The following is a 57,671-nucleotide window of genomic DNA, read 5'->3' on the forward strand; positions in this document are numbered from 1 at the left end:
CCAGAGAAGATTGTGATTTGTTCAGGTTGTTCTGGGTGACCAGAGACATGATGTTAGTATTAATCGATGCCATGATAGCGTTCCTTAATCAATAAGATGTAAGTTTCGGGTTAGACCCACGGGGTCATCCCCGTTGTGTCTATTTATCGGAACACTTTTCAAAAGCTTTAATTTTTTACCACACATATCTTTTTTTGAGCCTGACAGCACAACTAAATCTCTGTCCAGCGACGCTTAAGACAGGCTCCATAAGATTGGATAGAAATAACTCTCGCTCAAAATGCTAAACTTATTATACGTACTGCCGATAACCGATACATAGACCATTGGCTCTGGATAGATAAAGGATTCGATCATGGCAAGCATATCTTCATTGGGTGTGGGTTCAGGTTTAGATTTGAGCGGTTTGTTAACGCAATTGAGAACAGCTGAGAACCAGCGTTTGACCCCCATAACAACGCAACAAGCCAGTTATAAAGCTCAACTTACTGGTGTCAGTGCGCTTAAAAGTTCACTCGATAAGCTCAATACCGCTACCAATGCCTTAGCCAAATCACAGTCATTCGGCATTGTCACTGGATCGATTGATGCAATAACCAATACAAAAGTATCCAGCACCAATAAGGCATTTACTGCAACAACAAGCAGCAAAGCTGTCGCTGGCAGTTATAGTATTGAGGTACAGCAATTAGCTCAAGCTCACTCCATTACTTCTGGAGTTAAAACAAGTGCAACGACAGCACTAAGTTCAGCAGATAGCAGTCTCACTATAGCTCAGGCCGATGGTAAGTCATTGACGGTTGACATTAAAGGTGGCGAAACCTCGTTAAACGACGTCCGGGATGCGATTAATAAAGCAAACGGCGGCGTAAGCGCGAGTGTAGTCAAAGCCAAAGATAATGAATATTACCTGATGCTAACAGCCAGAAACAGCGGCGAAAAAGGCGAAATCACAATCACTGACGGCGGTAATGTTCTGGGTGCAACAACCGAAAAAGTTGCCGCGCAGAATGCCGTGATCATTGCAAATGGTATAACCATTGAACGCCAAAGCAATACGATTGATGATGCCTTTGAGGGCGTCAGCTTAACGCTGCAGGCTAAAACTGAAGCAAGCAAACCCGAAACCCTGACCATTGATCAAGACATCACGGGGATGAAAGATGCGATAAAAGCATGGGTTGATGCCTATAACGGCCTGCAAGATACTATTGCTGCACAAACTAAATACACCGCAGTTGAAGTCGGGGAAAGTCAATCCAGCACAAATGGTGCGTTAATCGGTGACTCAACGGTTCGTAGCATACAAAATGCCCTTAAAGGACAGCTCACCACAGTACAAAGCGGTGATGGTGAGTTTAATATTCTCGCCGATTTGGGTATCAAACAAAACTTTAAGACCGGTAAACTTGAAATAGACAACACGGCTTTGGAAAAAGCACTTAAAGAAGAGCCAGGTAAAGTTCAAGCCTTTTTCGTGGGTGATAATGACAAAACGGGTTTTGCAACAGAAACCCGTACTTATCTGAAAGGACTCCTTGATACCGTCGATGGTACTATCAAATCGAAAGAAGATAGTATTAATAAAACAATCAAAAGTCTGGATACCCAATCTCAGCGAATCAAAGATGGTATTGAAGAAACAATTGCTCGCTACCAGAAACAGTTTACAGATCTCGATAAAGCAATGTCTAACATGGCTTCAACCAGTGCAAGCTTAACCAGTATGTTCTCCAAGCTCTAAAGTTTGCCGATTAAGTAGATAATAGGTAACGAGATGTACAATATGAAAGGCAGTCAGGCCTACGCTCAGGTAGGTCTTGAAAGCAGTGTGATGAGCGCAAGCCCTCACCAGCTTATCGTCATGTTGTTTGATGGTGCGCGCAGTGCAATGGTGCGCGCACGCATCCTCATGGAGCAAGGCGATATCCCGGGCAAAGGCATGGCGTTATCTAAAGCGATCAACATTATCAATAACGGACTAAAAGCCGGATTGGACATGGAAAGAGGGGGGGAACTCGTTGAGAACTTGTCCGCCCTGTACGATTACATGTCTCAGCGTTTGTTGATTGCCAATTTACATAACGATGCAAAAGCAATAGAAGACGTCGAAGCGTTGCTGGAAAACATCGCTGATGCCTGGCGACAAATCGGTCCTAATTACAAACCAGAGCAGGAAGTACGTTAATGGCCTCCCCCCATCGGCTTCTAAAAGATTACCAACAGCTTTTGTCTCTGAGTCAAAAAATTCTTCATTTGGCAGTCAGCGGCCAGTGGGATACGTTGGTTGAGCAAGAGATTGTTTATGTTCAGTCCGTTGAAGGCTTAGTTAACACGCCAATTCCTGACGAAATTGACAGCGTGATGCGTTTGCATCTGCGACAGATTTTGCAGGAAGTGATGGATAATGAAGCGAAAGTAAAACAACTTCTGCAGAAGCGGATGGACGAGTTAAGTTCGTTAATGGGGCAATCACTGAAGCAAAAGTCAATTAATACGACTTATAGCGAATTTGCAGGGCAGCGACTGCTGCCAGGTGAACCCGCTCCCGGTGAGCCAAGCTCATAATTTCGTACTCGTTATATACGACACTCGCGCTCCTATCTTCATCTGATACGGGCGCGTTTTTTTACCCATAAACGGTGCTTTTACTCTGTATGCTCAGACTATCAGCATAGCGAAATCAGTACGCGTTAAGAATTTAGAGATTAGAGGACGTGAAGACAGGGAATAGACACAGGTAGAAGGCCAGCACAAATAAAGATTGTGCGTAATTTCATTGCATTAACAGTGAGATTACGCACAATGACTTTGCTAGTTGCAGGTTGATGTCATTAGACGACATCAAACAGACATATTCATCACTTCCTGATACGCAGATACCAGTTTATTACGCACCTGAATGCCCATCTGCATTGAAATGGATGATTTCTGCAAATCCACCATCACATCATTCAATGCTACGCCTGGCACACCCAAGGTAAATTTTTCAGCCTGCGTACGAGCCGTCTGCTGCGTGTCGCTGATCTTATCGATCGCGGCTTTCAGCTCACTGGCAAAACCAGGTTCTACCGATGGTCTGGCTATTGGTGTGTCAGCAGCCTGCAGAGCTTTGACCTGCATTTGCTGTAAAACACCATCTATACCTTGAACTGACATAACACCTCACTACATCATACAGAGTAGACTGCTTATGCATTTTCTATGACAGCATTACCCTATCACACAGCTTTTCAGATAAATCGCACAATTAGCGCGAAAAATGCCACCTTATCGACCCATCGATTTTTCTTTTACGGAAAATAATGACATGCCGATAAATGTAGGCGAAATGTTTTATTGATTGCGCAATCAGGGAGTTCTGTTTTGTCACGTCACAACGTTAAGTATATCGTTCAACAACCAAGCAGAGATAGAGTATGAACGCCTCATTAACCGGCTCCGCTACCGGTAAAAATAGCTTTGGCGAAATACTCAACCGGTTACGCGCCAATCCGAAAATTCCGCTATTAATCGCAGCCGCTGCGACCATTGCGATCGTCGTTGCGTTGACGCTATGGGCCAAAGGTCCAGACTATCGAGTGCTTTATAGCAATATAAATGACCGTGACGGTGGTGCGATTGTCAGCGAATTAACGAAGCTGAATATTCCTTATCGCTTTGCGGAAAATGGCGGAGCGATCATGATTCCCGCCGCAAATGTCTATGAGACCCGACTCCGACTTGCTCAATTGGGGCTGCCAAAAGGCGGCGCAGTTGGCTTTGAATTGCTCGACCAGGAAAAGTTTGGCATCAGCCAATTCAGCGAACAGATTAATTACCAGCGTGCGCTGGAAGGTGAACTGTCCAGAACGATAGAAACGCTTGGCCCCGTTCAGAATGCGCGAGTTCATCTTGCCATACCGAAGCCTTCACTGTTCGTTCGTGAGCAAAAAGCGCCCTCTTCTTCTGTCACGCTGACGTTACAGCCAGGTCGTGCATTAGATGAAGGGCAAATCAATTCCATCGTTTATATGGTTTCCAGCAGTGTTGCTGGCCTGCCACCAGATAATGTTACGGTCGTCGATCAGACCGGGCGCCTGTTAACGCAGGCTGGGAGCAGCAGCCGCGATCTGAATGCTGCGCAACTGAAGTTCAGCAACGAAGTCGAGGCGATGTACCAACGCCGCATAGAGTCTATTATCGCGCCGATGGTTGGCATGGGTAACGTACATGCTCAGGTCACCGCGCAAATCGATTTCTCTGCTCGTGAACAAACTGACGAACAGTATCAGCCTAACCAGCCGCCAGATAAAGCGGCCGTTCGCTCTCAGCAAACCAGCCAGAGTGAGCAAAGAGGAGGCCCGAATGTCGGTGGCGTTCCTGGTGCATTAACCAATCAGCCCGCACCGGCTCCTACGGCCCCTATCGCAACGCCTCCAAATAACGCTAATGCCAATGCGAACAATCAGGCTGGCCAGCAGAACCAAAACAATGCCGCAGGTGCGCAAGCTAATGCGGCAAATGCGAATACCGTTATTCAAACATCAAATGTTCGCAATGATGCAACAACCAACTATGAAGTCGATAAGACGATTTTACATACCAAACACAGCTCGGGTGGTGTAAAGCGCTTGTCTGCGGCCGTTATTGTTAACTACCAGCCTCCTGGTGAGGATGGCAAACCAGTTGCACTGACGGAAGAACAGATCAAACAGATTGAAACGGTAGCTCGCGAAGCCATGGGCTTCTCTGCTGAACGTGGCGATACATTAAATGTCGTTAATACGCCATTTATGGACAGCACCGACGGTTCTGGCGAACTTCCATTCTGGCAAAAACAGGCATTCTTCGATCTCCTGATGGAAGCTGGCCGCTGGCTGCTGGTTCTGATCGTTGCCTGGATTCTGTGGCGTAAACTGGTTCGTCCACAATTGCAGAGAAAAGCACAACAGCAAGAAGCGGCGCTGGCAGCGGCTGCCCTGTCTCAAGGTGCAGACAGCGATGTTATGGTCAACTTGAGTAGCTCAGAAGTTGAACAGCAGCGGAAATCACAGCAACGCGTCAATGCAGAAATGCAGAGTAATCGCATACGTGAAATGGCAGAGAACGATCCACGCGTTGTCGCTCTGGTAATTCGTCAATGGATGAGTACTGAACTATGAACCTGACAGGAACAGAAAAAAGCGCCATCTTATTGATGACCATAGGTGAAGACCGCGCGGCAGAAGTGTTTACTCATCTTTCGACTAAAGAAGTACAGCACCTTAGTTCTGCAATGGCTAACATGCGACAGGTCTCACAACAGCAGTTGCTCGAAATCCTGAGAGAATTTGAGGCTGATTCAGAGCAATATGCCGCACTCAGTGTGAATGCGGGTGACTACCTTCGTTCAGTGCTTGTTAAAGCCCTTGGTGAAGAGCGAGCGTCTAGCCTGTTGGAAGATATTCTGGAAAGCCGCGACTCTACGAGTGGAATGGAAACACTCAACTTCATGGAGCCGCAGATTGCCGCAGACCTTATTCGCGACGAGCATCCGCAGATTATCGCAACAATCCTGGTGCACCTGAAGCGTGCTCAGGCTGCCGATATCTTAGCCCTGTTTGACGAACGTCTTCGTCATGACGTTATGCTACGTATCGCGACCTTCGGCGGCGTTCAGCCTTCCGCACTGGCAGAATTGACAGACGTTCTGAATGGCTTGCTGGATGGTCAGAATCTCAAACGCAGCAAAATGGGTGGTGTTCGTACTGCGGCTGAAATTATCAACCTGATGAAAACCCAGCAGGAAGAAGCAGTTATCGATGCAGTACGCGAATTCGATGGCGAACTGGCACAGAAAATCATCGACGAAATGTTCTTGTTCGAAAACCTGGTGGACGTGGACGACCGCAGCATCCAGCGCCTTCTGCAAGAAGTCGAGTCCGAGTCTCTGCTGTTGGCATTGAAAGGTGCCGAAGAGCCTTTACGCGAGAAATTCCTGCGCAATATGTCTCAGCGTGCTGCGGAAATTCTTCGCGACGACCTTGCAACTCGTGGTCCAGTACGTATGTCGCAGGTCGAAAACGAACAGAAAGCTATTCTGCTTATCGTCCGCCGACTGGCAGACAGCGGCGAGATGATTATCGGTGGCGGCGAGGATGCTTATGTCTAACGCCCCCAAAAACCTGGCCTGGCAGCCCTGGAAACTCAACGACCTGGCTGCCCCCACCGTTGCAAAGCCGGTTCCAGCCTATCAGGTCAATGATGAACCTGAATTGCCGGACATGGAGCGATTCTCTGAAGAAAACGCCCTTTCTGCTGCAGAGGACGAACTCGCATCTCTGCGTGAAATCACAATGCAACAGGCGCGAGAAACGGGTTTTGCGCAAGGTCATCAACAAGGTTATGACGCCGGTTATCAGGAAGGTTTAGCCAAGGGGCAACAGCAGGGTTTGCAGAACGCCTTGCAGCAGCAGCAACCGATTATTGAACAAATGCAGCAAATGGTCACCGAATTCCAACAGACGCTGGATACTCTCGACAGTGTGATCCCCGCTCGCCTGATGCAGTTAGCTTTGACCGCAGCCAAGCAGATTCTGGGGCAACCTCCGGTATGCGATGGTAATGCGCTGCTTGGTCAAATACAGCAATTGATCCAGCAAGAGCCTATGTTCTCAGGGAAAACGCAGCTGCGCGTTCACCCTTCAGATCTGGAACGTGTTGAACAATATTTGGGTCCGACACTCAGCTTGCATGGTTGGAGATTGCTTGCCGATAGTCAACTTCACCCTGGTGGTTGTAAAGTCAGCGCAGAAGAAGGCGATCTGGATGCCAGTCTGGCGACACGCTGGCATGAGCTTTGCCGTTTAGCCGCACCGGGAGAGCTATAATGACTTCACGCCTCGGACGCTGGCTTTCTTCTCTCGATTCATTTGAGAAGCGCATTGATGACACGCCTTCTGTGCGTCGTTATGGCCGCTTAACCCGGGCGACAGGTTTGGTATTGGAAGCGACAGGGTTACATATGCCACTGGGCGCCACCTGTCTCATTGAACGGCAGAATGGCTCGCAGGTTGAAGAAATCGAAAGCGAAGTTGTCGGTTTCAACGGGCAAAAACTCTTTCTTATGCCGCTGGAAGAAGTTGAAGGTATTACTCCTGGAGCGCGTGTCTACGCGCGCGTCGGCCAGGACAGTAGCAGCCAAGGGAAGCAATTGCCCTTAGGCCCTGAACTGCTTGGGCGAGTGCTGGATGGTAGCGCAAAACCGCTGGATGGTTTACCCGCACCGGATACAGGCTATCGCGCACCACTGATTACGCCGCCGTTCAACCCATTACAGAGAACGCCAATCGAAAGTGTTCTGGACGTGGGTGTTCGAGCTATCAATGCCTTGCTTACCGTAGGTCGGGGGCAGCGAATGGGCCTGTTTGCAGGTTCAGGGGTGGGTAAAAGTGTGCTGTTGGGGATGATGGCACGCTATACTCAAGCTGACGTCATCGTTGTCGGCCTTATCGGTGAACGTGGCCGAGAAGTGAAAGACTTTATCGAGAATATCCTGGGTACCGAAGGACGAGCGCGTTCCGTCGTTATTGCTGCGCCAGCCGACGTTTCTCCATTATTAAGGATGCAGGGTGCCGCCTATGCCACGCGTATTGCTGAAGATTTTCGCGATCGCGGGCACCACGTTCTGCTCATCATGGATTCGCTCACGCGCTATGCCATGGCACAGCGTGAAATTGCGTTAGCTATTGGCGAACCGCCGGCAACCAAGGGTTATCCCCCTTCCGTCTTTGCTAAATTACCCGCGCTAGTAGAGCGCGCAGGTAATGGTATTCATGGAGGTGGTTCAGTCACCGCCTTCTATACTGTTCTAACAGAAGGTGACGATCAGCAGGATCCTATCGCTGACTCCGCTCGTGCCATCCTTGACGGACATATCGTGTTGTCACGTCAATTAGCTGAGTCTGGTCATTATCCGGCAATTGATATTGAAGCATCAATTAGCCGTGCGATGACAGCGCTGATCGATGAAGGGCATTATGCTTCTGTAAGGCAGTTTAAACAGTTACTATCCAGTTACCAACGTAACCGTGATTTAGTCAGTGTTGGTGCATACGCCGCAGGCAGCGACCCTATGCTTGACAAAGCAATTCGGCTTTACCCGCATTTGGAAGCCTTCTTGCAGCAGGGTATGTTTGAACAAAGTAACTATGAAGAGTCCTGCCAGGCGTTGCACACTATTTTCCCTCGTAACGAGTAGGAGAGCAGATGAAAACCCAGTCACCGCTGGTTACACTACGCGAACTGGCGCAGAAGGACGTTGAGAAAGCAGCAGGCCAGTTGGGGCAAGTGCGTCAGGCACATCAACAGGCCGAGCAGCAGCTCAATATGCTGTTAAACTATCAGGATGACTATCGTCAAAAATTGAACTCGACGATGTCCTCTGGTATGGCGAATAATAGCTGGCAGAATTATCAGCAGTTCATCCGAACGTTGGACAGTGCAATTGAGCAACACAGACAACAGCTCTCGCAATGGACATCGCGTTTAGATTTAGCAATGAAGACCTGGCAAGAAAAACAGCAGCGCTTGAACGCATTTGAAAAATTGCAGGATCGCGAACTGACAAGACAGCTTGCCAAAGAGAATAAAATAGAACAAAAACAAATGGATGAATTTGCCCAACGGGCCTCACAGAGGAAAGCAGAATCATGAATCTGTCCGCGTTACCTATAGCTACCACTGCCAGTGATACAAGCAGTTCTTCTGCTTCATTACTGACACAGGGTGAGCTGCCAAAAGATTTTGTTGATCTGTTGAGCAAACGCATATCACAAGTAGCCGATACGTCGGGTAAAAAAACGCTCGATAAAGTAGACGAAGAAGCCCTGTTAAGCGCATTAGGGAAAGATAATGCTTCGCTTAGCCGTGACGATTTAAATGCCCTGCTTTCTTCCTTCAGTTCTCTCACGGGAGCAACGATTACAGCGGGTAAGCAAAATCCAGAAATTGTAGGACTGGCGAAGTTTAAGAGTCTGGATAAAAAAGAGAGTGACAGCACGACAGATGACACTATCGCCATGCAGGCACTGCTTGCCATGTTGCAGACAACGCCGCTTCCTACACAACCTGCCGCTGATAATATTGCAGCGAATGCCGTAAATGCAGGGTTAATGATTCCGGGACTCATTGACGCTAAACGCCAGAATGAAGCATCCGCATCAGTACTAAACACTACGGGTGAAAGTGCTAAAGGCACACTGGCAAAATTGCTCGACGCTTCAGTGACCTCAGATAAAGATGCAGGCATATCACGCGATCTGCATCATGCAGCCAAGCAAACCGCATCAACAACAACCGAGTCTGCTGATGAGGCTGCAAAGTTTGCGCTAACGACGCCAAATTCCCTTGCGGGCGATCGCAATGTGTCTGAATCAGTCTCTGCATTAGGCAACGGCGCGTCTCAAACAACGCCACCTGTCGCACAGGCTATGCATATTCAGCCAGCCTCGGTGGGAACGACCACGCCAGCCCCTCAGGCAGCGAGTGCTCAACTGAACGCACCATTTGGTTCACCACAATGGCAAGACGCATTGGGCCAGCAAATCATTATGTTCAGCCGTAATGGTCAGCAGACCGCAGAGTTACGTTTGAACCCACAGGAATTGGGTGCCCTGCACATCAGTCTAAAAATCGATGATAATCAGGCTCAAATTCATCTGGCTTCAGCAAACAGCCAAGTTCGCTCAGCGCTGGAAGCTGCGCTGCCTCACCTGCGTAATGCGATGGCAGAGAGCGGAATTAACCTTGGTCAGAGCAGCGTAGGCAGTGATTCCTCTGCCTGGCAGCAGCAAATGGCGGGTAATAACAACGATGGCAATAACCGTGGCCCGTCTTACCAACAACAATTTGGCCATTCATCAGAAAGCACAAGTGAATTATTAGACGTACCAGAACAGTTAAGATCAATGGCATCATCCGTCAACGGCGTTGATATCTTTGCCTGAAAGTGAAGTAAACGAATAAGTTAGCACGATTTTCCCTGCCTATTCTCTGTATTGAACATTGCAATAGGCAGGATAATCATCAACATTACGCATTTATTTATTGCTGGTTCCATCCGGCAGTAAATATCGATAAGTAACGGGAACTATCTTTGGCTATGTCTGATATGCAAGTTCGACCAGGACGTAAACGGTCTATTTGGCTAATACTACTGATTATCGTTGCTCTCGCTGCAACTGGTGCTGCGGGCGCCGCCTGGTGGCTATTAAATCAGAAAAACGCAGCAACGGCTGAGCAGGAAGCACCGCCACCGCCAGAGCCTGTTTTCATGCCACTGGATACTTTTACCGTTAATCTCGTCAATGCAGATAATGACCCTGACCGCGTGTTGTATGTTGGATTCACGCTGCGTTTACCAGATGAAGCTACGCGTACACGGTTTACTAATTATCTGCCAGAAGTTCGCAGCCGACTGTTATTACTGCTTTCTCGTCAGGACGCGATTGCGCTTGCCAATGAGCAAGGTAAACAGAAGCTGATAGAGCAAATTAAGCAAGTGCTAAGCCCGCCATTAGTTCCTGGTCAACCTAACCAGGTCGTTACTGATGTTCTGTTCACGGCCTTTATACTGCGGTAACCATTATGGGCGATAGCATTCTTTCACAAGCAGAAATTGATGCATTATTAAATGGCGACAGCGGCGATAGCGACGCTGATGCGAATGCGTCGTCAAAAGTGGATGGGGGCGTCAAGCCCTATGATCCGAATACTCAACGACGTGTGATCCGCGAGCGTTTACAGGCATTAGAAATCATTAATGAGCGCTTTGCGCGTCAATTCCGTATGGGATTGTTTAACCTGTTACGCCGTAGTCCTGATATCACTGTAGGTGCGATCAAGATCCAGCCTTATCATGAGTTTGCTAGGAACCTTCCCGTACCGACAAACCTGAATCTGATTCACTTAAAACCACTACGTGGTACCGCATTATTTGTATTTTCACCAAGCCTGGTATTTATCGCCGTAGATAACCTATTCGGCGGTGACGGGCGCTTCCCGACAAAAGTTGAAGGGCGTGAATTTACTCATACAGAGCAGCGTGTTGTTAAGCGTATGTTGCGCCTTGCTCTGGAGGCTTATGGTGAAGCCTGGAATGCGATTTACAAACTTGACATCGAATATGTGCGTTCAGAAATGCAGGTCAAGTTTACCAACATCACGACGTCACCTAATGATATCGTCGTGACGACACCGTTTCATGTTGAGATCGGTTCGCTGACCGGTGAATTTAACATCTGTATTCCTTTTTCAATGATCGAGCCGCTGCGTGAACTGCTCGCGAATCCGCCATTGGAAAACTCACGTCAGGAAGATCAGAGCTGGCGGGACACCTTAGCCAAGCAGGTACAGCATTCCGAACTGGAATTAGTTGCAAGCTTTGTTGATATTCCGCTGCGACTCTCCAAGATTCTGAAGCTACAGCCCGGTGATGTCTTACCGATCGACAAACCTGACAAAATCGTTGCTCATGTTGACGGCGTGCCCGTGCTGACCAGCCAATATGGCACATTAAACGGGCAATATGCCCTACGTGTTGAACATTTGATTAACCCTATATTGAATTCTCTGGATAACGAGGAACAGCCCCATGAGTGACACCAAGAAACCGTCCGACGACAAGGAATCAGTGGACGATCTGTGGGCTGATGCATTTAACGAGCAGCAGGCTGCAGAAAAACCGGCCGCGACAACGGAAGGCATTTTTAAGTCGCTAGACGGTCATGATCCGCTGGGTGCTCTGCAGGATATCGACCTGATATTGGATATTCCTGTCAAACTCACCGTTGAGCTTGGCCGGACTAAAATGACGATAAAAGAGTTACTGCGCCTGACTCAGGGCTCCGTTGTTGCACTTGATGGCTTAGCAGGTGAACCGTTGGATATCCTGATCAATGGCTATCTGATTGCCCAGGGAGAAGTTGTTGTTGTATCTGACAAGTACGGTGTTCGTATTACAGATATCATCACACCATCCGAACGTATGCGCCGCCTGAGTCGTTAATGGCAATAGCCTCGATATCATCTCCGGCTCCAGTAGCAAGTAAGCAGTCAACACTTGTTACTGAGCCTCCCCTTACCGGCAGCATGTTACTGACACAGGTTGGTAGCGTGCTAGCTGGTATTTTATTATTTATTCTGCTGATTGCCTGGCTAGCTCGCAAACTCGGTTTTGCTCCCCAAGCCAAACAAAACAAGCTGCTAAAAGTCGTATCCAGTTGCCCTGTCGGGCAGCGTGAACGTGTCGTTATTGTAGAAGTTGATAATACCTGGCTGGTGTTAGGTGTTACGGCTCAGCAAATCACGCCGCTGCATACACTTCCAGCACAACCAACCAACGACAGTTCCTCAACTGGTGACACCAAACCGGTAGATTTCAATCAACTGTTAAAGAAAGTTTTAAAGCGTCCGGAAAAATCGGAATGAGTGCCTTGCCTAATTATTCTTGTATCACCGCCCTGCTCCGCACACTGCGCTACGGTTTAGCCATCGGTTTATTGTTCATGGCACCATCGGTGTGGGCACAGCTTCCCGGTATTGTGACGCAACCTCTACCTAACGGTGGACAGAGCTGGACGCTATCCGTACAGACGCTGGTTTTACTCACGTCATTAACGTTTCTTCCTGCTGCATTGTTAATGATGACCAGCTTCACCCGAATCATCATTGTACTGAGCTTGTTACGTAACGCGCTGGGTACACCAACCGCACCACCGAACCAGGTATTGCTCGGGTTAACGCTTTTCCTGACATTTTTTGTCATGTCGCCAGTATTAAACCGCGTTTATGACGAAGCTTATCTTCCCTTCAGTCAGGATCAAATCAGCATGGAAGTCGCCATAGAACGTGGTGCGGAACCCGTGCGCGAGTTCATGCTGCGGCAGACCCGGGAAACCGATCTGGCGTTATTTACCCGACTGGCAGAAATTCCAGAAATCCAGGGACCTGAAGCGGTGCCCATGCGTGTACTTCTCCCCGCATTTGTGACAAGTGAGCTAAAAACTGCGTTCCAGATTGGCTTCACCGTGTTTATTCCTTTCCTTATCATTGACCTTGTTGTTGCCAGTGTATTGATGGCGCTGGGTATGATGATGGTTCCTCCGGCAACCATTTCATTGCCTTTTAAACTCATGCTTTTCGTATTAGTCGATGGCTGGCAGCTGCTACTCGGTTCATTAGCCCAGAGTTTTTATAGTTAGACGGATAGAGGAATGCGACTATGACACCAGAATCGGTGATGGCGCTTGGCTATGAGGCAATGAAGGTAGCATTGGCGTTGGCGGCGCCTCCGTTGATGGCAGCACTACTCAGCGGACTGCTTATTAGTCTCTTACAGGCTGCCACTCAGATAAACGAAATGACGCTGTCGTTTATCCCTAAAATCCTCACGGTCTTCTTCACCTTGGTGATCGCAGGCCCTTGGATGTTAAACCTCATGCTGGACTATATGCGTACGCTATTCGGCCAGTTACCTAATATTATTGGGTAAGCATGCTGACGTTTAACAGTTGGGACATGGTGAATTGGGTCAGTCAGTTTTTCTGGCCTTTTGTCAGAATTCTTGCGCTGATCAGTACCGCACCTGTCTTTAACGAAAGAGCGATTGGCAATCGGGTAAAAATCGGTCTGGGCGTACTGATTACCCTACTCGTTGCGCCCTATTTGCCATTAAACACCACGCCTATTTTTTCCGTCGCGGGCGTATGGCTGTTAATACAGCAAATTCTCATCGGTGTTACGCTCGGCCTATCAATGCAGTTAGCATTTGCCGCTATTCGCCATGCTGGCGAACTCATTGGCTTACAAATGGGGCTCGCTTTTGCGACCTTCTTTGATCCCACTGGCGGTCCGAATATGCAGGTAGTCGCCCGTTTCCTGAATATTCTCGCGATCTTATTATTCTTAACCTTTGATGGGCACCTCTGGATGATTTCGCTATTAGCAGATAGCTTCTACACTCTGCCAATCAGCGCAAACCCTGTTAACAGCCACGCTTTTCTCGCTCTTGCTCGTGCCGGTGGACTGATTTTTATTAATGGATTGATGCTCGCGCTGCCAATCATAACTCTATTGCTAACCATTAACCTGGCATTAGGTATGCTTAACCGCGTCGCCCCCCAGCTTTCAATATTTGTCGTTGGCTTTCCGATTACCCTCACGGTGGGAATCATGACCCTGGGCTTATTACTTCCTCTTATCCCACCCTTTGCAGAGCATTTATTCAGCGAAGTATTCGATTTACTCGCTGACATTCTCACTCAGCTATCAAGTTCTTAGCTCCCTATATAACGTAGTGGTCGAAGTGAGGCCAACGCGGATAGCGGGCGCGCATATTTATTTCTCATTTCAACATACTACCGTAGCTCGTCATATGGCTATACACAGCTGTGATTTTTACCAGACCACGCCAGAAAGTTGTAGCAGACATCGATGCCCTGAAACAATCTATGCACTAAAAAAGTAGGTGTTATATAAAAGGGAATGTCAGAGAGAATTGAGGATGATGGGGGAATAAAAAATGGCATGTCATCCATTCAATATAATTGAAGGGAGTGACACGCCTAAAAAATACGCCCGGTTTAAGCGTATTCAAACCGTAAAGTAGAATAGAAAAATATCGTCTATTTCTACTATCTCATCTGGAATAAGGACATTCCTTGCATATTCTGGAAAGCCGTATAAGAAGCCTGTAGAGAAGATTGCTGCATGATATAAGACGAAATTGCGTCATACCAATCAGTATCCTGCAGTTGCCCCAATGCAGTCTTATTGGCTACATCACGATCTTTACCAATAGCATCAAGGTTATCAATCTCATTGAGTTGAATACCCAGTTCTGCACGAACAGCTGAAATGTTATTAAAGGAATTTTTTAAACCGCGGTTTGCCGTCTCTAATGCCGCTGCCACACTCGCTTTTGTTGCATCGTCAGCATCAGCAAGAGGCGTTTCAAGCGCTTTAATTGCAATATCCAAAGTCTCAAATAAATCCGACTGGATACTACCATCCGGTTCTGCTTGAGCATCACCGGTTGTTCCATTGAACACAGCGGAACCGACATGGCTCACCGTCATATTTCGGGACGCATCTACGCGTTGTGAAATAGCCTGGTCACCGCCCAAATACTCAACGCCTGTGGCCCCATCAACAAAAGGAATTTTGTCGGTGTTATAGCCAGCAAAAATATAATTACCGTTACCGTCAGTGCTGTTAGCCATATTCAGCAATTCAGCTTTCATGCCACGCAGGGAAGTCGCGACCGACTTGCGATCGTCGTCACTCAGAACACCACCGCCTTTGATTACTTCGGTCAATGCGCTGCTAATCGTGGTTGTGCTTTTGTCCAGAATAGACTCTTCCAGAGACATACTTTGCTTCGCAAATGTACGCGCTAGCGTGTACTGACCATTCTCCGACTGGGCCTGGCCAAGCATAATGGCTCCCGCCGCAGCGATCGGATCATCTGATGGATTTACGACACGTTTACCGGTTGACAGCTGCTCACCCGTTTTTTGCCACGTTGCCTGACCATTCATAATGCCTTGCATATTTTGTTGGTATATCATGCTGGTACTTAAGCGCATGGTATCAATTCCTCTTTATCAAATGGTCAAACTAGCTACGTGCGGCTAATAAAGCGTCAAATATGGATTGTGCTGTTTTGATGACCTGAGCATTTGCCATATAGTATTGTTGGTAACGCATCAGATCGCCGTATTCCTCATCCAGGTTCACACCGGATACGGACTGCTGCTCTGCCGTTAGTTGTTTAACAACGTTTTGCTGCGATGTGTTATTTATCTTCAGCGTACTGGTCTGGTTACCGATCATGCCCACTAAGCTCGCATATGCACCAGAAGCACTCGCTTTACCACCTACAATTTTTTCATTTTGCAGCGCAAGTAATGCCTTCGCGTTGGTATTATCACCTACACCACCAAACACGGGATTACCACTTCCATCCACAACCGGGTTGCCGGCAGAATCAAGCTTAACGGATGCCGCAGCAATTTTATTAGGGTCAGAAATAGCGACGGACATATCGGTAATGACATCATTAACTGGTTTGAGCAAGAAACTGTCGTTCGTTGCTGGTGTACCCGAGATAGTCATCTTGATACCATCAAAATTCAGGCTGTTATCAGAGGTATCCACCGCTGCCGTAAATTTTGAGTTGTCAGATAAACGGGTAATTTGCCAGCTAGCGCCGTCATATTTAACCGAATAATTAGTCGCTTGTACGTCTTTGGTATCAGTGTAAGACGGAGTCAACACGGCGTTACCCCCGTTCTTGCTATCATCCAGAACTACAGCCTTACCAAAGGAAAAGAAATCGCCGCCTTTGACCCCATCGTGGTCAAAACCTTTTTGGTGTTGGGCATTAAATGCATCAGCAAATGCTAATGCTAACTGCCCTAACTGATTACGCGCCTCATCTAGCGTCTCGGAACGGAAAGAGATCAAACCACCTAATGAACCACCGGTTAATGAACTCTCATTCAACGTGACGACATCGTTTGTCTGGTCTTTATATCCGATGGTGAGGCGAGACGGGTCAATGCTGGAACTAATTGCAACTAATTGATTGCTCGTACCTGCCTGAACCAGATTAGTACCGTTCTTTAATGCAACGTTATAAACCGTCCCATCCTGAACGGTAACATCAACACCCACTAATTTATTGAGCTGATCGACAAGAAGATCTCGTTGATCGAGCAAATCGTTAGGCATCGTGCCACTATTTGCGCCCATTAGTTTCGTGATTTCGTTGTTTAACGAGGCGATCTGGTCGGTATACGTATTAATTTGGCCAACAGTACTTTGAATCTGTGTATTCAGCCCGCTGTCCATGTCACGCAGGTATTTATCCGTGACCTTGAATTGGTTTACCAGCCCTTCAGCTTTGCCCAGTACAGTTTGACGAGTCGACGAATCACCCGCGTTACTGGTGAGGTTTTGCAGGTTAGAAAAGAAACCCTGTATGGTTGATGAAAGGCTCGTTGTGCTGCTAGCCAGCAGATTATCGATCTTGGAGATTTGCTCGTAGTAAGCAGAAACCGAGCTGCTTGTCGTTTGCGCAGAGCGCAGCTGGTTGGTGATGAATTCATTGTACTGACGATTAATGCTAACAACATTAACACCGTTACCAATATACCCAGCGGATGTGCTGCTGCTAGTCGCTTGCTCAAGAATCGCATTTTGCCGACTATAGCCAGTAACAGCCTGATTACTAATGTTGTTACTCACGGTACTCAGCGCAACCTGTGCACCTTTTAAGCCACTCATCGCTGTGTTAATTAAATTGGACATAGGGTGTTGTTCCTTTTACACAGGCTTTTTTCGCCCTGCGCGATTAACCAAATGCTGAAAGCAGCAAATACGCTACATAAGTTAATTACTATATCGGTCAGGAAGCGCAAATCTTGAATAAAAAAATCAAAATAGCCGACTCAAATCGTGAGTGTAGGCTTTCGCTACTTTCTCACCCGAATTCTTCATTTGCTGGATCATGCTAACCAGTTTTTGGGCATATTGTGGGTCCGTTGCATAACCCGCCTTTTGTAACGCATGAGCCGCTTGCTCAGCCGTTCCGGCGCTCATCACTGCAGAATAGCGTGGGTTATTGGTCAACAATTTCACATAGTCACCAATAGCTTCAATATAGGAATCGTACACCCTGAAGCTGGCTTTTACTTTTTTGGCCACACCTTGTTCATACTCTGTCGTCGTTATCTCTGTTGTCGGCCCATTCCAGCTGCTGCCAGCTTTGATACCGAACAGATTATGACTTGGACGCCCGTCCTCGGTAGGGATTTCGCGTTGCCCCCAACCAGATTCAAGCGCAGCCTGAGCGATGATAAGGTGATGAGGTATGCCACTATGCTGGCTGGCAATCTGAGCAGGTAAGGAAATCTGAGACACAAAATTACTATTGGATAGCGGCAACGCTGAACCCATAGTAGGCAATTTGGGCAGCGCTTTACGTACCATCTGCTCCACGGCCGCAGTTGGCATGCTTTTGAGTACATCACCATCAAATGTTAATGGAACAGACGGAACAGCGGCTTTAGCCGCCGTAGCCTCTGGGGATTGTCGGGTCAATTGCTCAACCATAACATCCGCGAGCCCAAGCCCCTTGCCCTTAGTTGAGATCTCTTGAGCAATTTGCTGGTCATACATTGAGGTATACAGACGCGTCTGATCGCTGTTGAAAAGCCCGTCCTGCGGAATCGCTGAACGCATACTTTTCATCATCAATTGTACAAACACGCCTTCCATTTGTTGCGCAACCGCCCTAATGCCCTCTTTGCTTTGAGGATTACCTGAAACTTCACGCTTCAACGTATTCAGGGATTGCGCATCATAGGCCGCGTTATTCAGCGTCTGCATATCACTCATCAGATAATTTCCAGTTTGGCACGCAAGCAGCCAGCACTTTGCATCGCCTGCAGAATAGACATCAGCTCCATCGGCGTCGCGCCCAAAGAATTCAGTGCACGTACGACGTTGTTGAGGTTGGCGCTGGAATTGACGCGCTGTAAAGCACCACCCGCTTGCTGAACCGAAATCTCTGTTTGCGGCGTGACCACCGTCTGACCACCGCCAAATGGGGTATTAGGTTGGCTGACATTGGCCTGCTGATTGATCGTCACAGAGAGGTTACCCTGGGCGATAGCACAGCTATCCAACGTGACATCACGGTTCATCACGACAGATCCGGTACGAGAATTAATAATCACTTTGGCATCCTGAATACCGACATTGACTTCAATATTCTGGACATCAGCCAAAAAGCGAACCTGAGAACTGTTGCCATGCGGAGCAAGTACTTGAATGGTACGAGAATCCAGCGGAGTCGCTGTACCACCGTATCCAGAGCGATTGATTGCATCGCTGACTTTCTGCGCCATCGAGAAATCATCGTTCTTCAGCTGCAGCATTATCGTATTTGACGAGCCAAACGTACTCGGTAACTCTCGCTCAATAATTGCACCGTTACTGATTCGTCCGCCGGCAAGCTGGTTAACCTGAACACTACTTCCGCCAGCGGAAGCACCAGCGCCACCAACCAAAACGTTCCCCTGCGCCAAAGCGTAGACCTGATTGTCTACCCCTTTTAATGGGGTCATTAACAGCGTCCCGCCGCGCAAGCTCTTCGCATTACCAAGTGATGACACAACGACATCAATATTTTGGCCTGTTCTGCCAAAAGGCGGAAGTTCCGCCGTTACCATCACCGCCGCCACATTCTTCAACTGCATGTTGGTTCCGGCAGGAACGGTAATCCCCAACTGGGAAAGCATGTTAGTTAAGCTTTGCGTCGTAAACGGCGTCTGCATGGTTTGGTCACCAGAACCATCGAGACCAACCACTAACCCATAACCAATTAACGCATTACCGCGTACGCCCTGGATATTCACCAGATCGCGAATTCTCTCTGCCGACGCAGGGGCAATATTCAGCGTCAGTAACGTCAGCAGTACAGTGAAAAATGATGCAATCCGCATGGCAGGCCTCTTAAGCTTAGAACGGAGAAACATTGAGAAAGAACCGCTGTAACCAGCCCATGTTTTGCGCTTCGTTAATATAGCCATTACCGACATATTCAATGCGCGCATCCGCAACCTGGGTTGATGGTACCGAGTTGTTACCGCTAATAGTTCTCGGATTAACTACCCCAGAGAAACGGATAAACTCTGTTCCCTGATTAATTGCAATTTGTTTTTCGCCAACGACCTGTAGATTGCCATTAGCTAATACTTGGCCAACCGTAACGGTAATCGTACCACTGAAGGTGTTGTTCGCATTCGCACCACCTTGCCCAGTGAAGTCATTCGTTCCTGTTGCATTCAGCGACGCACGATTATTACCCAACGGCCCGTCAAGATAACGCGGTACCACCGTTGCGCCGAACGTTGAAGAACCATTACGAGCAGCATTGGCTGACGAGCTTTTACTGGCGCTCACATTTTCCTGCAACACGATCGTCAATGTGTCGCCAATATTACGTGGGCGACGATCCTCAAACATCGGCTGGTAGCCATAATTCATCGGCTGTACAGTTTGGAAAATAGAACCATTAGGACCCGCTAATACGGGCGATCCAGGCTGAGCAGTCGTAGGCCCAGTGACAACTTTATCATGCGGAATATAGGCGCAACCGTTAAGTGCTAACATCGCGATCAATGCCAACAGACGGTGTCGGCGGAGTGGTTTGATAACCGACTTTGCATTCATTATCACTGCGGATATCGCCTTAAATTAATCTATTTCACATATTTACGGGGTAAATCAAAACCATACAGGCCCACTCATCGGGTACCTATGGTCATCATTACCCCGTTAAACACTGTCTACATTGCTACTATCAGGCCAGAGCACCCGCTCTCGCTCCTGAAATTAGCGGGTTACCCATTACAGTTGGGTCAATTTCTGCAGCATCTGGTCAGAAGAAGAAATTGCTTTACTGTTGATTTCGTAAGCACGCTGAGTCTGAATCATCGATACCAATTCCTCTGCCACATTGACGTTGGAGGTTTCGACATATTTCTGATACAGCAGACCTGCGCCATTCAAACCTGGGTTCGTTTCATTTGGCGCACCTGAACTCGCCGTTTCCAGGTACAGGTTCTCACCAATGCTTTCAAGGCCGCTATCGTTAATAAAGGTTGTCAGCGTCAACTGGCCAATCTGGTTTGTTGCCGCCTGTCCCTGCACTTTAACGCTGACAATACCGTCACGACCAATATTCAGTTCTGTCGCATTCGCCGGAACAGTAATAGCAGGTTGGACCTGATAACCGCTAGACGTTACTAACTGGCCGTTACCATCAAGCTGGAAGGCACCGTCACGCGTGTAAGCCGTTGTTCCATCAGGCAACTGGACCTGAAAGAATCCCTGACCTTTAATCGCAACGTCTTTAGAGTTGCCCGTTTCGGAAAAAGTCCCTTGGGTATGAATACGCTCTGTTGATACTGGACGAACACCGGTACCTAGCTGCAAGCCGGACGGCAGCATGGTTTGCTCTGAAGATTGAGCACCGGGCTGACGAACTGTTTGATACATCAAGTCTTCAAATACCGCACGCTGACGCTTGAAACCATTGGTGCTGACGTTTGCCAAGTTATTGGAAATAACGTCCATATTGGTTTGCTGAGCATTCAAGCCGGTTTTTGCAATCCACAAAGAACGGATCATTTATTCACTCCTGTGCGCACTCGGCGCTTAACCCATTGCTAATATCTGATTAGCGCGTTGTGCATTATCGTCGACGCTACTAATGATTTTCATCTGCATTTCAAAACGACGAGCATTGGCAATCATATCGACCATAGTATCGACCGTGTTCACATTACTGCCTTCGATTACACCCGGCATAATACGCACGGTAGGATCGTTTTGCAGAACATTACCACGTTGTTGCTGAGCTTGTTGCGTCAAGCGGAATAATCCGTCATCGGACCGTTCAACTTCTTGTCCGGTAGCCTTAACAAGCTTCAAACGCCCCAATTGGGCAATCGTATTCGGTGGATCCCCAGCATTAAGCGCAGAAATCGTACCATCAGGAGAAATGCTGATCTGGGCCTGCGGCGGCACATCAATCGGCCCGCCGTCACCCATCACAACACGCCCCTGGATAGTCAACTGCCCATCAGCGTTGATCTCCATATTACCATTACGGGTGTACGCTTCACCGCCATCAGCCGTTTGCACTGCCAGCCAACTCTCTTTCGGTAAAGCGACATCCATTGCACGGCCAGTATAATTCATCACGCCTTCAGTCATATCAGCGCCAGGCGTTGAAGCGACAACCAACGTTCGGGTGGGCAGTGTCAACCCATTTACCGGTACAGCACGCAGTGCGGAAAGCTGTGCCCGGAAACCGGGCGTTGAGGCGTTCGCCAAGTTGTTCGCAGTAATCGCCTGCTTTTCCAATGACTGACTCGCGCCACCCATTGCCGTATAAATCGCGTGATCCATGCAATGTCCCCGTTAGGATAATTAACGCAGGCTAACCAGCGTTTGCAGAATGGAATCCTGCGTTTTGATGGTTTGCGCATTCGACTGGTAGTTACGCTGCGCAACAATCATGTTGACCAGCTCTTTACTCAGGTCAACGTTTGAACTTTCGGTAGATTTGCCGATCAGCTTACCCAGACTTCCGGTACCTGCCAGACCAACGACAGCCTGACCAGAGCTCGCAGTTTCAGACCAGGCGTTATCTCCTTCAGGGGACAAACCTTCTGGGTTGGCAAAGCTAGCCAGAAGGATCTGACCCAGCGGCTGTTTCTGACCGTTGCTGTAGCTACCTTCGATCGTGCCGTCGTCATTGATAGCAAAACCAGTCAGCGAGCCTGGAGCAAAACCGTTCTGAGTTGGGCTCTTATAGCTATATTCGGTATTTTGCTGCACGCTGCCAGTCAAATTAAGCGTAAACGCCCCATTCGCCGCACCATTGGTCCCAGTGAGGTTGATGTTGAAAGGCGTATGCCCCGTTAACGCACCATTAGCAGCAAAGTTCAATGTTCCTGCGTTTTGATAAACAGCAGGACTAACAGAGTCATCCTTGGCATAGGTTTGCCAGGTATTATTCGCCGTTTTGACAAAGTACAGCGTAAAGTTGTGCACGTTACCCTGACTGTCATAGGTTGTCAGTGCAGTCTTACTGTTATAGGTGCCTTCTGCACCAGGCGTTGTGGCCCAGGCGCTCGTTGGAACGGCATCTGAGGATTTCAGGTTAGCCTGAATTGAGGCAATCGTCGTTTGGCTCGCCAACATATCGCCATCAGGAACCGTCAACGGTACTGGATCGGCACCCGTTTGAACCGTTGGCGGTGTACCTGCGACCGGGTATCCCGTCAGTTGCATGCCCTGTGCGTTGACGATATTACGACCATTCAGCATGAACTGACCATTACGGCTGTAATAAGTCGAGCCATTGGTGTCTTGCAGACGGTAAAAACCACCGCCGCTAATCGCAATATCCAGGTCTCGTGAGGATGAAGTTACCGTACCGTTACCAAAATCCTGCAATACCGATGCAACCTTCACACCCATACCCACTTTAGAACCCGCAAACATATCCGCAAATGTGACGGTCCCGGATTTAAAACCCACTGTCGCTGAGTTAGCGATGTTATTACCGATAACATCCAGGTTATTAGATGCCGCGTTTAAACCACTGACCGCCTGAGAAAAACCCATGTCGCTCTCCAGAGAATTTATTAAGTCATATTCCAGATAGTGAATTTCACTGGAATAACATGAAATTTACACTGTTACAGAATCTGCCGGACATCGTCCATGGTGGCTCTGCCGCGTAGTCCTAAATCCAGTAATGCACCGTTATCGCCGCGAACGACACTATTGACAACCGCATAGCTCAATGGCTGAACAACTTGCTGTGCGCCGCCAGTACTGGCAGCAACAGTGAAGGTATAAGCCCCATCAGGCGCAACCGTGCCATCAGAAAGTTTACTATCCCAGTTGAATGAGTGAACGCCAGCAGAAAGCGTGCCCAGTTCGATCGTACGAACAGCTTTACCTGTCGCATCATTAACGGTGACGGTAACAACCTCTGCTGCTTTTTCCAGTTCCACGCCAAAGGGGGTACTGGTTTCTTTACCAACAAGAATGTCTTTTCCAGGAATCATGACACTGTGACCAATCAGCGTTGTTGCCTGCATGGATTGGTTGTTATTGATCTGACCAGAGATAGAACCCAATGTGGTATTCAACTTTTCGATACCGCTGACCGTATTAAGCTGAGCAAGTTGGCTGACCAACTGATCGTTGCTCATCGGGTTCGTCGGATCCTGATTCTTCAACTGCGCAACCAGAAGGGTCAGAAACTGATTTTGTAGGTCAGCACTGCTGTTCTTCTCTACCGCTGTTGTCGACGAAGTACTCGACGTGCTCTGTGTTCTCGTTGCCGAGGACGTATCATTAATTGTTACAGACACTATTTCGTCTCCCGATTATTGCCCGATCGTTAACGTCTTCAGCATCATCGATTTTGTTGTATTCAACACTTCGACGTTTGCCTGATAACTGCGCGATGCAGAAATGGTGTTTACCATCTCAGCCACTGGGTCAACATTCGGCATGCGAACGTATCCCTGCCCATCAGCTAGCGGATTGCCCGGTTCGTAAACCAGACGAGCAGGTGATGGATCTTCAATAACATTGGAAACGCGTACGCCACCCGTAGACTGCCCCGGAGCGGCATTCACTTCGAATACTACCTGCTTGGCGCGATAAGGCTCGCCATCAGGGCCCGTCACGCTGTCTGCGTTCGCCAGGTTACTGGCACTCACATTCAGACGCTGAGATTGCGCAGAAAGCGCTGAGCCTGAAATTTCGAATATATTTAATAACGACATGAATCTTTACCTTCCTATCGCGCTACGGTCACGAACCTGACTGCAGGACTGACATCATGCCTTTAATCTGTCCGCCCAGAACGGTCAGGCTGGATTGATATTTCAGGCTATTATCGGCAAAATTAGTGCGTTCTCGGTCCATATCGACCGTATTGCCATCCAACGCAGGCTGATCGGGTACGCGATAGAGCAAATCAAGTTCCGGCGGCTGAAAGTTCTGTGCCGGTATATGCCGTACAGATGTGGTTTTCAGCGCGATACCCGTACCGTTCACCCGCCCTTGCTCCATCGTTTTACTGAGCTGGCTGGCAAAATCGATATCCCTGGCCTGATAGCCCGGTGTATCCGCATTGGCAATATTCGCGGCCAGAATTTCCTGCCGCTGGGCACGCAAGTTCAACGCTTCCTGCTGAAACCGCAACGAGGCGTCTAATTTATCAAGCATGCTCCCTCCGCAAGTTAGAATTTGGAGTGAGTAGGATAATTCTCATGATGGCTATGCCATCGAACGAATAGACACCAAATGCAGCGCTATTTATTGCCTTAACCTCACGCTGACATCGTTACACTTAATGCCCGATATAATCAGGATCAGGAGAGCCGAACAGGAATGAAAACAATACATTATTACTTCTATCTGGCGGCGTCCTGTTTTTTCACCCTTTGTGCCCCTGTCAATGCGAACGACCTTCCTGCACAGATCAATCAATTTTTTGCCTCACGCTTTCAGGGAAGCACGAATACCGTAAACGTTGTGGTAAAATCGCCAGAGTCGCAATGGCCACAGTGCGAAGCGCCTCAAATCACGCTGCCTGGAAATACGAAAATGTGGGGTAATGTGAGCCTGTCCGTACGTTGCGGGCAACAGCGTCGCTTCATTCAAACCGAAGTTCAGGTAACGGGGAATTATGTCACCAGTGCACGGCTGATAAATCGGGGAACCACGCTGACGGAAAAAGACATTCGTTTGACAAAAGGCAGGCTCGATTTATTACCGTTGCGCCCTATACTGACGTTACCAGGTGCGCAGGGCGCAGTCCTTTTGCGCGATCTCACACCTGGCCAGGTTATTACTGCGTCTATGATCAGGCGCGCCTGGGTCGTAAAGGCCGGTCAATCAGTGCAAATTATCGCCCAAGGGGAAGGCTTCACAATTAATGGCGAAGGAAAAGCCATGAACAACGCGGCAGCCGGGCAAGCGGTTAGAGTCAGAACGGCAAATGGACAAATAGTCAGCGGAATCACAAACGAAGATGGGATTATTCTGATCTCACAGTAATTAATTAATTAAAGATTTGCTCATGTTTGCCGATGATAGTTACAGAGTCATTACTGATGACGTTTTAAAATTGAACACCAATGTGATGAGAATTCTGTAACACATTGATGATTAACCATTTATCCTCAAATCAGAGGGATGTATTATGAGTATTGATCGCACCCAGTCACTGAAGCCGGTCAGTCAAGTTCAGCAACGAGAATCTGGCGATGTCGCTAAAGCTAAACGTAAACAAGCTGAAGCACAGTCTGAAGTTAGCGCAACTCAAGTAAAACTGAGCGACGCGCAGGCAAAATTGATGCAACCGGGTACGCAGGACATCGACATGAACCGCGTTGAAACCTTAAAGCAGGCAATTCGTGATGGCTCACTTAAAATTGATGCCGGAAAAATCGCGGATGCGTTGCTTAAAGAGACTCAGGATTTTTTAGCAGGTAATTAATATTTATGGAAAATCTGCAATCGATTTTGGATCAACTGCTGAGCAACCTACGTGAGCTCGATGTTGTTATGTCCGAAGAGCAAACGCTGCTTTGCGCTGGCCATATTAATAGCATCGCACTACAACAGGTAACAGAGAATAAAACGTCTTTGCTGGCGACGATGCAGCATTTGGAAACGCAGCGCCATAAAACTGAGTCGACTCTTAAGTTGCAAGCGCCTTACGACGGTATTGAAAAGCTGTCGGCTTACTGGCAGCAAGTACAAGAGTTAACCAGACGTTTGAATAATCAGAATCAGCACAATGGCCTTCTGCTTAGCCGGCATATTGCCTATACGAATGAAGCCATCAATATATTGAAGCCACGCCATGGGCAAGGACTGTATGGTCCAGATGGTCAGTCGAAAGGCGTAACAGTTGGCGGTAGGAAAATTGCATTCTAAAAGTCTCTGCGCTTTGGGCAGAGACTTTTGACTATCTAAACAACCATATAGAAAACTACTTATAGTTTACTGCAATATCGATCGTACGCACGCTGAAAGTGTGATTAATACGACCATTTCCTTCAATATAGTAGACAAAACGAAACTCATTATTAGCAGCTAACCCGTCAAATGCTTGGGTTTTCCCATCACCACTTCCGTCTAAGTCAACACAGCGCTGCGGCGATTGTGAACACAATTTCACAACAAGCCCTACTGGTATCGCTGAATCAATCACGTGCCGCCAATATATTGTCGTAATCGTTTCATCTGGATTAACGGCTATATTAGGAGCAAAAGCTGACGTCGTAACCATTTCACCACGATGATCAAGTTTTATTCCCGGCATGCTTCCGTTCCAACTACCTGGCGTCGCGATGGCACAGGGCGGGAATGCCAGCACGACTGCAGCCAGAGAATGTGCCATCTTCCTCACTTCTGAGCTTCCCCTATCACTGATGTCATGCGAATCTGACGATGATCGCTGATCTCTAAATTAGACAGTACGGCCATGTTTGGCAGACTACGATGCAGGAATCGGGCAAGCAAAGCGCGCAAAGCATGGTTCACAAGCAGAACCGGCGGAGCACCCAACATTTCCTGCCGCTGTAGCGCTTGTTTCGCCTGTTCAAGCAAGCGATCGGCAAGCCCCGGTTCGAGGCCACCGCCTCCTTGAAGCGCCTGTAACAGGAGACGTTCCAACGAGCCTTCCAAACCGATAACCTGAAGTTCACTGTCTCCTGGGAACCACTGCTGAGTAATCGCACGTCCCAAAGCAACCCTAACCACCGTAGTAAGTTCATAAGGATCTGGCTGCACCGGCGCATGTTCAGCCAATGTCTCCATGATGGTACGCATATCCCTAATCGACACTCTCTCGCTAAGCAAATTCTGCAAGACCTTATGCAAGGTCGTTAACGTCACTACGCCCGGAATGAAATCTTCCGTCAGTTTTGGCATTTCCTGCGCAACCCGATCCATCAGTTGCTGAGCTTCCTGCCGTCCAAATAGTTCACTGGCATGCAATGCAATTAAGTGGTTCAGGTGCGTTGCTACTACGGTACTGGCCTCTACGACCGTGAACCCTTGAGCTTGAGCTTGATCTTTGAGGGCATTATCAATCCAGACCGCCGGGAGCCCAAACGCCGGATCCTGCGTGATATCTCCAGACAAAGAGCCAACCGCATTGCCTGGGTTGATCGCCATCCAACGACCAGGATGAGCCTCACCGCTACCCACCTCAACACCTTTCATCAATATGCGATAGCTGGCAGGCTGAAGTTCTAAATTATCCCGGATATGAACCACTGGCGGTAAGTATCCCATTTCCTGGGCAAACTTCTTCCTGATACTACGAATCCGGCCCAGCAGCTCGCCATCTTGCTGCGCGTCAACCATTGGGATTAATCGATAGCCAACTTCCATACCCAGCGGATCTTCAAGCTGTACGTCAGACCAGCTGGCTTCAACAACCTGATGCTTCTCCATTGATGCTGGTATAGGTTGCATCACAGGTTCTTTTTGCTGTTCTCCGCGCATCCACCAGGCAAGCCCTAACAACGATGCTGTAAATAACAGAAAGACAAAGTTGGGCATTCCAGGAACCAGACCAATAAGTCCAATAACCGCTGCACTCAGCACCATTACTCGTGGATTATTGAATAGCTGGGTGACCATCTGCTGGCCAACGTCCTGATCGGTACTCACGCGAGTAACAATGACACCCGCGGCGGTAGAAATAATCAGAGCAGGAATCTGGGCAACCAAACCATCACCGATGGTAAGCAGCGTATAGCTTTCTGCGGCCTGCCCTACTGGCATGTTGTGCTGAACTACACCGACGATTAATCCACCAACAATGTTGATGACCATGATAATCAACCCGGCGACGGCGTCACCGCGCACGAATTTACTGGCACCGTCCATTGAGCCGTAGAAGTCTGACTCCTGAGTGACTTCAGCACGGCGCTTTTTCGCTTCTTCTTCGCCAATGATCCCAGCATTAAGATCGGCATCTATCGCCATCTGTTTACCTGGCATACCATCCAACACAAAGCGGGCACCGACTTCAGCGATACGTCCGGCACCTTTGGTGATAACCATGAAGTTGATTAAGACAAGAATGATAAAGACCACGATACCAATGGCAAAATTTCCGCCTACCAGAAAGTGACCAAATGCTTCAACAACTTTACCTGCGGCGGCCGTCCCTGTATGTCCTTCCAGCAAAATGATACGGGTAGAAGCGACGTTGAGCGAAAGACGCAATAAAGTAGAAAACAGCAGAATCGTAGGAAACGCAGCAAACTCCAGCGTCCGCTGCGTAAACATCGCAACCAGCAATACCATGATGGACAGAGCAATGTTAAAGGTAAATAACAGATCCAGAATGAATGGCGGCAGCGGCAATACCATCATGGAAAGTATCAGCAGGATCAGTATTGGTCCGGCTAATATTTGCCATTGGGTACCTTTCATATTACTCGGTAAACGAAGCAAAGAGGCCAAATTAGCCATCAGTAGTATTCTCTTTAGCAAAATCCAGTGCATCCGGCACTGGTAGATGTTTCGGTTTTCTAGGAATTAATCCACCTTCCCGCTTCCAGCGTTTCAGTTGATAAACCCAGGCTAAGACTTCTGCAACGGCGGCATACAGCGCAGCCGGAATATGCTGCCCGACCTCTGAATGGCGAAATAGCGCTCGCGCCAACGGAGGTGCTTCTAAAATAGGAACGCGATGTTCGGCCCCTAACTCACGAATACGCAACGCGATCTCACCAGCCCCTTTAGCTAGCACTCTCGGTGCATTCATTTTTTTATCATCATAACGTAATGCTACCGCATAATGCGTCGGGTTAGTGACTATCACATCAGCCTTAGGCACATCAGCCATCATTCTACGCTGAGCAATTGCTCTCTGCTGCTGACGAATGCGGCCTTTAACATGCGGATCACCTTCGTTCTGTTTATGCTCATCACGAATTTCCTGCTTGCTCATTCGTAACTTTTTGATGTGGCTCCAAACTTGCCAAAACACATCAAAAGCGACCATGGGAATGAGCCCCATGATGATAAGGAAACCACACATCACGGCCAGTTCCAGCGCATCCCCCATCGCCGAAATCGGTGCTTCGGATACCAGATGCAATATCTTCGGCCAGTTATGAATCAAGAAGAAGGTACTAATGATCCCGACCATGACTGATTTCAATATTGCCTTGAAGAGCTCAGCCAGTGATTGGGCGGAAAACAACCGCTTCAGCCCAGAAATAGGATCTAATTTTTTGAAGTCAACCTTTAATGATTTGGTACTAAATAATATCCCACCAAGCAGCAAAGGCGCAGACAGCGCAACCAACACAGCCCCTAACATAATGGGTATCAACGCCGATACTGCCTGACGCAGTAATGAGCCAACATGCCGTAGCATTTGAGTGTCATCACCAATCGTTGCGTAATCAAAATTTAACGACTGTGAGACAATTCTAGCCAATCGGCCAGCCATGGCTTCGCCTCCCATCCACAAAATAGCCAGACCTGCGACCATCATCAGAACAGAAGTCAGCTCTCGCGATCGCGGGATCTGCCCTTCTTCACGCGCCTTCTCCTCTTTTTGGGGTGTGGGGGCTTCTGTTTTTTCTAGATCGCTATCTTCAGCCACTATGGCGTTCCTGTTACGACTTTCGGGATAGGAATTTGCTGCCTAGCATGACAAATACGAGAAAGTTTTATGGCTGGAACAACGAGAAAAACCAACGCTTCTTTAACGCATAGTAAGAATTAAGGGGAAGGGAAAAGCGAATTTAGCTATTTATGGCCATAAACACTGGCCATAAATAACCGAGTGATGGTGTTCGTCATCTTTTCAAGAAAGGGAGTGACTTCCTTTCTTGAGGAAAGATTCATTAGAACCCAAGACTATCCAGAAGGTCATCAACCTGATCCTGATTGGCAACAATACCTGCAGCACCTTTATCCAACTGAGGTCCATTAAGCAGACCATCATTTGCACGCTTAGGTGCATCTGGTTTTTCTGGAATATTTTCCAGCAACACCATCAGCAGTTGTTTTTCAATCTCCTGGACAACATCCATCATACGCTTGATTACCTGACCAGTAAGGTCCTGGAAATCCTGCGCCATCATAATTTCCAACAGCTGAGCATTGGTAAACGAGGTATGCTGTGGGACATCCTCAAGATAGCTACGCGTATCCGTCACTAATTCACGCGCATCTGCCAGTTCAATTGGATTTTCAAACCATTCATCCCAACGGGTTTTCAGGGATTTGGCATCCGCTTCTAGTTGGTTTTGACGTGGTTGTGCAGCCTCTACGCAGTTCAGAGCACGCTCTGCCGCTTGCGCAGTCATCTGGACAACATAGTCAAGACGATCGCGGGCATCAGGAATAGCCTCTGCTGCTTCTGCTATCGCATTATCCAGACCCAGCTCTTTCAAACTGTCGCGCAGCATACGAGTCAATTGGCCGATACGCGAAATGATCTCGGTTGCTGAAGCTGTGTCGTTCACGGACGGCATATGTGGCGTCATAAGATCCCCTTACATACCCAGTTTTTCGAAAATCTTACTCAGTTTTTCTTCAAGGGTAGCTGCAGTAAATGGTTTAACTACATAGCCGCTAGCACCTGCTTGTGCTGCAGCGATAATGTTCTCTTTCTTCGCTTCTGCCGTTACCATCAGCACGGGAAGGCTGGAAAGCGCGCCATCAGCACGAATAGTCTGTAATAGCTCCAGTCCATCCATGTTGGGCATATTCCAGTCAGAAATGACGAAATCAAAAGCACCGGCACGAAGCTTGTTCAGTGCATCTGCGCCGTCTTCTGCCTCTTCTACGTTATTAAAGCCCAGTTCCTTCAGCAGGTTACGGACAATTCGGCGCATCGTCGAAAAATCATCCACTACCAGAAATCTGAGTTCTTTATCGGCCATACCTACTCCTAAAATATTTATTGCTCACCGAGAGCTGCTTATATACGTAATGCCTGTCCGGCAGAGATTTGTGCCAACATACGCTGGCTCACCTGGTGCAAATCCACCACTTCATCGACGCCACCCATCGCAATCGCTTCACGCGGCATCCCGAAAACCACACAACTTGCTTCATTTTGGGCCAGAGTATAAGCACCAGCCTGATGGAGTTCCAACATGCCAGCAGCCCCATCATTCCCCATCCCAGTAAGGATTACCCCTACGGCATTTCGCCCGGCGTATTGTGCAACCGAACGGAATAACACATCGACTGATGGACGATGCCGATTGACGGGAGGTCCATCATTTAAACGTACTTGATAGTTTGCCCCACTACGAGCCAGTTCAAGATGGCGTGCGCCTGGTGCAATGTATGCATGACCAGGAAGAACACGTTCCCCATCTTCTGCTTCTTTCACCGTAATCTGACATAGCTTGTTCAAACGCTCGGCGAAAGACTTCGTAAAGCCAGGTGGCATGTGCTGTGTGATCAGTAATGCAGGGCTTGTCGGCGGCAGGGGCTGTAATACATGCCGTATCGCTTCCGTTCCCCCCGTTGACGCACCAATCGCGATCAATTTCTCACTACTTAGCAATGGCGTATGCTGAATAATTTTTGTCGGCTCTGCCCCAGTGCTACGCTGCGGCAGGCGCGCCTTCGCGGCCATACGAATTTTTTCCGCAATCAGCTCGCTGTATGCCAGCATCCCTTCACGGATACCTAACTGAGGCTTGGTGACAAAATCAATCGCACCAAGCTCCAGCGCGCGCAGCGTAATTTCTGAGCCTTTCCCGGTCAGGGACGACACCATGACAACAGGCATCGGGCGCAAACGCATAAGCTTCTCAAGAAAATCCAACCCATCCATACGCGGCATTTCAACATCCAGTGTTAATACCTGGGGATTGAATTTTTTAATCAAATCACGAGCAACTAATGGATCTGGCGCGGTCGCGACAACTTCCATATCAGAATGGCTATTAATTATTTCAGTCATGATCTGACGCATTAGGGCAGAATCATCAACACATAATACTCTTATCTTGCTCATTATCTTTCCTTAGCCAGCCCATATACAGTTTGCCCACGCAAATAGAACTCGCGACTGATCTGGCTGAAATTCTCTGAATGCCCGGCAAATAACAATCCTCCCGGTTTAAGCATCGGGACGAATCGACGGAGAATACGCTCTTGAGTTTCTTTATCGAAATAAATCATTACATTACGACAAAAAATAGCATCAAATGGCGCGGGAACGGACCAATCAGGTGCGAGCAGATTTAGTTGTTGGAAATGCACCATTGACGCAAGCTCAGGGCGAACACGAACCAAACCACTATGTGGCCCAGTACCGCGTAAAAAAAACCGCTGTAGTTGCTGTGGAGAAAGAGAGCGCAACTCTTCCTGACGATAGATGCCAGCCGTTGCCTTTTCTAATACCTGAGTATCAATATCGCTGGCCCATACCTGACATCCGCTCGCTTTATTACCTAAGACCTCTGCAAGTGTCATCGCCAGTGAATAAGGTTCTTCCCCCGTAGAGGCAGCCGTGCTCCAGATGGTGTAGCCATTTGGACGTTTCCTGGCATGCTCAGCCAATATGGGAAAGTGGTGAGCTTCACGGAAAAACGCTGTTAGGTTAGTGGTTAACGCATTAACAAAGGCTTGCCATTCTGCACTGTTAGGATCTGACTCTAATAATGCTAAGTACTGACCGAAATCATTGATTCCAAGCAAACGGAGACGTCTAACCAAACGGTTATAAACCATTTCACGTTTGTGATCGGCCAGAACAATGCCGGCACGCTGATATATTAGCTGACTGATTCGCCGGAAATGGGTGTCCGACAACGGCAATCTGTCAACCATCTGCGTCAGAATAGAGGCAGATTCAGGGCGATTTTGTGACGGTGTACTTTTCATATCAAACCGCTCGAATAGTGTTTTTTGCTATGGTTTTTTTCAATCTGAACTTTCCTTTACAGCTAACGCAGGTTTTTATTGTCATTCGTCAATTAGTCATCGCATTGCGATTAAAACTGACACTGTATTGGTAATACACCCCGCAAGTTCTGCAAACTGAACAGGTCAGCGTGTTCGTTCTACCAAAGCCACATGCTGTCGGGTGGCGTTGTCCCTCTCATCACAGCTGTGCTACCTGCTTTATTCTTTGGCTTTAATGCCAAAACCAGCCTCACCCCATCATATCCATAACATAAGTTACAGATTGAACAATATCATGAATTACCCAGCTTCAAAGCGCCAAGTGCTGTATTACTCACCAACCTCAAGTGTGCGCTGATTAATGACTCGCATGTTCATTTTTCTAAATTATGGCGAGTCAACAATCACCCAGCCACCTACATGTAAGCGGCTGGGAATTAGTTCAGTGTCCCTACAGCTTGGGTCACTTATAGCCTATGTGACGATTCTGATCAGAACGTTTCCCAATTATCATTGGATGAACCTTCTTTCGCTTTCTTACCGCCATTCGCTGATGAAGCTAACAATGCAGGTTTTTGGCCCGCTGTCGCTGGTGTCGTCCTTCTAAACGAGCCAGCATCTTCAGAGAGGCGGAATACAGCAACAGCCTCATTGAGCACTTTCACTTGTTCTTCCAATGCAACAGCCGCAGCGGCAGACTCTTCAACCAGGGAGGCGTTTTGCTGCGTAACCCGATCCATCTCAGTTACAGCTTGGCCGACCTGATCAATACCTTTGCTTTGCTCATCAGAAGCCGAGGCGATTTCACCCATAATATCCGTGACACGAGTGACAGCACTGACGATTTCTCCCATCGTCTCGCCCGCACTTTCAACCAGTACAGAACCTTCATCGACTCGGCTGACAGAATCTTCAATCAAACTTTTAATTTCTTTCGCAGCCTGAGCACTACGCTGTGCCAAATTACGAACTTCACCTGCCACAACCGCAAACCCACGACCTTGTTCCCCAGCTCTGGCTGCTTCAACCGCAGCATTCAGCGCAAGAATATTGGTCTGGAACGCAATACCATCAATCACACTAGTGATATCGGCAATTTTTTGCGAACTTCCAGCAATATTGTGCATGGTTTTGACGACATTATCGACGACCTTGCCGCCCTTCTGCGCCGTCTCTGAGGCACTCAGCGCCAACTGGCTGGCCTGACGAGCATTTTCCGCATTCTGTTTAACTGTTGCGGTCAACTGTTCCATACTTGCTGCCGTTTCTTCTAATGAAGCGGCCTGTTGTTCGGTGCGCGACGAGAGATCGTTATTACCCGCGCTAATTTCTGTAGCACCGGTGTAAATGGCATCAGCACCTTGTCGAACCGCACTAACCGTTGAAACAAACTCACTTTGCATATGGCGAATACTGTCAGCCAGAATGCCCATTTCATTGCTGCTGTGAAAATTAGTCGTTTTTGTCAGATCGCCTTTCGCAATATGACGAATATGTTCAACAATATTATTTAGCGGCCTTATTAATAGCTGTTGAATACCAACCCACGAAATCAGCGCTAACGCAAAAACCAACACGATAATGAAGCCAAGGATCCAGAGCGCCGAGTCATAAGCTGCATCATTTTTAGCTATCCCAGCCTGATAAAGTTTATCGCTTTCAGCTTTATAGGCGTAATACGCTTTTTCAAAGTTATCTTGAAAACTCTGCGTTGGTTGCTCAACGAACTTCTTAAATTCCCCTGCATTCAAAAACTGAATTAATTCAGTTAGTGCGCCATTCAGAGCCACGTAATTCTCTTTTACGCCCCGAGTAACACTTTCATCCTGACGCGGATCCTGCGGTACTTTTTCATAGCGGGAGAAAAAATCGTTTGCGACAGACAGCTGTCTTTGAGCAGAGACCAGAAGCTCTTTACCGCCAGCACCCGCCCCCGTACCGCTTGCATCGAGTGCAAAACGCGTCCCCGCGCGGTTAAGCGTATTACGAGTCTGTAATAAATATGACCATGCTGAATCCAGCTCGGAACGCTTTTGGTTAATAACCTGCGTTGAACTGAAGATATCCTTATCATTTTTTAATGCACTAAAGAATAAACCACCAGAAATAAGCTGAAGTGCCCCAAACAACACTAGTACAAGCATCAGACCTGTAACAACTTTTATACGGTTAAACATATAACGCCTTTTGAGTAGACCAACCACCGATGATATCGGCATTATTCTGGATATCTTTACGAATTTCTGAACTGACAAGGATATGACTAAGGAAGGTTTTCGGGGCCACTTTCGTAGCCCCTGAAGGCCGATAGATTAGACTTTCAATACGCTATCAACCAGCGCCATTTCTTCGCTACTCAACAGCTTCTCAATATCAACCAGAATCAACATTCTCTCGCCCAGAGAGCCTAAACCAGTCAGGTACTCTGTTGACAGCGTTACTGCAAACTCCGGAGCGGGACGAATTTGGTCAGTGGTCAATGACAACACGTCAGACACGCCATCGACAACAATCCCGACAACACGCTGACCAAGGTTGAGAACAATAACAACCGTGTTGTCATCGTATTCAACATCCTGCTTGGCGAATTTAATGCGCAAGTCAACGATCGGTACAATGACACCGCGTAGGTTGGTGACACCTTTAATGAAGGAAGGCGTGTTGGCAATACGCGTTACCTGGTCATAACCGCGAATTTCTTGTACTTTTAAGATATCAACGCCGTACTCTTCGTCACCCAGCGTAAAAATCAGGAATTCCTGTCCTACTGTTTCGCCAGTTAATTTCGTGACGCTTGCAAGTCCAGTCATGTTTTCCACCCTTTATTAACGATCTGTTTTATTAAGCAGCAGTTTCAACCGCACGCTTTTCACGATTAAGCGCTTGTAACGCTGAAACATCCACAATCAGCGCAACGCTGCCATCACCAAGGATAGTAGCGGCTGAAACGCCTGGCACCTTGCGATAATTACTTTCCAGGTTTTTAACGACGACCTGATGCTGCCCAATCAGCTGATCGACCAGCAAGGCATAACGTCGACCCGCACTTTGCAGAATAACGACAATACCCTGAGTAGCATCCGTCTTAGCGCCATCCACATCAAAGATATGGAACAGTTCAACGAGAGGTAAATATTCACCACGAACCTGCAATACCCTTTCTCCGCCAGCTAACGGATACAGGTCTTCCGACTGCGGCTGCAAGGATTCCATCACGGCGTTAAGCGGTAGAATAAAGACTTCGTTGTTAACTTTAACGGACATGCCATCAAGGATCGCAAGCGTTAATGGCAACAGGATTCTGATCGTCGTGCCTTTTCCAGCCTGGAAGTGAATTTCGACATGACCACCCATTTCCTGAATATTTCGCTTCACCACATCCATGCCGACACCACGGCCAGAAACGTCCGTGACTTTCTCCGCGGTTGAAAAGCCTGGAGCAAAGATCAGCATGCCCACTTCTTCATCAGACATCGAGTCATTCACAGCCAGACCTTGAGATAAGGCTTTAGCCAGAATTCTCTCGCGGTTGAGCCCTGCTCCATCGTCGATAACCTCAATACAGATGTTACCGCCCTGATGTTCCGCAGAAAGCGTCAAGTTACCCACCGCAGACTTACCTGCAGCTACGCGTTTATCTGGAGATTCGATACCGTGATCGAGGCTGTTACGCACCAGGTGCGTCAGAGGATCGATAATACGTTCAATCAAACTCTTATCCAGTTCAGTCGAACTCCCCATCAGCGTTAGTTCAACCTGCTTATCCAATTTCGCAGCCAGGTCACGAACCAATCGAGGGAAACGGCTAAATACATATTCCATCGGCATCATACGGATGGACATAACCGATTCTTGCAGATCGCGGGCGTTACGTTCCAACTGCCCCATACTGTTGAGCAGATCGCCGTGTGCCACAGGGTCAAGTTCACTTGAGCGCTGTGCCAGCATGGACTGCGTAATCACTAACTCACCAACGAGGTTGATAAGCTGGTCAACCTTTTCAACTGCTACACGAATACTGGTATCACCGGTTTTTGCTTTATTTTTTCCATTTTCCGGTGCAGCTTGCGGTTTTGCAGCGACTGGCGCAGACGGCGCCACTGGAGCGGCGGCGACGGGTGCTTCAACGATAGCCAATGTTTCTACGACTTCAGCGACGACAGGTTGGCTGGCCACAGCAGATTTGAAGCTGATTTGCTCAGGTTCAAGTACAAAACACAGTACCGCGCTAATATCGTCTTCGCTTTCAGACGTGACCAATGTCACTTCTACGCTAGTGTCAGTCTGGTGGGGGTCTTTAACCGTCCCCAGATTGCCAAGCTCTTCCAGCATCTGAGGTATTTCCTGAGACTTCAGGCCAGTTAATGCGATACGCATTTCACCTTTACCTACACCGTTAGATGCAGGGCTAGCAGAGTGCGGTGTTGCAACCGACGCATCAGGCTGTGCTGCATCACCATCGGCTTTAGACTCCAGAGCAAGCTGGCGCAAGGCCTGACAGATATACTCAAAGCTTTCAGCATTGGGTTCCTGTGCGGTTTTATAAGCGTCCAACTGATCCTGCATAATGTCTTTTGTTTCCAGAAACAGGTTGATGATATCAGTGCTAAGACGCATTTCTCCACGTCTTGCCCCATCGAGTAGGTTTTCTAACAGGTGCGTAGTTTCCTGCAAAACTTTAAAACCAAATGTGCCAGCGCCTCCTTTTATGGAGTGGGCTGCACGGAAAATCGCATTCAATTGCTCGGTGTCGGGTTCTGACGGATCTAACAACAATAAGTGTTGTTCCATATCGGCCAGTAATTCATCTGCTTCATCAAAGAATGTTTGATAGAAAGCACTCATGTCCATGCTCACGTGGTCACCTCTGCTGTGAATCGCGGCTTATTGAGAAGGCGTCGCCTGGCTATCGGGCGCAGCAGGCAACGCGGTGGTTGGCTGCTGACGCTCTGGAGCAGGAACTCCATTAGTTGGTTGTGGCGATGCCCCACCACTTCCACTCGTATTGTTGTTATCACTATTTTCGGCAGCCGGAGTGGTAGGTTTAGGCTTATCCAACTCCATATTTTGTAAATTTTCCACCTTGTCTATATTTACAGCAGAGCTTTCTGCATTTTCTTCTTCAATATCCTTTTGAGCTTGTCTGCTCAGTACCAGCAAACTGATGCGTCTGTTAATCGCATCATTTCCACCTGTCGCCTGTTTGAGGCTCATTGTCGCAGCCATACCCACAACGCGCAAAACTTTTCCATCAGACAAGCCCCCAAAAATAAGCTCTCGACGTGATGCATTGGCACGATCTGCGGACAGCTCCCAGTTACTATAGCCACGTTCCCCTGTCGTATACTGAACATCGTCGGTATGGCCTGAGATACTCAGCTTATTAGGGAAATCGTTCAGGATAGGGGCTATCGCACGCAGGATATCTCGCATATAGGGCTCAACTTGCGCGCTCCCGGTTTTAAACATGGGGCGATTTTGACTATCGATGATTTGGATGCGTAACCCTTCATCAATCATTTCAATTAACAGATGTGGACGAAGTGCACGTAAGCGAGGATCGGCCTCAATTAACTGATCCAGACGTTCGCGCAATCTATTGAGTCGAACCTCGTCCAGCTTCTTTTCTACATTATCTGTCTTGATGGCCTTTTTCACTTCACCATCTTGCTGAGTGGGGTCATTACCCCCGCCCGGAATCGGGCTGGAACTGTCGCTTGATTTAGAGCCTGACGTTAACGCAACCTTTAATGGCGTACGAAAGTACTCTGCGATTTGGGCTAGCTGCATTGGCGTAGAAATTGCGATAAGCCACATTACAAGAAACAATGCCATCATTGCTGTCATGAAGTCAGCGTAGGCAATCTTCCAGGAGCCACCATGGTGGCCCCCATGTCCAGACTTACGCTTTTTGCGAATAATGGGATGCTGATGTTTCATGCGTTACTGTCCGACGCTTGCTGAGTCGGCGATTTCACACGACGAATGTGTTCTTCCAATTCAGTAAAGGAAGGACGCTCCGTTGAGTACAGCGTTTTACGACCAAATTCAACGGCAATTTGCGGAGCGTAGCCATTAAGGCTCGACAGTAAAGTGACTTTAATGCACTGCAATACTTTGATTTTTTCTGCATTTTTTTGACGCAGCAACGCGGCTAATGGGGAGACAAAGCCGTAAGCAAGTAGAATCCCCAGGAAGGTACCCACCATGGCGTGAGCGATCATCATCCCCAACTCAGCTGCAGGCCGGTCAACGTAGGCCAGCGAGTGAACAACCCCCATAACGGCAGCGACGATACCAAACGCGGGGAGGCCGTCTCCCATAAGCGTCAGGCTGGTTGCAGGCACTTCACTTTCATGTTCAATAGTCTCGATCTCTTCATCCATCAGCGTTTCAATCTCAAACGCATTCATGTTACCGCTGACCATCAAACGCAAATAATCGGTAATAAACTCAACAACGGTGTTGTCAGCAAGGATATTCGGATAGCTCGAGAAAATTTCACTCTCACGAGGATTATCAATATCAAATTCCAGGGAAAGCATGCCTTGCTGGCGGGATTTGGCCATCACTCGAAAGAGTAAGGCCATGAGGTCCATATACAGTGCTTTATTGTACTTGGAACTTTTGACCAAAAGAGGTAGTGCACGTAGCGTTGCTTTTATCGCCTTTCCATTGTTACCAACGATGAAAGCACCTACCGCCGCACCGCCGATGATCAACAGCTCCGAAGGTTGATAAAGCGCACCCAAGGCCCCACCGACCATGAGATAACCGCCGAGTATCGAGGCCACAATTACGATATAACCCAATATAACCAGCACAAGAAATCCTTATAATAAAAAAGGTGGGCGGAAAGAGAGATAAAACTGCGGAGCCGTAGCCAGGACGTTCTAGAGGAAGAAATCTATCACCGCCTTCACAACCAACAGTGATAGATTCACAAATCGCTACAGGCTCAGACTGCGTGTTTTACCTGTTCATCCAGCAGTTGAGGTATTATATCGGCAAGATTTTGCGAAAGTTTACGCCTTTTTACCGCTCTGGAAGGGGGTTGGCACAAACTACAAACAAAACTGTTTTTAGGTTGATGAGCGTGAGTGATGAACATCCCTTTGCAGCAATTGCATGACGATAGTTGCAGCATACCACTGTCAACAAAACGGACTAATGTCCAAGCCCGCGTCAATGCCAACAGTGGAGAATCGCTCTGCGGCGCACACTGTTCCAGGTAAAGTCGATAAGATTTAATAACCGCTTCAACACCGCTGCACTGCCCATTCTTGATTAAAAAACTGTAAGCGTTGTAGAACATTGATGAATGAATATTCTGTTCCCAGGTCATAAACCAATCCGTTGAAAAAGGTAACATTCCCTTGGGCGGCGGACTTCCTCTAAGTTCTTTGTACAGTTTAATCAAACGTCCGCGACTTAACTGAGTTTCACTTTCCAGCATCTGTAAACGAGCACCGAGCGAAATGAGCTCCATCGCCAATTGGATGTCTTTCGCCTCCTGAACAATACTTTTCTCCGCCATTACTTATGCCCTTTTCTTAGGCAGGTTTTCTTCTTTCGAAGTTAACTGTTGTAATAAGTTACTCGACAGCAAAATCCCCGTATGAATTTGTTGTAAATCATCCACACGTGATTCCTGAGTCAAGACTTTGATTGTATTGTGATCGTTAAAACGAAAATGGCATATCAGTTGGTTCGTTTCTGCCAATTTTACCATCTGCGGTAAAGTCAGTTGCATCAAGATATCTGCCATCTCGTCATTGATTCCAAGACGAAACATCGCAGAAGCTTTTTCATCATTAATTAAGCGTTGCGCCAGTAACAAATAAGACAGATTAATGTCATAAATGTGTTTGAGTAATTCAGAGGTACCCATATTTCCCATCCCGACAGGCTATGTTTAAAACATAAGTTAGGTGATAGACCATATCGCCCAGTTCGAAAATCACTCTCCATTGATGGCATAAAAAACTATCGGTGCCAGATACTGCGAGTTACTACATTATCATTTCTTATTCGGGCAATCGTTACTTGCCAACTTTGCGCATCACGCTGAGAATCCGTTCATCCGTTGCTTTTTAGTTCCACCCTGAAGACTCGCTTCAACCAAAGCATAGGATTAATCCTAAAACAGCGCAACTGTACCGCCTAATCCGTAGCACATACAACGCGACGGAAGAATGATTTTGGCCATTATGTGACACAGATCACACAAATGAAAGCATTATGCGCTAAACCCTGTCTGGTCTGATCACTTTTATGCCTATTTTCCCGCCAAAATCGCACACTAAACGTTACAAAAAAGAGCATTGAAAATAATAAAAAAGAAACAATTTGCTTGCTATATAAATGATAGATATACAAAAAATCCCTTGCGCTCAGAACACACTCCGTTATGTAAGTTTATACCTTTCACGAAAAACTTACACTTTTTACCCAAAAAACTCTTAACCACATGTTATGAAGCAACATTTATCTATCCTCTGCCGGTACATAGTCGCAACGACAACAAAGCATACAGCCTCGCTGCAAAAGGTTGTTAAACATTACTATATTGATATTAAAGAAATTAGTGATTGTCTGGGATTGGGTACAGGCACTGCAGCATGACGCTACTCGCAGCTTTAACGAAGCTCAAACATCACGCTACAGACAGTACCTTCAGGGGGATAGGTGAGCTGGGGCACAAAGGCATTTACCGATCGCTTTTAACAATTCGATTAACCAGCCAAATACCTGAGCATACCAGGACCAGTGCAAAGAAATATTTCCACTCCAGAATACTTTCATTAAGAAACAGGGCTGACAACAGGGTACCAGAGACAGGGATAAGGAAATTAAATGGTGCGACCATACCGACCCGATTATATTTCAGCAATTGGCTCCATAATGAAAAAGCGACTGAAGAAAGCAAAATAAGGTAGCCTAGCATCAGCACAGCTTTCCAATCAGGTATGATGAGTGTCCCGCCAGTACAGTATCCTGATATCGTTAAAATGATCCCGCCAATAGCCAGTTGGTAACCGGTCATAACGGTTGGATCCATCGTTTGTGATATGCGCTTACCATATATAGTCGATGCAGACAAAATAAATGCGGCAATAACAACGAACCCATCACCTAACAGCGTAAAACCAATATTCATTCCGTTGCTGTTGATATTAACAACCATCACACCAGCGAAACCTAATATACAACCAATGAGCTTGTTGATATTTAATTTATCATTTTGGTATAAATAATGAGCAAGCAGTACACTGAAAAAAGTACTGGTTGCATTCATGATCGAACCTTTAACGCCGGTGGTATAAGCCAGACCGATGTAGAAAAAAACATATTGCAACGATGTCTGGAATATTCCCAGTGTGGTCAACTGAACTAACTGCCCACGCTGAAATCGCCCAATGGAGCGTCCGCTTAGCACAGCAAGGACCAAAAGCAACAGCCCAGCGAACGCGAACCGATAGCCTGCAAAAACGAGTTTTCCAGGAATATCATTATCTGCAATGTGAAACAGCTCATAGCCATTTTTAATTGCCGGATAAGCACTTCCCCAGAGCAAACAGCATAATGTGGCGATAAAAAAAACAACTTTTTTATCAGAAAAAAAATGCGTGCGTTTTTCCAAGAAAAATCCCTCCGAAGATAGATTCGCCATAATAGCGTTGAACCTCAAACAAATAAAGTTAGGAGGTAGACTCTTTATTTTTTATTATCAATCTGTATGATTTCGCATCACGTATTTCTCTTTTCTTTTTAAAGAGTTAAAAACGTGATCGGGATCGCATCGAATTTGATTAAGGTTTCTCAATATATGCCGATTATCTTTTACGTTGGTTGTTTAGCTAATGAATTGTCATTAATGTAGACACTAAAACCTAAACGCCAATGCCGCAGCGAGTGGCATGGTAAATCATAAATTCCTGAGAATGAGCGAATGGATATGAAAATAACGTCAAGGTCTGAGCAGCACGCCGAGGCCGGCATGCTGAGCAATTTACGGCTAGTTCCCTTATTCATCATTATTCTGGGTGGTATCATGCTGTTATTTGCAGCATCTATCGGCACATCCAGCTATTTTCTACAAAGCAGCAATCAGTCACTAGACGACGTCACACAAGAAATCGATACCCGCATGGGGATCTCAAACAGTTCCAACCACCTTCGCACTGCACGTCTGCTACTCATTCAAGCCGCAGCGGCTGCTCGTATTGGCGACTCTCAGGTCTTCAATGACAACCTGAAACAGGCTGAGCAGCGTCTGGAACAATCAAAAAAAGCCTTCCTTGTCTATGAACAACGCCCGGTTAAAACCCCTCAGGATATGGCGTTGGACGGCGATCTGCGTAAGTCCTATGACGCTTATGTCAATCAAGGCCTTATGCTGATGCTCACTGCAGCAAAAGAAGGGCTGTTTGAAGAAGTCATCACTCTCGAGTCCGAAGAAACCCGCGTTTTAGACTTGGCCTATAACAAATTTTTGCTAGAGGCTGTCGCTTACCGCACGCAAAGAGCGAAAGATTTAAATGAAACAGCGCATAAAAATGCACTGCTTGGATATTCATTGATGGGTGGCAGCTTCGCGCTAGCCACTATTTTAACGCTTATGACGTTCTTCCTGCTGCGCGGGATCCTCATCAAACCAATGAATCAACTGGTCATGAGAATTCAGCGTATTGCGCAGGGCGATTTGACTCAAGTATCGGACCGTTATGGCAGGAATGAAATTGGCACACTCGCCAGTAACGTTCAACAGATGCAGTCTTCTCTGGTCACTACCGTCACTACTGTTCGGGAAAGTGCAGACTCTATTTATCAAGGTTCTACGGAGATTTCATCCGGTAACACCGACCTTTCTTCGCGAACCGAACAGCAAGCTGCAGCGCTTGAACAAACTGCGGCAAGCATGGAGCAATTAACCGCAACCGTGAAGCAAAACTCAGAAAATGCGCACCATGCCAGCCAGCTCGCGGCAAATGCCTCAGGAAAGGCCAAACAAGGCGGTGAGATCGTTGCAAACGTTGTGAACACGATGAACAGTATTTCAGGTAGTTCAAAGAAAATATCTGAAATTACCAGCGTGATTAATAGCATTGCTTTCCAAACGAATATTCTCGCACTCAATGCGGCGGTTGAAGCAGCCAGAGCGGGGGAACAAGGTCGCGGTTTTGCCGTCGTAGCAAGTGAAGTTCGCAGCCTCGCACAGCGCAGTGCACAAGCCGCAAAAGAGATAGAAACGCTAATTTCTGAATCGGTAAATCTGGTCAACAGCGGTTCTGTTCTGGTTGATAACGCGGGTCAAACCATGAAGGAGATCGTCGATGCCGTCACTAACGTCACCGACATCATGGGGGAGATTGCTTCTGCTTCTGACGAACAGAGTCGGGGAATTACTCAGGTCGGTCAGGCGATATCCGAAATGGACAGCGTGACACAGCAGAATGCTTCGCTCGTGCAGGAAGCCAGTGCTGCCGCGGCATCGTTGGAAGAGCAAGCTGCATTGCTTACTCGTGCCGTTGCGACATTTAAGTTATCCAGCCATTTATCAAATAGCCATTCAGCTCCTGTTAGGCCAAACGCTCTCGCCGCGAAGGACCGTTCATCACTCGCCCTGCCCCGCCAGGCTAATACAGAAAACGGTAACTGGGAAACGTTCTAATACTGATACCAAAGCCACTGCGAGCATTGTTCACCTGGACAATGCTCGTATATCAGCGTGTTCCCCTTTACTCTTTTTCTGGCAAGATCTTTGGCTCAACAAACGTCCCGTCTTTACTGTCAACCTCATTGAAAAACCAGATGCCCGCTGGGTAATCTTTTAATGCAACTAAATACATAATCCCTTCCTGAAACGTTTCTACAGCCAGAATCGTCCCTTCCCGGCGCGTCTTTCCATCGGTTTTAACCGTAACCAGATCATTAACTTTCATAAATTTATCTCAAAATAGCTTCTAACATCAAAAAAACAGCATTATCATTTACAACTACGGTAGGAATGGTACCTGCATGAAATGATTAATTTTATTTGTTTTTAACAACGCCATATTGACCCTCTCTGTCATTACATATCAATTATTCAGGCAAAAAATTGATCGTTTCTATCCTAGTACATCCGACATATTCGCAAAAGAGATTAAAAGTTGAACGAACTATTGAACGTTGATGAACAGAGAGATAACGGTGAGTCAGACTACAATCAAGTCATAACATCAGAATGGATGCAATTGATAGCCACAACCTCACAAAAATCTTTTACTCTACTGCGAACCCTCGCCGATCAGAAAGCCTCTGACTTTGCTGACGCGTTCTACTCCTACATGCTCAAAGATCAAGAAGCCTCCCTGTTTCTTTCCAGCCAGCAAGTCCACGATCGACTCCATGGATCGATGAGCAAATGGATAGCAGATATTTTAACGAATACCGGAGATCGTCTGGCTGACCTGATTAACCATCAAAAGAAAATTGGTCAGATTCATGCACGTATTGGTATTCCCGTCGATCTGGTTGAGCGTGGAGCCCGGCGTTTAAAATGGCGCCTTTATGAAGACATCGCACAACTGGCAGAGGATAAAACGCTATGTTTTGATGCCATACGTTTTGCCTCTATCTCTATGGATATCGCCATAGAGATAATGAGCAAAACCTATTCACAATCGCACGATCTGGCAGCCAAAAATGAAGAGTCCTATCGGCTATTTTCTATTCTGGAAAATGCCAGCATGGAGAGAGAGCGCCAAAATGCATCGCTGCTAAATTGGGAAAATGCCTTTATTTTTAGTGTTGCCACTGGTACGCCTCTTTCCAGCATCCAGGACCTGAGTGATTCGGAGTTTGGCCTGTGGTTTAACCATAAGGGGAAATCCAGTTTCAGTAATATTCAGGGGATACGCACTATCGCCTCAATCATGACGGAAACGGATGACTACATACGCAACCATAGTACTACCGCACTATTGACCCAGCAGGATTACGCCCCGCTACTTAAAACAGTCAGAAGCAAAATTTATAAAATAAATATGCTGCTGGGATCGCTATTTGACGAAGTCCAAAAACTGGAAAGCGGTAAGGATACGTTGACCCTTCTGTTAAACCGTCGTTTCCTGCCAACTATCCTTAGACATGAAATATCGCTGGCAATGCACTCAAACACCTCGCTCAGCATCGCCATGATTGATATTGACCATTTTAAAACCGTGAATGACACATATGGCCATGCCGCTGGCGATAGCATCCTGAAAAGAATTGCAGAAGTGCTATATGAGAGCACGAGGAACAGCGACTATGTTTTCCGTTACGGCGGCGAAGAATTCATGATCGTGCTTATTGAAACGCCTAAAGTCGCCGCCTACACCATCATCGAGCGGCTGAGAAAGAAAATCCAGGATCACCCTATTTATCTTCAAAACGGTGAAAGCATTACAATGACCATCAGCGCCGGCATCGCCGTCTATAGCGGTCATCCCGATTATGAATGCTTGATAAAGGCAGCAGATGATGCGCTCTATCAGGCCAAGGCTAACGGCAGAAACAGGATCGAATACGCGCCGGAAGCATAATCATTTTATCTCGTTGCAAACCTGCGCTTCAGGGCATAGTTGAAAATAATAGCCCGCTATTCATCATCCCAGGTTTGCACCATTCCCTAACCAAACAGATAAATTGCCCTTCATTGAACAAATTCACAGCATGAAAACGATAAACCAACGATTTTACTAACCAATCCGCCAAAAATTTGATACATATTCAATAAATAAGCATGATCGTCGACAATATGTCATGCAGTGAATCTTTTTATAGTTTGATCTTATTTTGCACAAGGGAGGAACGAGCATTGCAGCGACAGCAGGTTTTATCGTCACGAATTTATTCCATTGGATACGATCCAAAGACGCACAACCTTGAGATAGAATTTCATAATAAAGATATCTATCAATATGTTGGCGTGCCTGAGTCTATCTATAAAAAATTTATTTCTGACGCTGTCGTCTCTAAAGGCCGCTTCTTTGATGGCGTGATAAAAGATAAATTTTTATGCCGGAAAATCAAATAGATAATACATAAACAATAACAACGCTGGGATTTGTCGCCGTTCCTTAACGGCGATGTAAAACGTCACTTACGCTACATCGATTTTCTATTTAATCTCTCTACCGCCTTCCCGTTCCACTATCACAACTAATCCGGTGAATTAAACATACATCCAGGTGGCATCTTTTCGATAGCATCCCTTCAGGCTATGCGAGCATCTATCCTGTCTAACTATGGAGAGTTCACATGATCACATCGGATATTCAGGGAGCGAATCTTTTATTTGCCCAGGCCAGTAAGCACGCCATTGCGCCAAGTGAAGATACGTTCAAAATGGCACTTGAGAAAGCAAAGGATAGCGGGCAGATCTCCAGACACGAACCCAAAGTACAAGAACGTATAAAAGCAATGGCGGAACAGGGTCAACAGCTCGCGTAATGATAACAAACACACCTGTTACAGAGATATGGTTAGCCTCTTAGCACCATAAATCTAGCTGCTCGACAAGTCATTGAGCAAAAAATCCAGCAACGTACGTGTGCTGGTGGGTAAGTATTTGCGTGAACAATATAACGCATAGACCCCCAACTCTGGCAGTGCGTAGTCTGTCAGAACACGAACCAGTGCGCCGGTACGAAGGTAAGGATCCGTCGTAAAAGCAGGTAAATGAACGATGCCCTCACCCGCAAGCGCGGCATGCAGAAGCACCATGCTATCATTCGCTGCAAAATTACCCGTAACGCCTACTTCATCCATTACCAGATCTCCACCGTTAGCCACTGAGGTTTGGAAGCGCCAGACACGACCAAAACGCGAGTGGTACAAGCAGTTGTGTTGCCTGAGATCGTCTGGCCGCTGGGGCGTCCCGTTGCGTGCCAGATAATCGGGCGCTGCGCAAACGACCGAAGCACAGCGGGTCAGCTGGCGTGAAATCACCGTCGGATCGAGTTTTTCACCGACATGAATAGCCAGATCAATACGCTGTTCCACCAGATTCACTGACGCATCCTTTAACACCATCTCAATGGAAACTTTGGGATATTGGGCAGAGTAGCGTCTCAGCGCATCGGCCAGATAGGATTGGCCGAATGAAATACTGCTAGCAACCCGGATCAAGCCATTAGGCTCTTGGCTTTTACTCTCAAGGGCAGCGCCAATATCATCATTCAACGCTAAAATTTGTCGGCAATAGGACAAAATCTCGCTCCCAGCACTCGTCAATCCCAAACTGCGACTGGAGCGATGCAACAGACGAACGCCAAATGCTTTCTCCAATGACGCGATATAGCGCGTAGCCATGGCTCGCGAGATATCCAGCTTGTTCGCTGCGGCAGTTAGGCTCCCTAACTCAACCACATCAACAAATACCTGCATAGCAACAAAGCGATCCATAAATCCTCATATTGTTCGAAATATGCAACGTTAGTTTGCATTACCTCGTATTTATTCGTCCGAATTTCGCAACTATAGTCTGGGCTTTATTATCTAGACAAGAGATAAATAATGAAGAACCAACGTCTTACACCTCTGGCTACTTTCTTGCTTTTATTCAATATGGCTGCTACGGCTCACTCTCTCCCCTCACCGGATGCAGAAATAAATAGCACGACCATCCCCACACTTACAGGATGCGGTCCATCATCAACCATCAATCAGCTTTTCAGCCAATTTGGAAGCAGCGGCAAAATGCCTGCGGAACTTGGACGTTGGCTGAATGATACAAAGGCACAGACTGTCGAGCCCTACCAAGCCTTTGACAATGTTTATTATGTCGGCATTTGCTGGGTCTCAGCCTGGCTTATCAAAACCAGTGAGGGCCCGGTGCTGATTGATACGCTGTATGGTGAATTTACGGATCAGTTGATCGAGAATATTAAGAAAATCGGCGTCGACCCGGCAGAGATCAAAATCGTACTGCTGACACACGGGCATTTTGATCATGTAGGTGGTGTTTCTAAACTCAAGGCGCTAACCAATGCGCGTTTTGTCATGTCTGAGGAAGGCTGGAAGGAAGCACAGTTGGATGCAAAAAATACACAGGGAAAACCTAACGCGTGGACGATACCTGCTCCTGCTGCCACAGATATTTTGGTGAAAGATGGTAGCGCATTGACCATCGGTGATACGACATTTCACGCCTACATGACACCCGGTCACACTTGGGGAACCACATCTTATGTATTCGATGTCAAAGAGGAAAATAACACTTACCGCGCAATTACCATTGGTGGATTAGGGCTAAACGCTATCGATAGTCCACAGCAGGTTGAAGCCTATATTCGAAGCATAGATCGCATCAAAGCGATGGTAAAAGACACCAAACGCCCCATCACAGTTCATCTCACCGCACATCCTTTCAGTAACGGTCAAATTGAAGTGCAAAATCAGCTAAAAGTACGTCAGCCTGGCCAGGCTCACCCTATGGTGGATGCAAAAGGGCTACTCGAACAGCTCGCTACGCTTCGCGCTGGTGCTGTAGAAAGACTCGCGGTTGAACAAGCTCAGATTAAAAGTAAGCATTTAGAGGAAAGAAATAGTCCTTCTAGATAAGGGAAATGAGCCGAAAAAAGAAAAGATTAAACTCCTGACCATCAGCCAGGCTGAGATAATACCTGCCGTAAAATTCCGATGATTGGTGGCCAGAATAAAAAGCTCAGATAGTGCATATCTAGCGCTAATGCAAAAATCACATTAGGAAGAATATTAGGAAAGGGATTTTCAGGCACAAAAAAACCGCCTTTCGGCGGTCTACGACATTGCACGCAAGTGCTTATTTTAATTTGTGTTAAATCAATGGTGCCCGGGGCGGGACTTGAACCCGCACAGCGCGAACGCCGAGGGATTTTAAATCCCTTGTGTCTACCGATTTCACCACCCGGGCTTAAATATTGGAGGCGCGTTCCGGAGTCGAACCGGACTAGACGGATTTGCAATCCGCTACATAACCGCTTTGTTAACGCGCCAAAATATTCAGGTCTTAGTGACCAACATCCGCAATTGCCGATGTTTTAAATTGGAGCGGGAAACGAGACTCGAACTCGCGACCCCGACCTTGGCAAGGTCGTGCTCTACCAACTGAGCTATTCCCGCAACACAGAACTCACTGATTCTCTTAACTTCTTACAAACCAGCGTTGCTGTTGATGCGGTGCATTCTACTGACCTGACGCAATGAGTCAATAAAATTATCAAGCAACCGCGTTCGTTTGCTGGTTTTTACGGCGCTTCGATCAAGGTTCAAGCAGATCGTGTCTCGCGGCGTTCAAATATTGAAACATGGACCAGAAAGTCAGTACAGCGGCGATGTATAACGCCACAACACCAATGCCTTCAACAATACTTTCCGGGCGCCATAGCAAAGCAAAAAGCGCCATCATCTGAGCCGTGGTTTTAACCTTCCCTATCCACGACACGGCAACGCTACTTCTCTTACCAATTTCAGCCATCCACTCACGCAATGCCGAAATGATGATTTCCCGCGCGATCATTGTCGCGGCAGGCAGCGTAATCCACCAGGAGTGATAGTATTCCGCAACTAGCACCAACGCGACAGCCACCATCACTTTATCCGCAACAGGATCGAGGAAGGCACCAAAACGCGTGGTCTGTTTCCAGCGGCGGGCGAGGAAACCATCAAACCAATCCGTCACGGCAGCAAACACGAAAATCAACGCGCAGAGCAGCGGTGCCCAGACGAATGGAAGATAAAACGCCAGCACGAAAAACGGAATAAGAGCAACACGAAACAGGGTAAGCAACGTCGGTATATTAAATTGCATAGCGCTTAGGTAACTATCTGGCTGGAGTGGATACTAAGAGTATGTTGCAACATTGTCCCTAGTGTTTCAATGCATGGAAGATTTTTTCTGCCAATGCATGCGAAATTCCGGGAACATTTGCAATCTCCTCAATACTGGCATTCATCAAAGGTTGCAGCCCTCCCATGTATTTCAACAGGGTTTGACGCCGTTTAGGCCCGACACCTTCGATAAGCTCCAGCGTACTGGTATTTCTTACTTTTGCTCTCTTCTTACGATGTCCGCCAATGGCATGGTCATGCGAATCATCGCGAATATGCTGGATAACATGCAATGCGGGAGAATCAGGCGGTAGTGCCATGCCCTCGCCCGTCGACTCAAAAAACAGCGTTTCCAGCCCAGCTTTACGATCGCTGCCTTTCGCTACACCAAGTAGCAGAGGCTTGTTTTTATCCCACGATACTTGCAGCGAGTCAAACACGTCCTGAGCCTGGCCAAGCTGCCCTTTTCCGCCATCGATCACAATGACATCCGGTATTTTGCTGTCATCCAGCGCTTTACCATATCGACGTCGGAGAACTTGCGCCATGGCGGCATAGTCATCACCTGGCGTAATGCCACTGATATTATAGCGGCGATATTCCGAACGTAGCGGACCATTGGCATCAAATACTACACAGGATGCCACTGTCTGTTCGCCCATCGTATGACTGATATCAAAACACTCCATCCGATGGATTTCTGGCAACTGCAAAACGTCAGCTAACGCCGCCAGTCGCTGGTGAATGGTGGACTGCTGAGATAGTTTTGTGACCAGCGCCGTGGCAGCATTTGTCCGCGCCAGTTTTAAATAACGAGCACGATCGCCGCGGGGTTTCGTTTGAATCTGTACTTTTCTTCCCGCAACTGCCGTTAGAGACTCCGTCAGCAAATCCTTATCGGGCAGAGTGAAGTCGAGCAGAATTTCTGTAGGGAGCGTTCGGCCTAAGCTTCCCTGCAAATAGAATTGCCCGACAAAAGTCTGCACGACCTCCCCCAATTCCGTACCGCCAGGTACTTTGGGGAAATAGCTCCGGCTGCCAAGCACTTTTCCCTGTCGGATGAAAAGGACATAGACGCAGGCCATGCCCGCATCAAAAGCAACGCTAATAACATCCAAATCTTCGCCGTCGCCGGAAACAAATTGTTTTTCCGTCACCCGCCGAACCGCCTGGATCTGATCGCGTATCCGCGCTGCCTCTTCAAAATGCAGATCGCGACTGGCCGCTTCCATCCGGGAAATAAGTTGAGTCAGTACTTGCTGGTCTTTGCCAGACAAAAACAGGCGAACATAGTCAACCTGCTGTTGATAATCTTCTTCGCTCACCAAACCGCTAACGCAAGGTCCGAGACAGCGACCAATTTGATATTGCAGGCAAGGACGAGAGCGATTGCGATAGACGCTATTTTCACACTGGCGCACCGGAAACAGCTTTTGCAGCAATATTAGCGTTTCACGCACGGCATTGCCGTTTGGAAATGGGCCGAAATATTCGCCCTTCGCATGCTTAGCGCCACGGTGAACAGCCAAACGTGGATGTGCATCACCGCTCAGGAAAATCATGGGATAGGATTTATCGTCGCGCAACAAGACGTTATAACGCGGCTGATAAAGCTTGATGTAGTTGTGTTCCAGCAGTAAGGCTTCAGTTTCTGTGTGCGTGATCGTGACATCAATATGCTTGATGCTTTTGACTAATGCCTCGGTTTTACGGCTGGCGACTTGACTGCGGAAATAGCTGGCAAGTCGTTTTTTTAAGTCTTTTGCCTTACCGACGTAGATGACCGTATTACCGGCGTCATACATCCGGTAGACACCAGGCTGGCTCGTTACCGTTTTTAAAAATGCCGAAGCATCGAAACTCTCACTCACTACTTAACAATGTCTCCGCGGTAAAAAGCCCATGCTTGATCGCCAGATGCGTCAACTCTACATCGCCGCTGATATTCAGCTTGCTGAACATACGGTAGCGATAGCTGTTCACGGTTTTAGGGCTAAGATTAAGCTGATCTGAAATTTCAGTCACTTTCTGTCCCTTCGTTATCATTAGCATAATCTGTAATTCGCGTTCAGACAAACACTCAAGCGGCGCATCCGTCTGCGGCTCCAACTGGCTTAATGCCATCTGTTGAGCAATATCGGAAGCAATATACCGTTTACCAGCATGTACAGCGCGAATGGCAGAGATCACTTCCTGAGGGGCGGCAGCTTTACTCACATATCCCGCAGCACCGGCCTGCATCACTTTAGCAGGCAGCGGATTCTCAGTATAAATAGTGAGCATGATGACTTTTATATCTGGCGTAAAACGCAGGATCTTGCGCGTTGCTTCAAGCCCACCGATGCCCGGCATGCTCATGTCCATCAGGACAACATCTACATCATTGCTTCGGCACCACTTGACAGCATCTTCACCGCAGCATGCCTCACCAACCACTTTCAGACCTTTGATATCGTCAAGAATGCGTCGTATCCCTGCCCGCACCAGTTCATGGTCATCAACAAGAAAAACGCTAATCAAAGAATAATTCTCCAAAAAAGGGAGTAACACTTACATAAAAAGTTGCTTGCAGGTGATACTACGTTGGTTTCAAAAAATAATGAACACAGGTTTATATGAATATGTATTTTAAAATATGCCGAGAAGGAATAAAGCGCATTCCCGATCATAACAATATATCGTTAACCTGATGGTGTATGTTGATCACATTCTTAACATTTCAAATACGCCACACAGTATAAACATGTCGCTGGCACAAAATGTATAAAAAACAATGCAAATCAAATGGCATGCAATTGGCTTTACATCTTGAATGTCAATAAAAAGTCACTATTGTAATCAGGATGTAGTTAGATATTTTATCATCGTCTGCCATGGCATTATACAAATAATATATTCAGTGAAAAACGTCCATAGTGAACATCATATGTATTAAACAAAACACATCTATAGCCTTTACCACCCAAAAACAGCCAAAATATAGACGCTATTTAAATAAGTTAAATGCATAAAAAACAGTCACTAAAATGGCTTTATCCGCGAATAATATCAATCCACAATATGCTTTATGTTATACTCTCGTCCATCTGGTTCTGCCTGTCGCGTCAGCGGTAACGCCCGCTGCAGGCGAAGGAAAACATCTTTTTCTTGTTGAGGACAAAACATGAGCAACGCAGATTTTTCTACTGCTGCATCCGCTGAAACACTGGCCCATGAGGTTACCTGCCTGAAGGCTATGGTTACGCTGTTATTAAAAGCAATCGGCCAGGCAGATGCCGGTAAAGTTATCATCAATATGGAAAGATATATTGCTCAATTGGAAGATGCCGAGCAAGCCGCTGTCTTTGATAACACGATTAAACAAATCAAAACCAGCTACCGTAAATAGCACTATTTGCTACACCGCCATCTTAATAATTTGATCTGGCGGTGTAGTGATATTTAGCATTGCCTTCCTGATTTAAAAAATAGAGACGCTCGTCTATTTATTTCCGATGCTGATGAGTTTCAAAAGCAGTGCCTCTTCTTTCTTTTTATAAAGCGTTAATTCCATCACCAACGCTTTATCCAGGAACTGTTTTCTGGAAAGTGCTTTTCTTTCATCAACCAGTTCCCTCAGTTCAGTGAAGCATTCATTTATTTTGTACTCTTTTGAACTTTCCGTACAAATTATCTCATGGATTGCCTGGCTCAGTTCAGACAATGAGATAACCGATTTTGGATCCTGGTGACTTTTTTCTATGACAGCCAGTAATTTTTCGAATCCCATATGAACCTCCGAAATCAAGCAGAAACTTGCTTATGGCTAACCAGGAAACTCCAGCTACCTCTAAACGCCGCCCCAGTGGATATGAACACAACCCTGTGCAAACAACTCGTCACATCATAAACGATTTGTCAACGATTCCATCTGTTAAGCATAGCACCTTCTCGCCACTCTTCAGGACGCATGAAGCACATTCTCGACATCAAAAGTGATAACGTTCAGCGATATCATCAGACACCTTATGTATCCACCGGGCATGACAGCATAATATCAATAAAACATGATCGAAAAAATCACGGCTATTAAGCAAGGCAATGTGTTATGAAAGTAAAAAAATAGAATAAAGTGGGGAGAACTAACGCAGAAAATACGGTTAACGTTAAGAATGGATATAATTAAAAATAAATTAACCAAGGAAAATAAAAATAATAACAAATTGAAACTAATATTATAACTCATTGAAATTGTTGGTGGGTCGTGCAGGGTTCGAACCTGCGACCAATTGATTAAGAGTCAACTGCTCTACCAACTGAGCTAACGACCCAACGGTGAGGATTATTCTCCTCCCCGGCGTGCCTGTCAAACACTTCATATTAATTTTTTATGCGTGATAATAGGATTGTTAGCGATTGGTAATTTTGTTAACCTGCTCAGACTATTTATCTCTGCCTCTCATTACTTTATATCCTCTTCATTTTAGGGCGAAAAACATACAGCATCATCTTACATCATTAGCTGCCCTCTTTATGCCTGGCTATCTCCGACATCCGCTGTAATAAGTACTGCGGTTGCGCTATCTTATTCGTTTCGATTTTCGTAAACGAGAGCCGCCAAAGAGCTCAAAAAAACATCACAGACAGAAACAGGAAAGTGTACTTACATGGTCGAACAATCAAAAGAAGCCGCAGACCTTGCCTCTGAACAGGGAGAGGGACTGCAACGGAATCTGACTAATCGTCATATTCAGCTCATCGCTATCGGCGGAGCGATCGGTACTGGGCTATTTATGGGCTCGGGCAAAACAATCAGCATGGCGGGTCCTTCGATCATCTTTGTTTATATGATCATTGGCTTTATGCTGTTTTTTGTCATGCGCGCAATGGGAGAACTATTACTCTCTAATCTCAACTATAAGTCATTCAGCGATTTCGCTGCTGACCTCCTTGGGCCATGGGCGGGTTTCTTTACCGGATGGACTTATTGGTTCTGCTGGGTCGTAACCGGGATCGCCGATGTCGTAGCCATTAGTGCCTACTCGCAGTTCTGGTTCCCTGATTTATCGCAGTGGGTCTCTTCGCTGCTTTGCGTTCTGCTATTACTGACGTTAAATCTGGCCACCGTGAAGCTGTTTGGCGAGATGGAATTCTGGTTCGCGATGATCAAAATTGTCGCTATCGTTGCGTTAATCGTGGTCGGTGTCGCGCTGGTGATGATGCAATTCTCTTCCCCATCAGGAAACGTCGCCTCCTTTACCAACCTCTGGAATGACGGTGGTATGTTCCCTAAAGGGATAAGCGGATTCTTTGCCGGATTCCAGATCGCCGTATTCGCATTTGTCGGTATCGAGCTGGTGGGTACCACTGCCGCTGAAACTAAAAATCCGAAAGTCGTCCTGCCCCGCGCAATTAACGCCATCCCGATTCGCATCATCATGTTTTATGTTTTTGCGTTAATTATGATTATGTCCGTCACACCGTGGGGCGCAATTACGGCGGATCGCAGTCCTTTCGTGGAAATGTTCGTGCTGGTTGGCCTACCTGCTGCCGCCAGTATGATCAACTTTGTCGTACTGACGTCCGCGGCATCCTCGGCTAATAGCGGCGTATTCTCCACCAGCCGCATGCTCTTTGGGCTGGCGAAACAAGGCGATGCACCGAAAAGTTTCGGCGTGCTCTCTAAACGCGCGGTTCCTTCGACTGGGTTGATGTTTTCCTGTATTTGTTTGCTTTCAGGCGTGGTGCTGATCTACCTGATTCCGAACGTGATGACGGTCTTTACACTGGTGACCACCGTCTCCGCGATTTTATTCATGTTCATCTGGAGCATCATCCTGTGCTCTTACCTGACATACCGTAAAAAGCGCCCTCAGCTACATGCAGAGTCATCCTATAAAATGCCGTTGGGTATTTTTATGTGCTGGATATGCTTGGCCTTTTTCGCTTTTGTGATTGTACTGTTAACATTACAGCCAGATACACGGCAGGCGCTTATTGTCACGCCGCTGTGGTTTATCGTTCTGGCGATTGCTTATCAGTTTATTCGTCGGAAAAAGCAGGCTGTTGATGTGAAGTAAAAGGGATAAACGCAAGAAAGGCGCGGACAACCGTCGGCGCCTTCAATTTTTTTCAGCAAAATCACGCATAGCACAAGTATTCTCTATTATTGGATATAAACAATTCTCAATTGGATATACGAAAATTAATATGCGAACAATTAATGTCGTCACCATTGATATATAAGAAAGTTATTCCCGTAATGAAACGGTTGTGATTCGATTGATGTTTTTTGCCAATAGTTCGAG

The 57,671-nt window shown here is 47.2% G+C and carries 60 protein-coding genes and 4 tRNA genes (1 of these 64 running past the window's edge); 26 read left to right on the forward strand and 38 right to left on the reverse strand.

The genetic code is table 11. The features are described from left to right. The first annotated feature begins 355 nt into the window (after positions 1-355). Genes fliD through fliT form a run of 3 tightly spaced genes read left to right on the forward strand, consistent with a single transcriptional unit; the run spans position 356 to position 2,568 of the window. Complete coding sequence (gene fliD, locus NXT09_RS19670; protein ID WP_268580940.1) at positions 356-1,744, forward strand: flagellar filament capping protein FliD; 1,389 nt, start codon at positions 356-358, stop codon at positions 1,742-1,744. Positions 1,745-1,777: 33 nt separating this feature from the next. Then, positions 1,778-2,188 carry a flagellar export chaperone FliS gene (gene fliS, locus NXT09_RS19675; protein WP_039285815.1) on the forward strand — a complete coding sequence of 137 codons (411 nt, stop codon included), beginning with the start codon at positions 1,778-1,780 and terminating at the stop codon, positions 2,186-2,188. Next, positions 2,188-2,568: a flagella biosynthesis regulatory protein FliT gene (fliT, locus tag NXT09_RS19680; RefSeq protein ID WP_010279637.1), complete on the forward strand. Its 381-nt coding sequence runs from the start codon at positions 2,188-2,190 to the stop codon at positions 2,566-2,568. The genes fliS and fliT overlap by 1 nt, the downstream gene beginning before the upstream one ends. A 276-nt stretch (positions 2,569-2,844) precedes the next feature. Here fliT and fliE read toward each other — a convergent pair whose 3' ends face one another. Further along, positions 2,845-3,159, reverse strand: a complete 315-nt coding sequence (gene fliE / locus NXT09_RS19685; RefSeq protein ID WP_010279635.1) for a flagellar hook-basal body complex protein FliE — start codon at positions 3,157-3,159, stop codon at positions 2,845-2,847. Between the two features lie 260 nt (positions 3,160-3,419). Between fliE and fliF the strand changes: the two genes are divergently transcribed. The 13 genes from fliF to fliR all read left to right on the forward strand — a co-directional run bounded on the left by fliF (position 3,420) and on the right by fliR (position 14,301). After that, positions 3,420-5,144, forward strand: a complete 1,725-nt coding sequence (gene fliF / locus NXT09_RS19690; RefSeq protein WP_268580941.1) for a flagellar basal-body MS-ring/collar protein FliF — start codon at positions 3,420-3,422, stop codon at positions 5,142-5,144. Then, the gene (gene fliG, locus NXT09_RS19695) at positions 5,141-6,133 is read left to right on the forward strand and encodes a flagellar motor switch protein FliG (protein WP_014915894.1); all 993 of its coding nucleotides are present in this window, start codon (positions 5,141-5,143) and stop codon (positions 6,131-6,133) included. Before fliF ends, fliG begins: the two co-directional genes overlap by 4 nt. Further along, positions 6,126-6,851 (forward strand): flagellar assembly protein FliH, encoded by a 726-nt coding sequence (fliH, locus tag NXT09_RS19700; protein WP_205554936.1) that lies wholly within the window; start codon positions 6,126-6,128, stop codon positions 6,849-6,851. Before fliG ends, fliH begins: the two co-directional genes overlap by 8 nt. After that, positions 6,851-8,221, forward strand: coding sequence for a flagellar protein export ATPase FliI (gene fliI, locus NXT09_RS19705; RefSeq protein WP_010279628.1), 1,371 nt, complete (start codon positions 6,851-6,853; stop codon positions 8,219-8,221). The genes fliH and fliI overlap by 1 nt, the downstream gene beginning before the upstream one ends. Positions 8,222-8,229: 8 nt before the next feature. Then, positions 8,230-8,676 (forward strand): flagellar export protein FliJ, encoded by a 447-nt coding sequence (gene fliJ, locus NXT09_RS19710; RefSeq protein ID WP_010279625.1) that lies wholly within the window; start codon positions 8,230-8,232, stop codon positions 8,674-8,676. Then, positions 8,673-9,968, forward strand: a complete 1,296-nt coding sequence (locus tag NXT09_RS19715) for a flagellar hook-length control protein FliK (RefSeq protein WP_205554934.1) — start codon at positions 8,673-8,675, stop codon at positions 9,966-9,968. Before fliJ ends, NXT09_RS19715 begins: the two co-directional genes overlap by 4 nt. Before the next feature lie 155 nt (positions 9,969-10,123). Next, positions 10,124-10,603, forward strand: a complete 480-nt coding sequence (fliL, locus tag NXT09_RS19720) for a flagellar basal body-associated protein FliL (protein WP_010279620.1) — start codon at positions 10,124-10,126, stop codon at positions 10,601-10,603. Positions 10,604-10,608: 5 nt separating this feature from the next. Beyond that, on the forward strand, positions 10,609-11,622 hold the full coding sequence (fliM, locus tag NXT09_RS19725) for a flagellar motor switch protein FliM (protein WP_014915899.1): 1,014 nt from the start codon (positions 10,609-10,611) through the stop codon (positions 11,620-11,622). After that, a complete protein-coding gene (fliN, locus tag NXT09_RS19730) occupies positions 11,615-12,028 on the forward strand; it encodes a flagellar motor switch protein FliN (protein ID WP_010279616.1) in 414 nt (137 codons plus the stop codon). The genes fliM and fliN overlap by 8 nt, the downstream gene beginning before the upstream one ends. Next, entirely contained in the window at positions 12,028-12,450 is a 423-nt protein-coding gene (gene fliO / locus NXT09_RS19735; RefSeq protein WP_268580942.1) for a flagellar biosynthetic protein FliO, read from the forward strand. Before fliN ends, fliO begins: the two co-directional genes overlap by 1 nt. 77 nt (positions 12,451-12,527) lie before the next feature. After that, a complete protein-coding gene (gene fliP / locus NXT09_RS19740; protein WP_172644770.1) occupies positions 12,528-13,223 on the forward strand; it encodes a flagellar type III secretion system pore protein FliP in 696 nt (231 codons plus the stop codon). A 20-nt stretch (positions 13,224-13,243) separates the two neighbouring features. Then, positions 13,244-13,513 carry a flagellar biosynthesis protein FliQ gene (gene fliQ, locus NXT09_RS19745; protein ID WP_010279609.1) on the forward strand — a complete coding sequence of 90 codons (270 nt, stop codon included), beginning with the start codon at positions 13,244-13,246 and terminating at the stop codon, positions 13,511-13,513. 2 nt (positions 13,514-13,515) lie between these two features. After that, positions 13,516-14,301: a flagellar biosynthetic protein FliR gene (gene fliR / locus NXT09_RS19750; RefSeq protein ID WP_268580943.1), complete on the forward strand. Its 786-nt coding sequence runs from the start codon at positions 13,516-13,518 to the stop codon at positions 14,299-14,301. Between the two features lie 353 nt (positions 14,302-14,654). On the opposite strand, the gene flgL is transcribed toward fliR, so the two are convergent. The 11 genes from flgL to flgB all read right to left on the reverse strand — a co-directional run bounded on the left by flgL (position 14,655) and on the right by flgB (position 24,852). Then, entirely contained in the window at positions 14,655-15,608 is a 954-nt protein-coding gene (gene flgL / locus NXT09_RS19755; protein WP_268580944.1) for a flagellar hook-associated protein FlgL, read from the reverse strand. A gap of 31 nt (positions 15,609-15,639) precedes the next feature. Next, positions 15,640-17,334 carry a flagellar hook-associated protein FlgK gene (gene flgK, locus NXT09_RS19760; protein WP_268580945.1) on the reverse strand — a complete coding sequence of 565 codons (1,695 nt, stop codon included), beginning with the start codon at positions 17,332-17,334 and terminating at the stop codon, positions 15,640-15,642. Positions 17,335-17,460: 126 nt separating this feature from the next. Continuing rightward, positions 17,461-18,423: a flagellar assembly peptidoglycan hydrolase FlgJ gene (flgJ, locus tag NXT09_RS19765; RefSeq protein ID WP_268580946.1), complete on the reverse strand. Its 963-nt coding sequence runs from the start codon at positions 18,421-18,423 to the stop codon at positions 17,461-17,463. Continuing rightward, the gene (locus NXT09_RS19770) at positions 18,423-19,532 is read right to left on the reverse strand and encodes a flagellar basal body P-ring protein FlgI (protein ID WP_205554929.1); all 1,110 of its coding nucleotides are present in this window, start codon (positions 19,530-19,532) and stop codon (positions 18,423-18,425) included. The genes flgJ and NXT09_RS19770 overlap by 1 nt, the downstream gene beginning before the upstream one ends. A 16-nt stretch (positions 19,533-19,548) precedes the next feature. Continuing rightward, on the reverse strand, positions 19,549-20,262 hold the full coding sequence (gene flgH, locus NXT09_RS19775) for a flagellar basal body L-ring protein FlgH (RefSeq protein WP_014915904.1): 714 nt from the start codon (positions 20,260-20,262) through the stop codon (positions 19,549-19,551). Between the two features lie 177 nt (positions 20,263-20,439). Next, a complete protein-coding gene (gene flgG / locus NXT09_RS19780; RefSeq protein ID WP_010279572.1) occupies positions 20,440-21,222 on the reverse strand; it encodes a flagellar basal-body rod protein FlgG in 783 nt (260 codons plus the stop codon). Between the two features lie 27 nt (positions 21,223-21,249). Then, entirely contained in the window at positions 21,250-22,005 is a 756-nt protein-coding gene (locus tag NXT09_RS19785) for a flagellar basal body rod protein FlgF (RefSeq protein ID WP_014915906.1), read from the reverse strand. A gap of 21 nt (positions 22,006-22,026) precedes the next feature. After that, on the reverse strand, positions 22,027-23,229 hold the full coding sequence (gene flgE / locus NXT09_RS19790) for a flagellar hook protein FlgE (protein WP_268580947.1): 1,203 nt from the start codon (positions 23,227-23,229) through the stop codon (positions 22,027-22,029). A 74-nt stretch (positions 23,230-23,303) separates the two neighbouring features. Continuing rightward, on the reverse strand, positions 23,304-23,987 hold the full coding sequence (gene flgD, locus NXT09_RS19795; protein ID WP_205554927.1) for a flagellar hook assembly protein FlgD: 684 nt from the start codon (positions 23,985-23,987) through the stop codon (positions 23,304-23,306). Between the two features lie 15 nt (positions 23,988-24,002). Further along, complete coding sequence (gene flgC / locus NXT09_RS19800; protein ID WP_010279553.1) at positions 24,003-24,407, reverse strand: flagellar basal body rod protein FlgC; 405 nt, start codon at positions 24,405-24,407, stop codon at positions 24,003-24,005. 28 nt (positions 24,408-24,435) lie between these two features. Then, positions 24,436-24,852, reverse strand: a complete 417-nt coding sequence (gene flgB, locus NXT09_RS19805; protein WP_010279550.1) for a flagellar basal body rod protein FlgB — start codon at positions 24,850-24,852, stop codon at positions 24,436-24,438. 165 nt (positions 24,853-25,017) lie between these two features. On the opposite strand from flgB, the gene flgA reads away from it, so the two are divergent. From flgA to NXT09_RS19820, 3 genes are all read left to right on the forward strand, one after another. Next, the gene (flgA, locus tag NXT09_RS19810) at positions 25,018-25,686 is read left to right on the forward strand and encodes a flagellar basal body P-ring formation chaperone FlgA (RefSeq protein ID WP_268580948.1); all 669 of its coding nucleotides are present in this window, start codon (positions 25,018-25,020) and stop codon (positions 25,684-25,686) included. A 145-nt stretch (positions 25,687-25,831) separates the two neighbouring features. Continuing rightward, the gene (gene flgM, locus NXT09_RS19815) at positions 25,832-26,128 is read left to right on the forward strand and encodes a flagellar biosynthesis anti-sigma factor FlgM (protein WP_010279542.1); all 297 of its coding nucleotides are present in this window, start codon (positions 25,832-25,834) and stop codon (positions 26,126-26,128) included. A 5-nt stretch (positions 26,129-26,133) separates the two neighbouring features. After that, positions 26,134-26,571: a flagella synthesis protein FlgN gene (locus NXT09_RS19820; protein ID WP_268580949.1), complete on the forward strand. Its 438-nt coding sequence runs from the start codon at positions 26,134-26,136 to the stop codon at positions 26,569-26,571. Between the two features lie 55 nt (positions 26,572-26,626). Here the strand turns inward: NXT09_RS19820 and NXT09_RS19825 are convergent, their stop codons facing one another. The 15 genes from NXT09_RS19825 to NXT09_RS19895 all read right to left on the reverse strand — a co-directional run bounded on the left by NXT09_RS19825 (position 26,627) and on the right by NXT09_RS19895 (position 43,186). Further along, the gene (locus NXT09_RS19825; protein WP_306417551.1) at positions 26,627-27,037 is read right to left on the reverse strand and encodes a flagellar protein FlhE; all 411 of its coding nucleotides are present in this window, start codon (positions 27,035-27,037) and stop codon (positions 26,627-26,629) included. Positions 27,038-27,042: 5 nt separating this feature from the next. Then, positions 27,043-29,127 carry a flagellar biosynthesis protein FlhA gene (gene flhA / locus NXT09_RS19830; protein ID WP_039285772.1) on the reverse strand — a complete coding sequence of 695 codons (2,085 nt, stop codon included), beginning with the start codon at positions 29,125-29,127 and terminating at the stop codon, positions 27,043-27,045. Next, positions 29,120-30,271: a flagellar biosynthesis protein FlhB gene (gene flhB / locus NXT09_RS19835; RefSeq protein ID WP_205554924.1), complete on the reverse strand. Its 1,152-nt coding sequence runs from the start codon at positions 30,269-30,271 to the stop codon at positions 29,120-29,122. Before flhB ends, flhA begins: the two co-directional genes overlap by 8 nt. 244 nt (positions 30,272-30,515) lie before the next feature. Further along, a complete protein-coding gene (gene cheZ / locus NXT09_RS19840) occupies positions 30,516-31,160 on the reverse strand; it encodes a protein phosphatase CheZ (protein ID WP_010279523.1) in 645 nt (214 codons plus the stop codon). A 9-nt stretch (positions 31,161-31,169) separates the two neighbouring features. Then, the gene (cheY, locus tag NXT09_RS19845) at positions 31,170-31,559 is read right to left on the reverse strand and encodes a chemotaxis response regulator CheY (protein ID WP_010279519.1); all 390 of its coding nucleotides are present in this window, start codon (positions 31,557-31,559) and stop codon (positions 31,170-31,172) included. 38 nt (positions 31,560-31,597) lie between these two features. Beyond that, positions 31,598-32,650, reverse strand: coding sequence for a protein-glutamate methylesterase/protein-glutamine glutaminase (locus NXT09_RS19850; RefSeq protein WP_010279517.1), 1,053 nt, complete (start codon positions 32,648-32,650; stop codon positions 31,598-31,600). Then, positions 32,650-33,522 carry a protein-glutamate O-methyltransferase CheR gene (gene cheR, locus NXT09_RS19855; RefSeq protein WP_014915918.1) on the reverse strand — a complete coding sequence of 291 codons (873 nt, stop codon included), beginning with the start codon at positions 33,520-33,522 and terminating at the stop codon, positions 32,650-32,652. Before cheR ends, NXT09_RS19850 begins: the two co-directional genes overlap by 1 nt. 512 nt (positions 33,523-34,034) lie before the next feature. After that, positions 34,035-35,720, reverse strand: coding sequence for a methyl-accepting chemotaxis protein (locus NXT09_RS19860; RefSeq protein WP_240583279.1), 1,686 nt, complete (start codon positions 35,718-35,720; stop codon positions 34,035-34,037). 135 nt (positions 35,721-35,855) lie between these two features. After that, entirely contained in the window at positions 35,856-36,353 is a 498-nt protein-coding gene (cheW, locus tag NXT09_RS19865; protein WP_014915920.1) for a chemotaxis protein CheW, read from the reverse strand. A gap of 31 nt (positions 36,354-36,384) precedes the next feature. Further along, entirely contained in the window at positions 36,385-38,388 is a 2,004-nt protein-coding gene (gene cheA, locus NXT09_RS19870; protein WP_268580951.1) for a chemotaxis protein CheA, read from the reverse strand. A 39-nt stretch (positions 38,389-38,427) separates the two neighbouring features. Then, positions 38,428-39,483: a flagellar motor protein MotB gene (motB, locus tag NXT09_RS19875; RefSeq protein ID WP_010279505.1), complete on the reverse strand. Its 1,056-nt coding sequence runs from the start codon at positions 39,481-39,483 to the stop codon at positions 38,428-38,430. Then, positions 39,480-40,367: a flagellar motor stator protein MotA gene (motA, locus tag NXT09_RS19880; protein WP_015840814.1), complete on the reverse strand. Its 888-nt coding sequence runs from the start codon at positions 40,365-40,367 to the stop codon at positions 39,480-39,482. Before motA ends, motB begins: the two co-directional genes overlap by 4 nt. Before the next feature lie 134 nt (positions 40,368-40,501). Continuing rightward, entirely contained in the window at positions 40,502-41,080 is a 579-nt protein-coding gene (gene flhC / locus NXT09_RS19885; RefSeq protein WP_005970730.1) for a flagellar transcriptional regulator FlhC, read from the reverse strand. 3 nt (positions 41,081-41,083) lie between these two features. Next, positions 41,084-41,434, reverse strand: coding sequence for a flagellar transcriptional regulator FlhD (gene flhD / locus NXT09_RS19890; RefSeq protein ID WP_010279486.1), 351 nt, complete (start codon positions 41,432-41,434; stop codon positions 41,084-41,086). Between the two features lie 819 nt (positions 41,435-42,253). Beyond that, positions 42,254-43,186 (reverse strand): DMT family transporter, encoded by a 933-nt coding sequence (locus NXT09_RS19895; RefSeq protein WP_039520120.1) that lies wholly within the window; start codon positions 43,184-43,186, stop codon positions 42,254-42,256. Positions 43,187-43,495: 309 nt separating this feature from the next. On the opposite strand from NXT09_RS19895, the gene NXT09_RS19900 reads away from it, so the two are divergent. Continuing rightward, a complete protein-coding gene (locus NXT09_RS19900; protein WP_205554920.1) occupies positions 43,496-45,217 on the forward strand; it encodes a methyl-accepting chemotaxis protein in 1,722 nt (573 codons plus the stop codon). Between the two features lie 67 nt (positions 45,218-45,284). Here NXT09_RS19900 and dsrB read toward each other — a convergent pair whose 3' ends face one another. After that, positions 45,285-45,488 (reverse strand): protein DsrB, encoded by a 204-nt coding sequence (gene dsrB, locus NXT09_RS19905; protein WP_014915927.1) that lies wholly within the window; start codon positions 45,486-45,488, stop codon positions 45,285-45,287. A gap of 210 nt (positions 45,489-45,698) precedes the next feature. Here dsrB and NXT09_RS19910 point away from each other — a divergent pair, with 210 nt between their 5' ends. The 3 genes from NXT09_RS19910 (at position 45,699) to NXT09_RS19920 (ending at position 48,024) form a co-directional block, all read left to right on the forward strand. After that, positions 45,699-47,114 carry a diguanylate cyclase gene (locus NXT09_RS19910; protein WP_268580952.1) on the forward strand — a complete coding sequence of 472 codons (1,416 nt, stop codon included), beginning with the start codon at positions 45,699-45,701 and terminating at the stop codon, positions 47,112-47,114. 275 nt (positions 47,115-47,389) lie between these two features. After that, the gene (locus NXT09_RS19915) at positions 47,390-47,608 is read left to right on the forward strand and encodes a KTSC domain-containing protein (protein WP_268580953.1); all 219 of its coding nucleotides are present in this window, start codon (positions 47,390-47,392) and stop codon (positions 47,606-47,608) included. A 224-nt stretch (positions 47,609-47,832) separates the two neighbouring features. After that, entirely contained in the window at positions 47,833-48,024 is a 192-nt protein-coding gene (locus NXT09_RS19920; protein WP_268580954.1) for a hypothetical protein, read from the forward strand. A gap of 54 nt (positions 48,025-48,078) precedes the next feature. Here the strand turns inward: NXT09_RS19920 and NXT09_RS19925 are convergent, their stop codons facing one another. Then, positions 48,079-48,978: a LysR family transcriptional regulator gene (locus NXT09_RS19925; RefSeq protein WP_268580955.1), complete on the reverse strand. Its 900-nt coding sequence runs from the start codon at positions 48,976-48,978 to the stop codon at positions 48,079-48,081. 111 nt (positions 48,979-49,089) lie between these two features. Between NXT09_RS19925 and blaCAR the strand changes: the two genes are divergently transcribed. Beyond that, complete coding sequence (gene blaCAR, locus NXT09_RS19930; protein WP_268580956.1) at positions 49,090-50,136, forward strand: CAR family subclass B3 metallo-beta-lactamase; 1,047 nt, start codon at positions 49,090-49,092, stop codon at positions 50,134-50,136. Between the two features lie 244 nt (positions 50,137-50,380). On the opposite strand, the gene NXT09_RS19935 is transcribed toward blaCAR, so the two are convergent. The 6 genes from NXT09_RS19935 to uvrY all read right to left on the reverse strand — a co-directional run bounded on the left by NXT09_RS19935 (position 50,381) and on the right by uvrY (position 53,904). Then, positions 50,381-50,467: transfer RNA gene (locus NXT09_RS19935), tRNA-Leu, on the reverse strand. 8 nt (positions 50,468-50,475) lie between these two features. Then, positions 50,476-50,549: transfer RNA gene (locus NXT09_RS19940), tRNA-Cys, on the reverse strand. Between the two features lie 51 nt (positions 50,550-50,600). Continuing rightward, positions 50,601-50,676: transfer RNA gene (locus NXT09_RS19945), tRNA-Gly, on the reverse strand. 139 nt (positions 50,677-50,815) lie between these two features. After that, the gene (gene pgsA, locus NXT09_RS19950) at positions 50,816-51,364 is read right to left on the reverse strand and encodes a CDP-diacylglycerol--glycerol-3-phosphate 3-phosphatidyltransferase (RefSeq protein WP_095699951.1); all 549 of its coding nucleotides are present in this window, start codon (positions 51,362-51,364) and stop codon (positions 50,816-50,818) included. Between the two features lie 58 nt (positions 51,365-51,422). Further along, entirely contained in the window at positions 51,423-53,255 is a 1,833-nt protein-coding gene (uvrC, locus tag NXT09_RS19955) for an excinuclease ABC subunit UvrC (protein ID WP_240583322.1), read from the reverse strand. After that, positions 53,248-53,904 carry a UvrY/SirA/GacA family response regulator transcription factor gene (uvrY, locus tag NXT09_RS19960; protein ID WP_205549748.1) on the reverse strand — a complete coding sequence of 219 codons (657 nt, stop codon included), beginning with the start codon at positions 53,902-53,904 and terminating at the stop codon, positions 53,248-53,250. Before uvrY ends, uvrC begins: the two co-directional genes overlap by 8 nt. Positions 53,905-54,547: 643 nt before the next feature. Between uvrY and NXT09_RS19965 the strand changes: the two genes are divergently transcribed. Beyond that, a complete protein-coding gene (locus NXT09_RS19965; RefSeq protein WP_010279363.1) occupies positions 54,548-54,772 on the forward strand; it encodes a DUF2594 family protein in 225 nt (74 codons plus the stop codon). 93 nt (positions 54,773-54,865) lie between these two features. On the opposite strand, the gene NXT09_RS19970 is transcribed toward NXT09_RS19965, so the two are convergent. Together NXT09_RS19970 and NXT09_RS19975 are read right to left on the reverse strand one after the other, a co-directional pair. Beyond that, positions 54,866-55,153, reverse strand: a complete 288-nt coding sequence (locus NXT09_RS19970; protein WP_014915937.1) for a basic helix-loop-helix domain-containing protein — start codon at positions 55,151-55,153, stop codon at positions 54,866-54,868. 465 nt (positions 55,154-55,618) lie between these two features. Beyond that, positions 55,619-55,694, reverse strand: a tRNA-Lys gene (locus NXT09_RS19975). A 336-nt stretch (positions 55,695-56,030) separates the two neighbouring features. Here NXT09_RS19975 and cycA point away from each other — a divergent pair. Then, positions 56,031-57,443: a D-serine/D-alanine/glycine transporter gene (cycA, locus tag NXT09_RS19980; protein WP_039285737.1), complete on the forward strand. Its 1,413-nt coding sequence runs from the start codon at positions 56,031-56,033 to the stop codon at positions 57,441-57,443. A gap of 171 nt (positions 57,444-57,614) precedes the next feature. Here the strand turns inward: cycA and iraP are convergent, their stop codons facing one another. Further along, positions 57,615-57,671: the end of an anti-adapter protein IraP gene (iraP, locus tag NXT09_RS19985; RefSeq protein WP_268580957.1), read on the reverse strand. 210 nt of this gene lie beyond the right edge of the window; 57 of the gene's 267 nt are visible here — the last part of the coding sequence; its start codon lies beyond the right edge, outside the window; its stop codon occupies positions 57,615-57,617.

The organism is Pectobacterium jejuense (genome assembly GCF_026800125.1).
In the GTDB taxonomy this organism is placed as follows: domain Bacteria; phylum Pseudomonadota; class Gammaproteobacteria; order Enterobacterales; family Enterobacteriaceae; genus Pectobacterium; species Pectobacterium jejuense.

Bases quoted from the DNA above. Each gene is read 5' to 3' on its own strand.
- fliD (WP_268580940.1), top strand. From the start codon at position 356: ATGGCAAGCATATCTTCATTGGGTGTGGGTTCAGGTTTAGATTTGAGC.
- fliS (WP_039285815.1), top strand. From the start codon at position 1,778: ATGTACAATATGAAAGGCAGTCAGGCCTACGCTCAGGTAGGTCTTGAA.
- fliT (WP_010279637.1), top strand. From the start codon at position 2,188: ATGGCCTCCCCCCATCGGCTTCTAAAAGATTACCAACAGCTTTTGTCT.
- fliE (WP_010279635.1), bottom strand. From the start codon at position 3,159: ATGTCAGTTCAAGGTATAGATGGTGTTTTACAGCAAATGCAGGTCAAA.
- fliF (WP_268580941.1), top strand. From the start codon at position 3,420: ATGAACGCCTCATTAACCGGCTCCGCTACCGGTAAAAATAGCTTTGGC.
- fliG (WP_014915894.1), top strand. From the start codon at position 5,141: ATGAACCTGACAGGAACAGAAAAAAGCGCCATCTTATTGATGACCATA.
- fliH (WP_205554936.1), top strand. From the start codon at position 6,126: ATGTCTAACGCCCCCAAAAACCTGGCCTGGCAGCCCTGGAAACTCAAC.
- fliI (WP_010279628.1), top strand. From the start codon at position 6,851: ATGACTTCACGCCTCGGACGCTGGCTTTCTTCTCTCGATTCATTTGAG.
- fliJ (WP_010279625.1), top strand. From the start codon at position 8,230: ATGAAAACCCAGTCACCGCTGGTTACACTACGCGAACTGGCGCAGAAG.
- NXT09_RS19715 (WP_205554934.1), top strand. From the start codon at position 8,673: ATGAATCTGTCCGCGTTACCTATAGCTACCACTGCCAGTGATACAAGC.
- fliL (WP_010279620.1), top strand. From the start codon at position 10,124: ATGTCTGATATGCAAGTTCGACCAGGACGTAAACGGTCTATTTGGCTA.
- fliM (WP_014915899.1), top strand. From the start codon at position 10,609: ATGGGCGATAGCATTCTTTCACAAGCAGAAATTGATGCATTATTAAAT.
- fliN (WP_010279616.1), top strand. From the start codon at position 11,615: ATGAGTGACACCAAGAAACCGTCCGACGACAAGGAATCAGTGGACGAT.
- fliO (WP_268580942.1), top strand. From the start codon at position 12,028: ATGGCAATAGCCTCGATATCATCTCCGGCTCCAGTAGCAAGTAAGCAG.
- fliP (WP_172644770.1), top strand. From the start codon at position 12,528: ATGGCACCATCGGTGTGGGCACAGCTTCCCGGTATTGTGACGCAACCT.
- fliQ (WP_010279609.1), top strand. From the start codon at position 13,244: ATGACACCAGAATCGGTGATGGCGCTTGGCTATGAGGCAATGAAGGTA.
- fliR (WP_268580943.1), top strand. From the start codon at position 13,516: ATGCTGACGTTTAACAGTTGGGACATGGTGAATTGGGTCAGTCAGTTT.
- flgL (WP_268580944.1), bottom strand. From the start codon at position 15,608: ATGCGCTTAAGTACCAGCATGATATACCAACAAAATATGCAAGGCATT.
- flgK (WP_268580945.1), bottom strand. From the start codon at position 17,334: ATGTCCAATTTAATTAACACAGCGATGAGTGGCTTAAAAGGTGCACAG.
- flgJ (WP_268580946.1), bottom strand. From the start codon at position 18,423: ATGAGTGATATGCAGACGCTGAATAACGCGGCCTATGATGCGCAATCC.
- NXT09_RS19770 (WP_205554929.1), bottom strand. From the start codon at position 19,532: ATGCGGATTGCATCATTTTTCACTGTACTGCTGACGTTACTGACGCTG.
- flgH (WP_014915904.1), bottom strand. From the start codon at position 20,262: ATGAATGCAAAGTCGGTTATCAAACCACTCCGCCGACACCGTCTGTTG.
- flgG (WP_010279572.1), bottom strand. From the start codon at position 21,222: ATGATCCGTTCTTTGTGGATTGCAAAAACCGGCTTGAATGCTCAGCAA.
- NXT09_RS19785 (WP_014915906.1), bottom strand. From the start codon at position 22,005: ATGGATCACGCGATTTATACGGCAATGGGTGGCGCGAGTCAGTCATTG.
- flgE (WP_268580947.1), bottom strand. From the start codon at position 23,229: ATGGGTTTTTCTCAGGCGGTCAGTGGTTTAAACGCGGCATCTAATAAC.
- flgC (WP_010279553.1), bottom strand. From the start codon at position 24,407: ATGTCGTTATTAAATATATTCGAAATTTCAGGCTCAGCGCTTTCTGCG.
- flgB (WP_010279550.1), bottom strand. From the start codon at position 24,852: ATGCTTGATAAATTAGACGCCTCGTTGCGGTTTCAGCAGGAAGCGTTG.
- flgA (WP_268580948.1), top strand. From the start codon at position 25,018: ATGAAAACAATACATTATTACTTCTATCTGGCGGCGTCCTGTTTTTTC.
- flgM (WP_010279542.1), top strand. From the start codon at position 25,832: ATGAGTATTGATCGCACCCAGTCACTGAAGCCGGTCAGTCAAGTTCAG.
- NXT09_RS19820 (WP_268580949.1), top strand. From the start codon at position 26,134: ATGGAAAATCTGCAATCGATTTTGGATCAACTGCTGAGCAACCTACGT.
- NXT09_RS19825 (WP_306417551.1), bottom strand. From the start codon at position 27,037: ATGGCACATTCTCTGGCTGCAGTCGTGCTGGCATTCCCGCCCTGTGCC.
- flhA (WP_039285772.1), bottom strand. From the start codon at position 29,127: ATGGCTAATTTGGCCTCTTTGCTTCGTTTACCGAGTAATATGAAAGGT.
- cheZ (WP_010279523.1), bottom strand. From the start codon at position 31,160: ATGACGCCACATATGCCGTCCGTGAACGACACAGCTTCAGCAACCGAG.
- cheY (WP_010279519.1), bottom strand. From the start codon at position 31,559: ATGGCCGATAAAGAACTCAGATTTCTGGTAGTGGATGATTTTTCGACG.
- NXT09_RS19850 (WP_010279517.1), bottom strand. From the start codon at position 32,650: ATGAGCAAGATAAGAGTATTATGTGTTGATGATTCTGCCCTAATGCGT.
- cheR (WP_014915918.1), bottom strand. From the start codon at position 33,522: ATGAAAAGTACACCGTCACAAAATCGCCCTGAATCTGCCTCTATTCTG.
- NXT09_RS19860 (WP_240583279.1), bottom strand. From the start codon at position 35,720: ATGTTTAACCGTATAAAAGTTGTTACAGGTCTGATGCTTGTACTAGTG.
- cheW (WP_014915920.1), bottom strand. From the start codon at position 36,353: ATGACTGGACTTGCAAGCGTCACGAAATTAACTGGCGAAACAGTAGGA.
- cheA (WP_268580951.1), bottom strand. From the start codon at position 38,388: ATGAGTGCTTTCTATCAAACATTCTTTGATGAAGCAGATGAATTACTG.
- motB (WP_010279505.1), bottom strand. From the start codon at position 39,483: ATGAAACATCAGCATCCCATTATTCGCAAAAAGCGTAAGTCTGGACAT.
- flhC (WP_005970730.1), bottom strand. From the start codon at position 41,080: ATGGCGGAGAAAAGTATTGTTCAGGAGGCGAAAGACATCCAATTGGCG.
- flhD (WP_010279486.1), bottom strand. From the start codon at position 41,434: ATGGGTACCTCTGAATTACTCAAACACATTTATGACATTAATCTGTCT.
- NXT09_RS19900 (WP_205554920.1), top strand. From the start codon at position 43,496: ATGGATATGAAAATAACGTCAAGGTCTGAGCAGCACGCCGAGGCCGGC.
- dsrB (WP_014915927.1), bottom strand. From the start codon at position 45,488: ATGAAAGTTAATGATCTGGTTACGGTTAAAACCGATGGAAAGACGCGC.
- NXT09_RS19920 (WP_268580954.1), top strand. From the start codon at position 47,833: ATGATCACATCGGATATTCAGGGAGCGAATCTTTTATTTGCCCAGGCC.
- NXT09_RS19925 (WP_268580955.1), bottom strand. From the start codon at position 48,978: ATGGATCGCTTTGTTGCTATGCAGGTATTTGTTGATGTGGTTGAGTTA.
- blaCAR (WP_268580956.1), top strand. From the start codon at position 49,090: ATGAAGAACCAACGTCTTACACCTCTGGCTACTTTCTTGCTTTTATTC.
- pgsA (WP_095699951.1), bottom strand. From the start codon at position 51,364: ATGCAATTTAATATACCGACGTTGCTTACCCTGTTTCGTGTTGCTCTT.
- NXT09_RS19965 (WP_010279363.1), top strand. From the start codon at position 54,548: ATGAGCAACGCAGATTTTTCTACTGCTGCATCCGCTGAAACACTGGCC.
- NXT09_RS19970 (WP_014915937.1), bottom strand. From the start codon at position 55,153: ATGGGATTCGAAAAATTACTGGCTGTCATAGAAAAAAGTCACCAGGAT.
- cycA (WP_039285737.1), top strand. From the start codon at position 56,031: ATGGTCGAACAATCAAAAGAAGCCGCAGACCTTGCCTCTGAACAGGGA.